Origin of the sequence: Westiellopsis prolifica IICB1, from assembly GCF_004323185.1 — a bacterium.
Lineage (GTDB): Bacteria > Cyanobacteriota > Cyanobacteriia > Cyanobacteriales > Nostocaceae > Pelatocladus > Pelatocladus prolificus_A.
The window spans coordinates 2,053,807-2,111,477 of record NZ_NAPS01000002.1; the positions used below are offsets into that span (position 1 = coordinate 2,053,807).

At 39.5% G+C, this 57,671-nt stretch carries 53 protein-coding genes, 1 tRNA gene and 1 pseudogene (1 of these 55 running past the window's edge); 36 read left to right on the top strand and 19 right to left on the bottom strand.

Annotated elements, in window-relative coordinates:
* Nucleotides 1-65 precede the first annotated feature (65 nt).
* Complete coding sequence (locus tag B4U84_RS23140) at nucleotides 66-353, top strand: NAD(P) transhydrogenase subunit alpha part 2 (protein WP_017311514.1); 288 nt, start codon at nucleotides 66-68, stop codon at nucleotides 351-353.
* Nucleotides 354-448: 95 nt separating this feature from the next.
* Nucleotides 449-1,855 carry an NAD(P)(+) transhydrogenase (Re/Si-specific) subunit beta gene (locus B4U84_RS23145; RefSeq protein WP_131120698.1) on the top strand — a complete coding sequence of 469 codons (1,407 nt, stop codon included), beginning with the start codon at nucleotides 449-451 and terminating at the stop codon, nucleotides 1,853-1,855.
* A 227-nt stretch (nucleotides 1,856-2,082) separates the two neighbouring features.
* Here B4U84_RS23145 and B4U84_RS23150 read toward each other — a convergent pair whose 3' ends face one another.
* The 3 genes from B4U84_RS23150 to B4U84_RS23160 form a co-directional block, all read right to left on the bottom strand.
* Entirely contained in the window at nucleotides 2,083-2,325 is a 243-nt protein-coding gene (locus B4U84_RS23150) for a DUF8620 family protein (protein WP_017311516.1), read from the bottom strand.
* Between the two features lie 137 nt (nucleotides 2,326-2,462).
* The gene (locus tag B4U84_RS23155) at nucleotides 2,463-2,885 is read right to left on the bottom strand and encodes a tetratricopeptide repeat protein (RefSeq protein WP_017311517.1); all 423 of its coding nucleotides are present in this window, start codon (nucleotides 2,883-2,885) and stop codon (nucleotides 2,463-2,465) included.
* Nucleotides 2,886-3,020: 135 nt separating this feature from the next.
* Nucleotides 3,021-3,380, bottom strand: coding sequence for a HesB/IscA family protein (locus B4U84_RS23160; protein WP_017311518.1), 360 nt, complete (start codon nucleotides 3,378-3,380; stop codon nucleotides 3,021-3,023).
* Nucleotides 3,381-3,768: 388 nt separating this feature from the next.
* On the opposite strand from B4U84_RS23160, the gene B4U84_RS23170 reads away from it, so the two are divergent.
* The 7 genes from B4U84_RS23170 (at nucleotide 3,769) to B4U84_RS23195 (ending at nucleotide 11,490) form a co-directional block, all read left to right on the top strand.
* Nucleotides 3,769-5,415, top strand: a complete 1,647-nt coding sequence (locus B4U84_RS23170) for a DUF6930 domain-containing protein (protein WP_017311519.1) — start codon at nucleotides 3,769-3,771, stop codon at nucleotides 5,413-5,415.
* 756 nt (nucleotides 5,416-6,171) lie between these two features.
* A protein-coding gene (locus tag B4U84_RS23175; protein WP_131120699.1) for an IS630 family transposase occupies nucleotides 6,172-7,283 on the top strand; the annotation gives its coding sequence in 2 pieces (ribosomal slippage) (nucleotides 6,172-6,676 and nucleotides 6,676-7,283; 1,113 coding nt in all).
* A 493-nt stretch (nucleotides 7,284-7,776) separates the two neighbouring features.
* Complete coding sequence (locus B4U84_RS30805; RefSeq protein ID WP_017311521.1) at nucleotides 7,777-7,953, top strand: hypothetical protein; 177 nt, start codon at nucleotides 7,777-7,779, stop codon at nucleotides 7,951-7,953.
* A gap of 189 nt (nucleotides 7,954-8,142) precedes the next feature.
* Nucleotides 8,143-8,676: a hypothetical protein gene (locus B4U84_RS23180; protein WP_131120700.1), complete on the top strand. Its 534-nt coding sequence runs from the start codon at nucleotides 8,143-8,145 to the stop codon at nucleotides 8,674-8,676.
* A gap of 483 nt (nucleotides 8,677-9,159) precedes the next feature.
* Entirely contained in the window at nucleotides 9,160-9,330 is a 171-nt protein-coding gene (locus tag B4U84_RS23185; protein WP_017311523.1) for a ribbon-helix-helix protein, CopG family, read from the top strand.
* 219 nt (nucleotides 9,331-9,549) lie between these two features.
* Complete coding sequence (zds, locus tag B4U84_RS23190) at nucleotides 9,550-10,989, top strand: 9,9'-di-cis-zeta-carotene desaturase (protein WP_131120701.1); 1,440 nt, start codon at nucleotides 9,550-9,552, stop codon at nucleotides 10,987-10,989.
* 54 nt (nucleotides 10,990-11,043) lie between these two features.
* Entirely contained in the window at nucleotides 11,044-11,490 is a 447-nt protein-coding gene (locus B4U84_RS23195) for an SRPBCC family protein (protein ID WP_017311525.1), read from the top strand.
* 123 nt (nucleotides 11,491-11,613) lie between these two features.
* On the opposite strand, the gene B4U84_RS23200 is transcribed toward B4U84_RS23195, so the two are convergent.
* The 3 genes from B4U84_RS23200 to B4U84_RS23210 form a co-directional block, all read right to left on the bottom strand.
* On the bottom strand, nucleotides 11,614-11,853 hold the full coding sequence (locus B4U84_RS23200) for a 2Fe-2S iron-sulfur cluster-binding protein (RefSeq protein WP_017311526.1): 240 nt from the start codon (nucleotides 11,851-11,853) through the stop codon (nucleotides 11,614-11,616).
* Between the two features lie 13 nt (nucleotides 11,854-11,866).
* Nucleotides 11,867-13,345: a cobyric acid synthase CobQ gene (gene cobQ / locus B4U84_RS23205; protein ID WP_131120702.1), complete on the bottom strand. Its 1,479-nt coding sequence runs from the start codon at nucleotides 13,343-13,345 to the stop codon at nucleotides 11,867-11,869.
* A gap of 291 nt (nucleotides 13,346-13,636) precedes the next feature.
* Nucleotides 13,637-14,041 (bottom strand): Npun_F0494 family protein, encoded by a 405-nt coding sequence (locus tag B4U84_RS23210; RefSeq protein ID WP_131120703.1) that lies wholly within the window; start codon nucleotides 14,039-14,041, stop codon nucleotides 13,637-13,639.
* A 194-nt stretch (nucleotides 14,042-14,235) separates the two neighbouring features.
* On the opposite strand from B4U84_RS23210, the gene B4U84_RS23215 reads away from it, so the two are divergent.
* Nucleotides 14,236-14,673 (top strand): peroxiredoxin, encoded by a 438-nt coding sequence (locus tag B4U84_RS23215; RefSeq protein ID WP_017311529.1) that lies wholly within the window; start codon nucleotides 14,236-14,238, stop codon nucleotides 14,671-14,673.
* 92 nt (nucleotides 14,674-14,765) lie between these two features.
* Here B4U84_RS23215 and B4U84_RS23220 read toward each other — a convergent pair whose 3' ends face one another.
* On the bottom strand, nucleotides 14,766-15,164 hold the full coding sequence (locus tag B4U84_RS23220; protein WP_026081979.1) for a hypothetical protein: 399 nt from the start codon (nucleotides 15,162-15,164) through the stop codon (nucleotides 14,766-14,768).
* Between the two features lie 125 nt (nucleotides 15,165-15,289).
* Entirely contained in the window at nucleotides 15,290-15,772 is a 483-nt protein-coding gene (locus B4U84_RS23225; RefSeq protein ID WP_017311531.1) for an MgtC/SapB family protein, read from the bottom strand.
* Between the two features lie 645 nt (nucleotides 15,773-16,417).
* Here B4U84_RS23225 and B4U84_RS23230 point away from each other — a divergent pair.
* Nucleotides 16,418-18,934, top strand: coding sequence for a putative PEP-binding protein (locus B4U84_RS23230; RefSeq protein WP_131120704.1), 2,517 nt, complete (start codon nucleotides 16,418-16,420; stop codon nucleotides 18,932-18,934).
* Between the two features lie 82 nt (nucleotides 18,935-19,016).
* On the opposite strand, the gene B4U84_RS23235 is transcribed toward B4U84_RS23230, so the two are convergent.
* The 3 genes from B4U84_RS23235 to fghA form a co-directional block, all read right to left on the bottom strand.
* A complete protein-coding gene (locus B4U84_RS23235; RefSeq protein WP_131120705.1) occupies nucleotides 19,017-19,811 on the bottom strand; it encodes a Tab2/Atab2 family RNA-binding protein in 795 nt (264 codons plus the stop codon).
* Nucleotides 19,812-20,101: 290 nt separating this feature from the next.
* Nucleotides 20,102-22,315: an alpha-glucan family phosphorylase gene (gene glgP / locus B4U84_RS23240; protein ID WP_131120706.1), complete on the bottom strand. Its 2,214-nt coding sequence runs from the start codon at nucleotides 22,313-22,315 to the stop codon at nucleotides 20,102-20,104.
* A gap of 922 nt (nucleotides 22,316-23,237) precedes the next feature.
* Complete coding sequence (gene fghA / locus B4U84_RS23245) at nucleotides 23,238-24,080, bottom strand: S-formylglutathione hydrolase (protein WP_131120707.1); 843 nt, start codon at nucleotides 24,078-24,080, stop codon at nucleotides 23,238-23,240.
* A gap of 68 nt (nucleotides 24,081-24,148) precedes the next feature.
* Between fghA and B4U84_RS23250 the strand changes: the two genes are divergently transcribed.
* The 3 genes from B4U84_RS23250 (at nucleotide 24,149) to B4U84_RS23260 (ending at nucleotide 26,838) form a co-directional block, all read left to right on the top strand.
* Nucleotides 24,149-25,312 carry a hypothetical protein gene (locus B4U84_RS23250; RefSeq protein ID WP_131120708.1) on the top strand — a complete coding sequence of 388 codons (1,164 nt, stop codon included), beginning with the start codon at nucleotides 24,149-24,151 and terminating at the stop codon, nucleotides 25,310-25,312.
* Between the two features lie 244 nt (nucleotides 25,313-25,556).
* Nucleotides 25,557-26,123, top strand: a complete 567-nt coding sequence (locus B4U84_RS23255; RefSeq protein WP_017311539.1) for a type III secretion system chaperone family protein — start codon at nucleotides 25,557-25,559, stop codon at nucleotides 26,121-26,123.
* A 67-nt stretch (nucleotides 26,124-26,190) separates the two neighbouring features.
* Nucleotides 26,191-26,838, top strand: coding sequence for a DUF3318 domain-containing protein (locus B4U84_RS23260; RefSeq protein WP_017311540.1), 648 nt, complete (start codon nucleotides 26,191-26,193; stop codon nucleotides 26,836-26,838).
* Nucleotides 26,839-26,961: 123 nt separating this feature from the next.
* Here B4U84_RS23260 and B4U84_RS23265 read toward each other — a convergent pair whose 3' ends face one another.
* Nucleotides 26,962-28,491, bottom strand: a complete 1,530-nt coding sequence (locus B4U84_RS23265; RefSeq protein WP_131120709.1) for an esterase-like activity of phytase family protein — start codon at nucleotides 28,489-28,491, stop codon at nucleotides 26,962-26,964.
* Between the two features lie 752 nt (nucleotides 28,492-29,243).
* On the opposite strand from B4U84_RS23265, the gene B4U84_RS23270 reads away from it, so the two are divergent.
* From B4U84_RS23270 to B4U84_RS23280, 4 genes are all read left to right on the top strand, one after another.
* Nucleotides 29,244-30,179 carry a UDP-glucuronic acid decarboxylase family protein gene (locus B4U84_RS23270; protein WP_131120710.1) on the top strand — a complete coding sequence of 312 codons (936 nt, stop codon included), beginning with the start codon at nucleotides 29,244-29,246 and terminating at the stop codon, nucleotides 30,177-30,179.
* Nucleotides 30,180-30,297: 118 nt separating this feature from the next.
* Complete coding sequence (locus B4U84_RS23275; protein ID WP_131120711.1) at nucleotides 30,298-31,689, top strand: UDP-glucose dehydrogenase family protein; 1,392 nt, start codon at nucleotides 30,298-30,300, stop codon at nucleotides 31,687-31,689.
* 289 nt (nucleotides 31,690-31,978) lie between these two features.
* On the top strand, nucleotides 31,979-32,152 hold the full coding sequence (locus B4U84_RS30810) for a hypothetical protein (protein ID WP_165490336.1): 174 nt from the start codon (nucleotides 31,979-31,981) through the stop codon (nucleotides 32,150-32,152).
* Nucleotides 32,115-32,882 carry an armadillo-type fold-containing protein gene (locus B4U84_RS23280; RefSeq protein WP_131120712.1) on the top strand — a complete coding sequence of 256 codons (768 nt, stop codon included), beginning with the start codon at nucleotides 32,115-32,117 and terminating at the stop codon, nucleotides 32,880-32,882. The genes B4U84_RS30810 and B4U84_RS23280 overlap by 38 nt, the downstream gene beginning before the upstream one ends.
* Before the next feature lie 54 nt (nucleotides 32,883-32,936).
* Here B4U84_RS23280 and ftsE read toward each other — a convergent pair whose 3' ends face one another.
* Nucleotides 32,937-33,686 (bottom strand): cell division ATP-binding protein FtsE, encoded by a 750-nt coding sequence (gene ftsE / locus B4U84_RS23285; RefSeq protein WP_131120713.1) that lies wholly within the window; start codon nucleotides 33,684-33,686, stop codon nucleotides 32,937-32,939.
* 224 nt (nucleotides 33,687-33,910) lie between these two features.
* Entirely contained in the window at nucleotides 33,911-34,669 is a 759-nt protein-coding gene (locus B4U84_RS23290; RefSeq protein ID WP_017311546.1) for a WecB/TagA/CpsF family glycosyltransferase, read from the bottom strand.
* A 485-nt stretch (nucleotides 34,670-35,154) separates the two neighbouring features.
* Between B4U84_RS23290 and B4U84_RS23295 the strand changes: the two genes are divergently transcribed.
* From B4U84_RS23295 to B4U84_RS23310, 4 genes are all read left to right on the top strand, one after another.
* The gene (locus tag B4U84_RS23295) at nucleotides 35,155-35,871 is read left to right on the top strand and encodes a response regulator transcription factor (protein WP_044447945.1); all 717 of its coding nucleotides are present in this window, start codon (nucleotides 35,155-35,157) and stop codon (nucleotides 35,869-35,871) included.
* A 273-nt stretch (nucleotides 35,872-36,144) separates the two neighbouring features.
* Complete coding sequence (locus tag B4U84_RS23300; RefSeq protein WP_131120714.1) at nucleotides 36,145-37,815, top strand: SpoIIE family protein phosphatase; 1,671 nt, start codon at nucleotides 36,145-36,147, stop codon at nucleotides 37,813-37,815.
* A gap of 3 nt (nucleotides 37,816-37,818) precedes the next feature.
* Nucleotides 37,819-38,241 carry an ATP-binding protein gene (locus tag B4U84_RS23305; protein ID WP_017311549.1) on the top strand — a complete coding sequence of 141 codons (423 nt, stop codon included), beginning with the start codon at nucleotides 37,819-37,821 and terminating at the stop codon, nucleotides 38,239-38,241.
* Nucleotides 38,242-38,672: 431 nt separating this feature from the next.
* Nucleotides 38,673-39,113, top strand: a complete 441-nt coding sequence (locus B4U84_RS23310; RefSeq protein WP_131120715.1) for a hypothetical protein — start codon at nucleotides 38,673-38,675, stop codon at nucleotides 39,111-39,113.
* A 75-nt stretch (nucleotides 39,114-39,188) separates the two neighbouring features.
* On the opposite strand, the gene B4U84_RS23315 is transcribed toward B4U84_RS23310, so the two are convergent.
* Both B4U84_RS23315 and B4U84_RS23320 read right to left on the bottom strand, forming a co-directional pair.
* Nucleotides 39,189-39,614 (bottom strand): ketosteroid isomerase family protein, encoded by a 426-nt coding sequence (locus tag B4U84_RS23315; RefSeq protein WP_131120716.1) that lies wholly within the window; start codon nucleotides 39,612-39,614, stop codon nucleotides 39,189-39,191.
* A gap of 332 nt (nucleotides 39,615-39,946) precedes the next feature.
* Nucleotides 39,947-40,468 (bottom strand): orange carotenoid protein N-terminal domain-containing protein, encoded by a 522-nt coding sequence (locus tag B4U84_RS23320; RefSeq protein WP_131120717.1) that lies wholly within the window; start codon nucleotides 40,466-40,468, stop codon nucleotides 39,947-39,949.
* Nucleotides 40,469-40,669: 201 nt separating this feature from the next.
* Here B4U84_RS23320 and queG point away from each other — a divergent pair, with 201 nt between their 5' ends.
* The gene (gene queG, locus B4U84_RS23325; protein WP_131120718.1) at nucleotides 40,670-41,626 is read left to right on the top strand and encodes a tRNA epoxyqueuosine(34) reductase QueG; all 957 of its coding nucleotides are present in this window, start codon (nucleotides 40,670-40,672) and stop codon (nucleotides 41,624-41,626) included.
* On the top strand, nucleotides 41,623-42,258 hold the full coding sequence (locus tag B4U84_RS23330; protein WP_131120719.1) for an HAD-IA family hydrolase: 636 nt from the start codon (nucleotides 41,623-41,625) through the stop codon (nucleotides 42,256-42,258). The genes queG and B4U84_RS23330 overlap by 4 nt, the downstream gene beginning before the upstream one ends.
* Nucleotides 42,259-42,385: 127 nt before the next feature.
* On the opposite strand, the gene B4U84_RS23335 is transcribed toward B4U84_RS23330, so the two are convergent.
* Both B4U84_RS23335 and B4U84_RS23345 read right to left on the bottom strand, forming a co-directional pair.
* Nucleotides 42,386-42,673 carry a hypothetical protein gene (locus B4U84_RS23335; RefSeq protein WP_017311555.1) on the bottom strand — a complete coding sequence of 96 codons (288 nt, stop codon included), beginning with the start codon at nucleotides 42,671-42,673 and terminating at the stop codon, nucleotides 42,386-42,388.
* A gap of 324 nt (nucleotides 42,674-42,997) precedes the next feature.
* Nucleotides 42,998-43,723, bottom strand: a complete 726-nt coding sequence (locus tag B4U84_RS23345; protein WP_131120720.1) for an ABC transporter ATP-binding protein — start codon at nucleotides 43,721-43,723, stop codon at nucleotides 42,998-43,000.
* Nucleotides 43,724-44,410: 687 nt separating this feature from the next.
* Here B4U84_RS23345 and B4U84_RS23350 point away from each other — a divergent pair.
* From B4U84_RS23350 to B4U84_RS23370, 5 genes are all read left to right on the top strand, one after another.
* Nucleotides 44,411-45,325: an ABC transporter permease gene (locus tag B4U84_RS23350; RefSeq protein ID WP_131120721.1), complete on the top strand. Its 915-nt coding sequence runs from the start codon at nucleotides 44,411-44,413 to the stop codon at nucleotides 45,323-45,325.
* Between the two features lie 152 nt (nucleotides 45,326-45,477).
* Entirely contained in the window at nucleotides 45,478-46,341 is an 864-nt protein-coding gene (locus B4U84_RS23355; protein ID WP_131120722.1) for a polysaccharide deacetylase family protein, read from the top strand.
* 37 nt (nucleotides 46,342-46,378) lie between these two features.
* Entirely contained in the window at nucleotides 46,379-46,951 is a 573-nt protein-coding gene (locus B4U84_RS23360) for an ureidoglycolate lyase (RefSeq protein ID WP_131120723.1), read from the top strand.
* 60 nt (nucleotides 46,952-47,011) lie between these two features.
* Nucleotides 47,012-47,824 carry an FAD binding domain-containing protein gene (locus tag B4U84_RS23365; RefSeq protein WP_131120724.1) on the top strand — a complete coding sequence of 271 codons (813 nt, stop codon included), beginning with the start codon at nucleotides 47,012-47,014 and terminating at the stop codon, nucleotides 47,822-47,824.
* Nucleotides 47,809-50,457, top strand: coding sequence for a molybdopterin-dependent oxidoreductase (locus B4U84_RS23370; protein ID WP_131120725.1), 2,649 nt, complete (start codon nucleotides 47,809-47,811; stop codon nucleotides 50,455-50,457). Before B4U84_RS23365 ends, B4U84_RS23370 begins: the two co-directional genes overlap by 16 nt.
* On the opposite strand, the gene B4U84_RS23375 is transcribed toward B4U84_RS23370, so the two are convergent.
* Complete coding sequence (locus B4U84_RS23375; RefSeq protein ID WP_016861970.1) at nucleotides 50,454-50,882, bottom strand: FKBP-type peptidyl-prolyl cis-trans isomerase; 429 nt, start codon at nucleotides 50,880-50,882, stop codon at nucleotides 50,454-50,456. The two genes, B4U84_RS23370 and B4U84_RS23375, sit on opposite strands and share 4 nt — an antisense overlap.
* Nucleotides 50,883-51,201: 319 nt before the next feature.
* Between B4U84_RS23375 and B4U84_RS23380 the strand changes: the two genes are divergently transcribed.
* The 7 genes and pseudogenes from B4U84_RS23380 to B4U84_RS23410 form a co-directional block, all read left to right on the top strand.
* Nucleotides 51,202-51,273 (top strand) — tRNA-Lys (locus tag B4U84_RS23380).
* A 204-nt stretch (nucleotides 51,274-51,477) separates the two neighbouring features.
* Nucleotides 51,478-52,623 (top strand): fatty acid desaturase, encoded by a 1,146-nt coding sequence (locus B4U84_RS23385; RefSeq protein WP_017311569.1) that lies wholly within the window; start codon nucleotides 51,478-51,480, stop codon nucleotides 52,621-52,623.
* A 253-nt stretch (nucleotides 52,624-52,876) separates the two neighbouring features.
* Nucleotides 52,877-54,571, top strand: a complete 1,695-nt coding sequence (locus B4U84_RS23390; RefSeq protein ID WP_131120726.1) for an ABC-F family ATP-binding cassette domain-containing protein — start codon at nucleotides 52,877-52,879, stop codon at nucleotides 54,569-54,571.
* A gap of 183 nt (nucleotides 54,572-54,754) precedes the next feature.
* Nucleotides 54,755-55,594 (top strand): hypothetical protein, encoded by an 840-nt coding sequence (locus tag B4U84_RS23395; protein WP_131120727.1) that lies wholly within the window; start codon nucleotides 54,755-54,757, stop codon nucleotides 55,592-55,594.
* A 173-nt stretch (nucleotides 55,595-55,767) separates the two neighbouring features.
* The gene (locus B4U84_RS23400; RefSeq protein ID WP_017311571.1) at nucleotides 55,768-55,968 is read left to right on the top strand and encodes a hypothetical protein; all 201 of its coding nucleotides are present in this window, start codon (nucleotides 55,768-55,770) and stop codon (nucleotides 55,966-55,968) included.
* Entirely contained in the window at nucleotides 55,965-56,225 is a 261-nt protein-coding gene (locus B4U84_RS23405; RefSeq protein WP_131120728.1) for a ParE family toxin-like protein, read from the top strand. Before B4U84_RS23400 ends, B4U84_RS23405 begins: the two co-directional genes overlap by 4 nt.
* Nucleotides 56,226-56,609: 384 nt before the next feature.
* Nucleotides 56,610-57,671 (top strand): annotated as a pseudogene (locus tag B4U84_RS23410) (IS701 family transposase) (it continues 269 nt past the right edge of the window).

Sequence of the window (57,671 nt, forward strand, 5' to 3'; positions counted from 1 at the left end):
CCAATCCCCTTTCCCCTTTCCCCAATCCCCTTTCCCCTTTCCCCAATCTTCAAGGATTTTTCAACATGACAGAAGCATTAATTGCAGCTTTGTTTGTATTTGTCTTGGCATCGTTTACCGGATTTGAAGTGATCAACAAAGTCCCACCGACTTTGCATACGCCCTTGATGTCAGGCTCAAACGCGATTTCTGGTATTGCTGTATTAGGAGCAATTGTTGCTTCCGGTGCCAGAGAGTGGAATGTATCAGTCATTCTGGGTTTGATCGCTGTTGTACTAGCAACTATCAACGTGGTGGGTGGTTTCCTAGTCACAGATCGGATGTTGCAAATGTTTAAGAAGAAGGCAACTTAGCGCTTGTTGTGTGTTGTTTGTTGTTTGGAATACCACCAACAACCAACAACCAACAACTAACGACCAAAAATTCACAATTACCGCACTTAAACTTTATGACTGATTTTCTGCTAACTGGAATTCAACTGACGTATTTAGTCGCTGCGTCTTTATTTATTTTGGGTTTGAAGCAACTGGGTTCACCTGCAACAGCACGCCAAGGTAATGTTGTTGCGGCTGTGGGAATGCTATTGGCAATTGTGGCAACATTGCTCGATCAGCATGTGCTGAACTACGAGATGATTTTGTTGGGATTGGCAATTGGATCGGTACTCGGTGCGATCGCAGCCTACAAAGTCCAAATGACAGACATGCCACAAATGGTGGGTTTGCTCAATGGTTTAGGCGGTTCTGCTTCTGCTCTTGTCGCGGTTGCTGAATTTTGGCGCTTGCTGCAACATGCCCAGACAGTACCCCTAGATGCCAATATTTCTATGTTATTGGATGTGTTAATTGGTGGCGTTACCTTCACAGGTAGTATGATTGCCTTTGCCAAACTGCAAGGAATTATGAGTGGTTCGCCAATTACATTTCCTTTGCAGCAGCCATTTAACGCTTTGTTGTTGGGTTCCTATGTAGTGGGTAGTGGTTTTTTACTCATGCAACCACATAACCTAACTGCTTTTTTAGGAATTGTTGTAGTTTCTCTAATCTTGGGTGTAATGTTCGTCATCCCCATCGGTGGCGGTGATATGCCAGTGGTAATTTCGCTGTTAAACTCTTTTTCTGGTTTAGCTGCGGCGGCTGCTGGTTTTGTGGTGATGAACAACATGCTGATCATTGCTGGTGCATTGGTGGGAGCATCTGGGATCATCCTCACCGAAATTATGTGCAAAGCGATGAATCGCTCTTTGATCAGCGTTTTGTTTGATGCTTTTGGTAGTAGTGGAGGTGCAAGCGTCGGTGTAGCTGGTGGTGCTAAAACTGATCAAACCGTCCGCAGTATTGATCCAGAAGAAGGTGCGATGATGCTGGGTTATGCCCGTTCTGTAGTCATTGTTCCTGGTTATGGAATGGCGGTAGCGCAAGCACAGCATAGTGTACGCGAATTGGCAGATCAACTCGAACGTATGGGTGTTGATGTTAAGTATGCCATTCACCCTGTAGCTGGCAGAATGCCCGGACACATGAACGTCTTGCTAGCAGAAGCAAACGTTCCCTATGAGCAACTGCACGATATGGAAGATATCAATCCCCAGTTTGATCAAACAGATGTAGCGCTGGTAATTGGGGCAAATGACGTGGTAAATCCAGCTGCACGTAGTGATACCAACAGCCCAATTTACGGAATGCCGATTTTGGAAGTAGACCGGGCGAAGCAAACAATTGTGATTAAGCGGGGGATGAGTGCAGGTTTTGCTGGCGTAGATAATGAGTTGTTTTACAAAAATAAAACCACAATGCTTTTTGGTAGTGCCAAAGATATGGTAGCGAAGTTGGTTTCTGAGGTGAAGCAGTTATAGGGTAATAGGGTTCATTTAAGTTTATTGCTCTGGTTTCCCGATTTGTAGAGACGTTGCATTGCAACGTCTCTACAGTTTTTTTCGCTATATAAATTTTCGTGTTTTGAAAAATTTGAAATGCTCTTGCTTTTATTTAAGTTGAGCAGCTAACAGTTTAAGTCCGTTAGCCTCAGAATTGATACTGAGGTGGGTTGGATGAGGCTGAAATCGCCCTGTGTTTTTACTTACTAACTAGATTGGAATTTGCGTGAAATCCAATTGATGATACCACTAAGAATTGCACCACCCATGAGGATGCCAATTGCTGGATTGAAAACGGGTTGCCAAAGTTTATACCATAAATCTAAACCCAAGGGTATTCCTGATGCTTTGCCGATCGCCGCGATCGCTAACCAGCCAAAACCAAATAGAACAAGAAAGACATCCACTACCAAAATTAGGTTAAGCCAACTTAAAAATTTTTCTTTCATCGCTTAATGTAAATAATGTTCATGATTGTTTGTTGGTTGTTGTACCCCAACCTCCGGGAACGCCTAAGAGCTAATGGGAAGACGCTTGTGCGTCTATGGAACTGATAACCACTAACAACCAACAAACAACAATACTCCTAATTTTCAAATAGCCAATTTTTGACTTTTGCCAAACTCTGCCAATCTGGTTTTCTGTTAAAACCATCTGCAATGCTGTCTTTGATTTCCTCTTGCCATTCGGGGCTAAGAGTTAATAATTTACTAGCAACATCAATGTGTTGGCGTAAGCCTTTTTGATTAGTTTCCAACATCGCCAGGGCAAGATTTACTCTGGCCTGTGCATCTTGTGGATTTAACTTTACTGCTTTTTGTGCAGCCTTGAAAGCGGGGTTGGGTTTGTTATCCAACAAATACAACCACGCTAAACAAGTCCAAGCAGCACTACTTTTGGGAGCGCGATCGCAAACCTCTTTAAAAATAGGAATCAAAGTATCTGCTGATTCCCCAGCTTTATAGCGTTCTAAGCCTGTATCAAACAGGGATTCAACTGTATTAGTCATTGGTCAATTGTCAATGGTCAATTGTCAATGGTCAATGGTCAGTGGTCAATTGTCAATGATCAGTAAATGTATAGACGCGCTGTTTGAGGCGTTTTTACAAGTTTTAACACTTGACAATAGACAGTTGACACTTGACTAAACCCCAAATGACTTTCCGCAACCACAGGTTTGGCTGGCGTTGGGGTTGGTGAATTGAAAGCCACCGCCAATCATGGCTTCGCTATAATCAAGCATTAACCCGTAGAGATATAATAAACTTTTGCGATCGCAAACTATTTTGAAGCCGTCATAATCAAAAACATCATCATTTGGTGTAATCTTGCTGGGGTCTTCAAAGTCCATCAAGTAAGACATTCCGGAGCAACCCCCTTGACGTACTCCCACTCGCAAGCACAAGTCTTTGCTGCCTTGTTTTTCCTGTAACAATTTTACTTGCCGCAATGCAGTTTCGCTTAACTGAATTCCCCGTTGTGAAGACTGAGTTGCCTGTGTCATCTGTCTTTTTTAACTCCTTGTGCGGTTATCGATTACCCTATACAAGCAAAGCGGGAACCTTTAACCCAAAAGTTTTGTCATTGGGTAGCCCCGAAAATTTTCACAAACGCCTTCCAGCCACGCGTCTGTTAATAACTTTTTTATCTATTTTAGCGATATTGATGTTCTAAGTTGCCAAATTGTAAATACTCCGTCAAAAGCACGCAAAGATTTTTATTCTAGAATTGAGAGATTCAATGTGTTTAGAGATTCGCTATTTTTGGAGTTTCGACCTTTGGCAGCCCACAATCAAGATTACTCTTAATTAACAGCTAAGGGAGTTTTCATCGGAGGCTAGCCCTCATTCAAAAGTCTAATTGCAAATCGCTTGTTTTGATTCACTTACTCTATGACAAGTTTTAATCGCTCTACCAGCCGTCGTTTACGGAAATTAACTCAAATTCCTTCTGTATGGGAGGGCGATCGTCGTCCATTGTCATCACCAACCCAGCTATCAGACTCGGAGACTAAGGGTGAATGTATTCTTTGGGTGGATGGTACACAAGGTATTGTAAGGGGAATGGACGTAGTACCTCCAGAAAGTGGACCAGAGGCTATTGTTCGGACTTTGATGCGAGCAATGGAAAATCCCCATAGTCCTGCTAAACCTGCTCGTCCCCAAAGAATTGTGGTCAGAGACCGAGAAATACAATTTTACTTACGTGGAGTATTGCAAGATTTAGATATTGCTATTGATTACTCTCCTGATTTACCTCTGATTGATGAACTGTTTCGTGGGTTTGCCGAAATTCTCGACTCTCAAATTCCCGAATTACCCCCCCAGTATGCAAAAGCTTTGCGAGAAAAAGCATTAGCAATTTGGCAAGCTGCTCCTTGGGAATTGTTAGAAGAACAGCAAATTGTATCAATAGAGATCAATAAATGGGATGTTGGTACACTCTACGCCTCAATGATGGGGATGCTGGGGATGGAGTATGGAATACTTTTGTATCGTTCAGAAGATTCACTTAAGCATTTTCGCGCCACAATTTTAAGAGAAGACGAATCACAAGGGAATTTAGAAGAAGCTTTTCTAAAGCAAGATTGTCTATTTTTGACTTTTGAACATGCTGATGAAGCAGACGAAGAGGAAGAATTTGAAGATTTAGCAAAACTACCACTGTCAGAAATTGAACCTACCTTTGGCAATATCCATCCTTTAGAGGGGCTACGCTCAGTTTTATACGATGAAGAAGCACTGATTGTATATGTTGCTCTAGAAAGCCTTAGCCGTTTTATTCGCGATCACCGTCGTCAATTGGATCAGGATTTTTTTCCGGCTCTGAGTCGTCGCTATCGCATTTCTCTACCAGATTCTTGTGATGAGCAAAACAAATCAGTATCTATTACTGTTTCTAGTATGCCAGAGTTGGCAGCAGAGTTAGAGGAAATGGCAGGCTATGAAGATGAAGAAGACGAGGAGGAGATAGAATCGGATTCGATGCCGATGTTTCGGTCACTGCGAGATGACTTAATCCCCGAAGACTCTTTTCTTAGTTTAGGTGTGGTGTCTTGGGAAATGTTGGAGTACTTACGTCAAGGAGTTAGTTACCATCAAGCAGGAGAAATTGAGCCAGTAGGTGATGGTCTGCCAGTAATTTTAATTCAAACTTCTCGTCCCAAGGCTAAGACCGTAATTGAAAATATAGAAAAAGCTGGAGGCCTCAAAGCCATTTGTTTTAACCCTGGTGCAGATCCTTTTGGTGGCGATCGCTATGATTTGGGTTTACTACAAACTCAAAATGGGGAATTATTTTTATTTGGTGAATTTTTGGATGATGACCCAACTCACGTTGAAGCCAGAAAAAAATGGAATCAGCGCTGTAAAAATACCAAAGGCTACTGCGGTTTAATTATTGCCAAAGGATTAACTGGTGCAGCTCGTGGTAATCCCCAGTTGCGAGATATGATGGCTTTATTTGAAGCGCGATCGCTTTCACCTAAAGATCTAGGGATTGGTACTCTCCAACTAATGCCACAACTGCAATTTGAATAGCAAGCTGAACATGTGGACTTGTGCTTAAAAACACAAAAAAACACAAATTTTAGTTTTGTCTTGCTTATTCATAATTAATAGCTTTTAGCAAATAATAGGCTTATGTAGCAGCCCTAATCTTGACACAGCCAAGCTGATTCAAAATTCATATCTCTACTCAGATGAACAGGAAATCCTCAATTGTAAGGTGTCTTGATCGTTCAACCTAATAATGGGTGTGGGAATTTAGTGTTGTAGGGGCTAATTTACATGCGACCCATGCCAAATTCTTTGCGATCATGTTACCTTTCGTACTTTTGCTTATTTGTCTGAAAGTTTGTTATTTTTATATTTTATAAATTATTTATTAAGAATTGTAATTATAATAAAAATTATTATCTTATTGGATNTTTAAATAAAGTCATAGAAATAAACAGGAAAACATATACAATAAGAACATTAATAATTAGGGTGTTTATAAAATAAAATCAACATGATTAATATACTGTCTCTTATACACATCTAGATGTGTATAAGAGAAAATTAAAGTATATATTGCTTTTTTTAACTCTCCATATATAAAATTTATTATTTTCCCATAAAATACTTTAAAACAAATAGTAAAAATTTTTACAAGCTTGCTATTTATAGTAATTGTTGAATCTATTTTTTGATCAAAAATAAGTATAAAAATAAACTCAAATATAGGACTCCTATTTGATTTCTGAACAAGACTGCGAAATAATACGGAAATGTATACAAGTCTCATAAGCAACAATGATGAACCCGGATTTATCAACTCGGACAGTTCCAGTGGGAGTATCCCAGCAACAGTCAGCAGAGAAAATAGCACTTCATGCGATCGCCGAACTACAAGATTTTATAGCTTTGCGTCCAGATGCGCGTGAAGTAAGGAAAGCGTTGGCAGTAAAGCTGGTTTATCAAGGTTACTTAGATGATGAGATTCAAACAATTCTAGAGGTATCACGAGGATCAATAACAGGCTGGAAACAATCCTACGAAAAGGACGGGATTGATGGACTACGACTCAGCTATAAAGGAAGGAAAAGCTATCTCAACAGAGAACAAACAGAAGAAGTTTTGAGTTGGCTACAAACAAAGGAATACTGGGAGATTGGCGAGTTAGAGTATAAGTTAGCTTTTGAGTACGATGTGGTTTACGGGTCAAAACAAAGTTACTATGACCTATTTGAGGAAGCAGGGATTAGTTGGAAGAAAACAACAAAGCACAATCCCAAAGCCAATCCTGATGCTGTCGCAGAAAAAAAAAAGAGATTGAAACATTATTGGCAAAACACCGCTTTGAAATTGAAACAGGAAAGCTTAGAGTACTCTTAATTGATGAATGTCATCTAATGTGGGGAGACTTAAATGGTTATGTATGGGGGAAAACTGACCAAGAAATAACCGTTCCAGTGGTAAATGAACGAGATAAACAAACTTACTATGGGGCAGTTGACTATATCGACGGAAAATTACTGCTTAAAGCCTACGATCAAGGAAACTCAGACTCGACCATTGATTATCTGCGATATCTGCTAGCTGAGTCTGCTGACCAACGGTTACTGATTTTTTGGGATGGTGCTACTTACCATCGCTCTCAAGATGTTCGAGCTTTCTTGGACTCCATGAATCAAGGTTTATCCACTGAACAATGGAAAATACATTGTGTCCGCTTTGCTCCCAATTGCCCGGAGCAAAACCCTATAGAGGATATTTGGTTGCAAGCCAAAACTTGGGTTCGACGTTTTTGCGCTTTAATTCCTTCTTTTTCTCATTTAAAGTGGATGTTTGAGTGGTTTATTCGACACACTACCTTTGATTTCCCTACCCTTCAAATGTACGGTGCTTATTCAAAAATCAAATAGGATTCCTATAGCTTTTTCAAGAATATAAATATAATCTTCATATTTTTTATCAAATTACATTTTTTCTAATTCTTATTTTTGAGATTTTATGGATGTTTTTGCTGTTTAGACAGTCTAATGTAATTTTTTTACTATTTCTTATTAAAAATTTTATACAAATTAAACTCTAAATTTAAGTAGAATTTCTTTAAAGTTTAAATAAAGTCATAGAAATAAACAGGAAAACATATACAATAAGAACATTAATAATTAGGGTGTTTATAAAATAAAATCAACATGATTAATATATGAGCATGAATGAAAAATCAGAACGTAATTCAAATAATTTACTACAACTAGAAAAACAATATGCTGTTTTATATTTAGCTCATTGTTGAGCTAATTAAGTATTTGCATAATATAAAATTAAACCACTTGCATGAGGATAAACAAGATGGTGTGAACTTCAAAAATACATTATTTAATCAGGGTAAAAACAACAGCACAAAAGATAATGAATTCTTTTCCTACTGTGAGTTTACAAGCATGGAACAAAACAGAAGTATTCTTATCAGAAGCAATCAAAAAGCATCCTATAGACCCCAAATTAGTAAATCCTTGGGAAATAAAAGCAAATTCTTTTGGGATGTACGAACAAGTATTGCATCTATATAAGCTGTTATGCATTTAAATTGTATATTTTGCGAGCAGGTTGTCAAAAGTCAAGAGTCCAGAGTCAAAGACTAGCTTGGACTTTGGACTCTTGACCCTGGACAGTCCTAACGCAAGAATATTTAATCTAAGCGCACATCAGCTTATTCAGCAAGTGTCAAGCAAAAGAATACCTATAAAAATCCCATAGTTTGAAAGCATTCAGCAAATGAAAGCACAACATAGTGTATCCACTCAAATGGTAACAATCATCAACATAGATGTTGGTTTGCTGCGACAGAAATACACACAAAATAATCCTAGAGTGATTTCCTTTGTAAGTATGCGGTTTCACTATACTAACCTTGGCTTATTACAAGCTCTTTTACCTTGGGAACAAATTGTGATTGACTATTACTTAAAAATCATAGATGACCGTCTGTATATGCCACTAAAAGGTGCTTGTAATGCAGCAATAGCATATGACTTTGATTCTCATTTTTTCAAAAAAGTTCAAAAACTTTTGACTGTGAGTACACAAATTGCCAATAAAATTTACCAAAAGATAATTAATCTTTACCCTATTTATCATTCTCGGTCTGGTTTCCTAAGTGATCTCGTAGTTATAATTTCTAGTCTCATGGATATAGAAATTTTCCAAGTTGATCTTGGGATTTGTAGTTTGGAGGGAAGAGTGAATACTATTCGACAAGAATTGTTCTCATTGTATGCAATGTTCTACTCAATATTAAAACTTCACTGAGAAATTACTTGCTGTATGCTAAACTTGCTAGACAAAAAAATATCTGAGCATCTAAATCACAAACAAGCGAACACATTAATATCATATCTACAGGTGTTATGACACATGTTTTCCCCAAAGGTTTTTGGTCAAATTGGGTGATAGAGATAGATCAAGTTTCTTTAAAATTGCTATTTTCTAATAAATAGTTATTTAACTAGCAGCAATTACCTTTGCCAGGTAATCAAATTTTTGGTCAAGCTTGATTCTTCCTTAAGATAGTTTATCTTGTCTATAAGATAATATACGCTAGCTATTCTCATAGAACAACACTTGATTCATTTGTTTTTTGATTCTATTAAAAAATGAAGAACACTTCAAGTAAAGTAAGTTTTTTGTACAAAGGATTGCTTGTTTCCTGACAAAAACTCTGATATTCTTAACTCTTTCATCCTCACTAACATTTTGTACACAATGTCGATAAGCAGCAAATAACACAATCAAATGACTAATAAAAAATGGGCTGTAAAACGTATCACTGTGAATTTAGCAGCACAGGAGGCCGAAAAACTAGAAAAGTATTGTGAGCAAACTGGTAGACCAGCAACTGATGTGATTCGCGAGTTGATCCGAGGATTATCTGTAGCTGAAGATACAAAAGATAGTGACAGATAGGGAGGCAGAATTTAATAAATTAAGAGTACAAGGAAAAAAAATAATAAAGAAAGAAAAATTTGTTTTTGGCTTCTACTTTTTACTTTCTTTGACTCTTTTACAAACTTAGCAGGGTGCTTTTTGAATCTTTTGACTTTAGGACTCTAAATAGAATACAAGTAGCAAATTCCGACACCAACCCAGTTACAATTTGTAAAGAAATTGAAAAGGAAGGACGGAATGCGCGTTGCAATCATTGGTGCGGGACTGGCTGGGCTAGCAACCGCCGTAGATCTAGCTGATGCTGGCTGTGAAGTCCAGATTTTTGAGTCCCGTCCGTTTGTTGGTGGTAAAGTTAGCAGCTGGGTAGATGGAGATGGCAACCATATCGAAATGGGTTTGCATGTCTTCTTTGGCAACTACAATCAGTTGTTGAAATTGATGAAGAAAATGGGAGCCTTTGAAAACCTGCTTCCTAAAGAACACATTCATAACTTCATCAATAAAGGAGGAAAGACTGGTGCGCTTGATTTTCGTTTCTTTATGGGTGCGCCTTTTAATGGTTTAAAGGCATTTTTTACTACCTCTCAACTCTCATTACTAGATAAATTACAAAATGCTGTAGCACTTTCGACTAGTCCAGTTGTCAGGGGTTTAGTAGACTTTGAAGGTGCAATGCAAGATATCCGCAACTTAGACAAAGTTAGCTTTGCTGAGTGGTTTCGTAGTCATGGTGGTAGCAACGGCAGTATAAAGCGGATGTGGAACCCCATCGCTTATGCTTTGGGTTTTATTGATTGCGAGAACATATCTGCTCGTTGTATGTTGACGATTTTTCAGTTATTTGCAGTGAGAACCGAAGCCTCAAAACTGCGGATGCTGAAAGGATCGCCCTATGAATATTTGCATAAACCGATTTTGGAATATCTAGAAGCGAGAGGAACAACAATTCATACTCGCCGCAGAGTACGAGAAGTTCTATTTGCTGAGGAAAAAGAACAAACCTGTGTCACTGGTTTAGTAATTGCTGACGGTGACACAGAAGAAAAAATTACCGCGGATGCTTATCTAGCAGCTTGTGATCTGCCTGGAATTCAGCGTCTTTTACCTCAACAATGGCGTCAATGGTCAGAATTTGACAATATTTACAAATTGGATGCAGTTCCTGTAGCAACGGTGCAGCTACGGTTTGATGGTTGGGTAACAGAACTGCAAGATGTAGAGGCACGCAAACAGCTAAATCACCCAGCAGGAATTGATAATTTGTTATATACTGCCGATGCTGATTTTTCTTGCTTTGCTGATTTGGCTTTGACTAGTCCTGCTGATTATTATCGACAAGGACAAGGGTCTTTGTTGCAGTTAGTGCTGACACCAGGAGATCCGTTTATTAAAAAAAGCAATGAAGAAATTGCTCAACACGTTTTGGCACAGGTACACGAGTTGTTCCCATCATCAAGGGAATTAAATATGACTTGGTACAGTGTGGTTAAGCTAGCTCAGTCTTTGTACAGAGAAGCACCAGGGATGGATATTTATCGTCCCCGTCAAAAAACCCCTGTGGCTAATTTCTTCTTAGCAGGAAGTTATACACAGCAGGATTATATCGATAGCATGGAAGGAGCAACGATTTCGGGAATGCTTGCAGCAAAAGCTATTTTGGAGACTCTGAAACAATAGTTTGCTCATCCAAAATTCAAAATCCAAAATCCAAAATCCAAAATCTAAAATCTAATGTCTGATTGGTTAGAACATACGGTGCAAGTGGAAGTCGAGGCTCCTATAGATTTAGTATGGAGTCTGTGGTCTGATTTGGAGCAAATGCCTCGCTGGATGAAGTGGATTGATTCAGTGAAAGTTCCTGAAGACAACCCGGATATATCATTGTGGACATTGAAATCTGGTGGTTTTGAATTTACCTGGAAATCCCGCATTCTCAAGGTAATTCCTCGTCAAATCATCCAATGGGAATCTATCGATGGTTTACCGAATCGGGGAGCTATTCGTTTTTACGATCGCCATACTAGTAGTATCGTTAAACTTACTGCTGCCTATGCTATCCCTGGTATCCTTGGCAAAATCATGGATAATTTATTTTTGGGACGAATAGTAGAATCAACTCTGCACGCCGATTTAGAGCGATTTAAGCAATACGCTTTAAAAACAAAGGCTGAAGGATGAAGGTTAAAAGCTGAAGGTTAAACATGAGATGAAGAGTCAAAAATTAAAGATAAAAAACACTTCAAACCTCATTATCACCTACGGGAAACCGCCTTCAAGGGCGTCTGCATCCTTCATGCTTATTTACCAGGTTGGATCACTAAACAAATTGATCTCTAATTCTTCACATCCGTCTGGAACTGCACTAATGCAAGCACGAATGATTTCTCCATTGTCTAGCTCCACTGTACAAGCGTGACAAGTACCCATCAGGCAACCAGTGGGAATCATCACCCCTGCTCGATCAGCAACATCGAGCAAGGGTTCTCCTACTTGAGCGTCAACCGTAACATCATCTGGTAAAAAATTAACGCGCACAGTCATAATTTTTAGTTTACTACGACAACAAAGGAGTTAAATCTAGGTGCTGTTCAATTTCTGTAGCCAAGGAATCTAGTAGATTTTCGCGCTGATCTCGATAGTTGGCAACACCTGTAGGCAGAGATTTTAAACCTCGTTGTTGACGCAAGCGATTTAACCAAGCACGACGCCAGGGGCCATTGTCAAATATACCGTGGAGATAAGTACCCCAAACTGATTGGCAATTATCCACTAATCCTAAATTTGGGTCATCAAATAGAGGATAGTAGGATTGGGAATCTATACCTTGGGTTTCAATGCGCGATCGCCCTTGATGAATTTCAAACCCAGTCACGGGTAAACCCATTTGGGGATGGTTTGAGGTGACTTGACGTTGGCGAGCAATTTTTTGTCCTGTGATGACTGTTTTAATAGGTAATAGTCCTAAACCTTGAAATCTTCCGGCTTGCCCTTCTATACCTTCTGGATCAGCAATCATTTGACCAAGGATTTGAAAACCACCGCAGATACCCAAAACTGTACCACCTGCTGCCGCATAGTTTTGAATTGCTTCTGCCATACCAGTTCTTTGTAGTAACAGCAAGTCAGCGATTGATGTTTTCGTCCCTGGCAGAATTACGGCGTCTGGATGTCCTAATTCTTGCTTAGGACTTAAGTATTTTACCATGACTGTTGATTCTGATTCCAAGGGGTCAAAATCGGTAAAATTAGATATTCTGGGTAAGCGAATTACGCTAATATTCAGGTCAGTACTAGATTTAGATGATTTACGTTCCAATAAATCTAGGGAATCTTCTGCGGGAAATACAGTTTCTAAGTATGGAATGACACCAACTACCGGAATTTTTGTGCGTTCTTCTAACCATTTTATACCAGGTTCGAGGAGCGATCGCTGTCCCCGGAACTTGTTAATCACGACACCACGAATCAGAGCGCGTTCTTCTGGTTCCAAGAGTTCCAAGGTTCCAACCACATGGGCAAAAGCACCACCACGATCAATATCAACTACTAGTAAAGTCGGTGCATTTAAATATTTTGCTACTCGCATATTAGTTAAATCACGGTGCTTGAGATTGATTTCCGCCGGACTACCAGCACCTTCACAAACCACCAAGTCAAATTCTGTTGACAAATGCTGTAAAGACTCTTCGATTGACCGCCATCCCAATTCAAAATATTGCTCGTAATAATCTGCTGCACTGACTTTCCCCACAGCTTTACCCTTAATAATCACTTGGGAAGTCATATCACCTTGGGGTTTGAGTAAAATCGGGTTCATTTCTACCCAAGGTATAACCCCAGCCGCCCAAGCTTGTACTGCTTGGGCGTAACCAATTTCTCCACCATTAGCTGTGACATAGGCATTTAAAGCCATATTCTGGCCTTTAAAGGGAGCCACTCGCCAGCCGCGCCGCGACAAAATACGACAAATAGCCGCCGTTAATAGTGATTTCCCTGCGTGGGATGTTGTTCCCACTACCATAATTGCTTTCATATTCAACTGTTTTTCCAATCCGGTGTGATATTAAAAGCATGAAGCCTGATATGGCTATGCTGGTTGAGTGATGAAATTGCTCTTAAATAGTCATTGGTCATTGGTTATTTGTCATTAGGGTTGTACAAATGACAAACAGCGTAGGACAAACGACAATCTTACGCAAGATCTCACATCAATTTACAAAGACATAGTAAAGACTTCATAAATGCAGTTGAGACTTCCGTACATATTGTTCCCGTCTCAGTGCGACTCCTAACTTTTCACCTCAAAATTGGTTGGTGGATACAGCTAAAATGGCAGTCTGAACCAACGAGCCACAAAATTTAGAATGCGATCGCTCCATGTTACAGTCGGCAGTGGTTGGTGTTCCCATTGTTCTACTATCTGACGACCAAGGGGTGTGAGGCGAAAACTATCTGTTATTCCTTGACCATCAACTTCACGTCGCAGTACACCTACTTGAATTAACCATGCTAGGGCGTTGTCTGCTCTTAATTCAGACAAATAAGCTTTGGTGTAGCCTTTGTTGACACCAAAATTACCAATAATTTCACTCATTGCTACCCTCTGTGAAAGCATGGCTGCAAATAAACCAAAATTAAAAGGACAACAAAGTAGCGATCGCTTGGCTCTTTCTATGGTCTTAGGTGGATATGTCAGGGTTTTGTGATTTTGAGCATCAACAGCAGACATTTTGGTTTCCAATTAACAGCTATCAGTTATCAGCTAGCTAGAGACGCGAGGAACATCGCGTCTGTACAATTATCAGTTACCAATTGATCACTGATAATTGTTGACTAATTTCTTTTTTTATTGTCCTGTAATGATTGTAAATTATTGTAAAATTTCAAGTGCATCAGTAATTTCAAATTTAGGAAAGGTAAACTATGCCTCTAGCAGTTGGGACAGATGCACCTGCGTTTACCGTTAAAGACACTAACGGCAACACAGTATCTTTATCTGATTTCAAAGGTAAAACAGTAGTTCTGTATTTTTACCCCAAAGACGACACTCCAGGCTGCACCAAGCAAGCTTGTAGTTTCCGTGATGCTAACGAGCAATATACCAGCAAAGAGATCGCGGTACTTGGGGTAAGTGCAGATGATGAAGCTTCGCACCAAGCATTCACCCAAAAATATAATCTCAACTTTCCATTACTAGCTGATACCGACGGCAGCTTAATTAAAGCCTACGATGTTGATGGTGGCGGTTATGCAAAGCGTGTTACCTATATCATTGATGGCAACGGTAAAATAATTCATGTTGACTCTAGTGTCAATACCTCCACCCATGCCAGTGATGTTCTAGCTGCCTTGGGATTATAAATTTTTTTACGTAGAGTTAAAGGGAACCTGTAAGCCTTTGCGGGTTCCCTACGTCATATCATCATTTAGCGAAGAAAATTTATCTTCCAATTCTATGGAGTTGAAGTAGTATTCACTGTTGGAGTAATTATCTGCAAACTAGGCGTCTGCTGTTTATTTTGTTGTGTTAATGCTCTTTGTCTCGCTTTAAAAGCTGCTGCGGCTTCATCAAGTTGTTGGTTTTGTGCATCTACATCTAAATCTGGCACACTTAAATTAGCACGATGAATTAAATTGAAGACGCCGAAACCATCATTTGTGTTGGAGTTAGAAAAAGGATTATTGTTGCTGTTGTATGGGTTGTCTGTGTTGTTCTGCGGATCGTAATTTTGTAAATTCAGTGTTTGGCTTGGTTCAGCAAGGCTAGGTTTTGGCATCAGCACAGAAATCAAACCGATTCCTGTTAAAGTACTAACAACAAGTAGTTTGAGTGGCATAAATGAGATTTTCATGCAGATTTTACCCCCACACATATTTTAATTAATTTCATCATGCTTCTATTTTAAATAACTCAAATCGCTATAGGTTTTTCGGAGTGGAATCAAAAAGGGATAAGTTTGAGAGTTATTCAACTACTCTATATATGTCTTTCATATTTTTTCATTATATAAAGAATAAAAAAAGACACAAGAATACTAAGTAATCCTAATTGCCATAAGCCACATCCAGCTATAATCCCTAAGCCAGCCGAAATCCAAATAGCTGCTGCGGAAGTTAGTCCACGAACTTCTATTGTTGGAGATTCTTGGTCTGAAGTTTCTCGCAAAATTTCCCCAGCACCCAGAAATCCTACACCCGCAGCTATACCCTGAATAACACGGCTGAGTCCATTGTAATCTTGCGCTTCTATATCTGTTTGTAAGATGACGAGAACAAACATTGCTGAAGCAACACTTACCAACATATGAGTTCTCAAGCCAGCTGGTTTGCGTCTGCGCTCACGTTCTAAACCAATTACGCCCCCAAAAAATACTGCTAGGCATAGTCTAAAGGCAATGTTACCCCAATCATTCGGTGCAAGAAAAAATGTATTTGGTGATACTAAAAAATGTGATATCATCCACCTATGATTAGTGTCGGCAATAATTTGCAGTATGTGAGCCTAAACATTCTAACTAAATTACCAAATTTAACCGCTGATACTCCAATTGTTGGTCTTGTTCAGTTAATTTTTTGCAAATTTTTCGGCGCTTGTTTTTCTGTAGCACAGTATAATCCTTTTGGGTAATGGTTTTGGTCAAAGCTTTGGCAATTGTAGTGTTGTGGTAAGATTTTTAATATAGATTTTTGTTTATAAAATGCCCAGCAAGCTACAGCACTAAAAGTTCAAACTCAGGAATAAGTGAATTTGCTTATCTGGTGTTTAGTTTACAAATTATGTTAACTAACAATAATGAAAAAGCTGCGGCGATTTTGGGAGATAATAACGCCAGTTATAGAAATTTAATCTTTAGTATTTCTCAGTATAAACTCAACCGCAACACCAAAAGCTAGAAAACCTGTTAACAAGTTGTCTATTTGTTCAGCTTGGATAGATTTCTAAAAAGTTTAGCGCTAGTCCTAGTAACACTTAGACACTGAAATTTAGTTTTAGTAGGATTTTGTTCTTTGTTAATTGTTTGGTAGTTCCAACGAAAACTGCTAGTAGGTTTATGGAACCACCAACTACTAATCACCAACCACCAACCAACAACTGACTAATTGAGTGGACAAACTCTACTGGCTTGAGAAAATTAAACTGCTAGATCGCGCCGAAGTAGGTGATAAAGCTTTTTATTTAAGCAGAATCATGCAGCGTGGTTATCCGGTGCTGTCTGGTTTTGTCATCCCAGCATCAGTTTTGCGAGAATTTCTAGAAAATCTCAACAGTTCAGAAGCATTAATTGCGGACTTACCAAATTCTTCATTGCACTTAGATGTTGGTAATTGGCGTCAGCTTCAGCAGGTAGCTGAACGGTTGCGTCAAGAAATTATTAGCGCAACTGTATCACCTGAATTATTAACTGCTATCTTACAAGCAACTCAAACATGGGAAACTCAGTGTCTGATTTTTCGCCCAAGTTTAACACTCCCCCCAGGTAAGCACGGAATTGCGAATATATCTGGCTTGCTGGAATCACAAATTTGTCACTGCGAGCTAGAGGCGATCGCCTCAGCACTCAAGCAGACTTGGAGCCAGTTGTTTCGTGCTAGAAGTCTTTTATGCTGGCAACAAGCAGGAATTGATCTTCAACAAATTAACTTAGCAGTTTTGGTACAACCAATCCACAATGCACTTGCCAGTGGCTTAGTCAATACCAACTCTTCCCATTGGGAAATTCAAGCCTCTTTTGGGTTGGGAATTGCGATCGCTCACGGTGAAGTTTTGCCAGATGTTTACTATATTCAGCCAGAAACTAGCCTGATTCAAGAGCAACAGTTGGGATACAAGCTACTCGCCTATGGTATTAACAATGAAAATTCTGGTGTTGATTTGCAATCCACATCAATATCACTACCAAAACAAGATGATTCTAGTTTGCAAGTATATCTACTTACTGAAACGCAACAACAAGCATATGCTTTACCAGAAGAATATTTGCAACAACTCATCAGATTGACAAATCAGCTTGTCAAAGAACTAGGTAAACACCTGACTCTAGAGTGGACAGTTTCTCAACAAACTTCATCGAGAACATTTTACATAACGCAAATTAGCTTACCCCAATCAGGACTTTCCGATATTCATTTTATCAAAGGACTAGGGGCAGGAACAGGACGGATCACAGCATCAGCTCATGTCATCCATTCTCATCAAAAACCAGAACAACTACCCAAAGGAGTAATTTTAGTCGCATCAGCCATCACACCAAGCTGGTTGCCTATATTGCAACAAGTAGCCGGTATTATCACTGAGCATGGAGGTCTCACCAGCCACGCAGCGATTCTGGCCAGAGAATTAGGTATTCCAGCAGTAGTCAATGCAGCCAGTGCTACGACTGTGATTCATCATGGTGAGCAACTGCTAATAGATGGTGATAAAGGAGAAATTTACCGCCTGAATACGAAGGGACAAGAACAAGAAACTAACAAAAGACAATCAGATCAATTTTTGCCTTTTCTCTCCTTTCCCCATCACACGACACCTTCAAAACAGTCTGCACCTCTATGGGAAGCAACAAAATATCTACAGAATAGAAATTCTTTACGTGCAGGAGTGTCCCCAATTTTACAAAATAGCGGCGAATCTTCCACAACTTTAAACACAGATTTGCACCATACTCCAAGAATAAACCACAATAATGTTTCATCTACAATTGACTTCTCAACACATGAATCCATGATTGCTACTGGGCTGCTAATTAACTTAAGTCAGCCTAACTTGATCGAGCAAGTGCTTTCTTTACCCATTGATGGAGTCGGATTATTGCGTTCAGAATTGATGGTACTCAATATTCTAGAAGGACAGCACCCCCTAAATTGGCTAACCAATGGACGTCAAGATGTACTATTAGAGCGATGGTACGAACAAATTTTACAATTTGCCCAAGCTTTCGCCCCACGACCTGTTTTTTATCGTTCATTGGACTGGCGATCGCGTGAATTACAATCAAGTAATCAGAATTTCCAATCTTCACCCCAATCTATGCTGGGAGAGCGTGGTACATTCAGCTACTTAGTCAATCCAGCGGTCTTTGAATTAGAATTAGCTGCTTTAGCAAATGTACAGCAATCTGGTTATACCAATATTCATTTAATTTTGCCCTTTGTACGTACAGTCGAAGAATTTAACTTTTGTCGTCAAAAAGTAGCAGAAGCAAAATTAAATAGAATACCCAATTTTCAACTATGGATCATGGCAGAAGTTCCAAGCGTGTTATTTTTGCTACCAGAATATATCAAAGCAGGAGTCCAAGGAATTTCAATTGGCACCAATGACCTAGCTCAACTACTATTAGGCATAGACAGAGAGCAAGGACAATTCGCAAAAGCATTTGACGAACGTCACCCAGCAGTCATGAATGCTGTAGCTCAATTAATTCGCACAGCCAGAGAATCAGGAATACCTTGCTCTATTTGTGGTCAAGCACCCGCATTGTATCCAGAAATTATAGAGCATTTGATCAAATGGGGTATAACCTCTATTTCCGTAGAACCAGAAGCAGTAGCAAGGACATATCAAGCGATCGCACGTGCTGAACAACGCCTCATATTAGAAGCCGCACGGCGACAAATGCAATAAAGGGAACAGGGAACAGGGAACAGGGAACAGGGAACGTGATAGAGAATATGTAATTAATTTTGTTTAGGTAATTAGTTGTTAATTAATCTTCCGCACGCAATAACCAAAAACCACTGAAAGTCATTCCCGAATCATCAGGTTGCACCAGTAAAAAATGTAACCCCTGACTTTCCTGCTTGCGCTGCTCATAAACCTTAGCCGCAGCTGCAACTTCCAAATCGCTAAACGTCGCTAAAATCCATCTATCTACCAAACTAGCTTCCAATACCAACCCATCCGGCGCACCCGCAACATAACTTAACTCCACAGGACGCGCTTGTTGTAACCATCGTGCTAGACGCATCGATTGCCGTCCCCCATAAATTATCACACCAGGAACTGACACCGTTGACGCCAAACCCAAATTAATCGGTTGCAGAAACTCTGGGATCACCAAAATCGGAATAGGCTGCTCTGCAAACGCTTCTATCACCTTACCTGCTGACAAAGTCGCAAATCGCCATTCTTCCCCCCAGAGATTTTCCGGTAATGGTGTCGGAGGCGGTTTGTCTACTACTGTAGAATAATCTTTTTCCTCCAACCACTGCTTAAGCACTAAAGTGCGGCGAGTCGGTTCAACATTAATACCCAAACTGCGTCCAGCTTCCTCAATTAAACCCAAACATTGCGGGCGGAACACCTGAATTACATCTGGTAATTTCCCATCCGCAGCCAATTGCAACTGAGCAGTAACCCAACTAGAATTCACCTGAGATTGAGGACAAATTGCTTCATACTGAAAACTGCGATCGCGATCGCAAATCAACAACTCCCATAAAACTTGTCCTGCTGCCTGTTGTTGGCGATGATGATAAAAATCAGCTTGCCAAATTAACATAATTCACCATTTAAAAAAAATGAACCACAAAGACACATAGACGCGGAGCGGCTACTTGCAGAAGTCGCTTACGCGCCTACCCGTAAGGGTAGACACGAAGATTTCTTGGTGANAAATGAACCACAAAGACACATAGACGCGGAGCGGCTACTTGCAGAAGTCGCTTACGCGCCTACCCGTAAGGGTAGACACGAAGATTTCTTGGTGATTTGGAGCCTTGGTGTTTCTTGATCCAATTCCTTGGATATAGGTTTTCTTTGTGTCTTGGAGTCTTGGTGGTTCATTAATTCTTAGACTAATACTTTGGCTAAAATCGGTGGTACTGTGACGGCAATTTCTGGGACGTATACTTGGGAAACGTAGTCAGCAATCATGCGATCAGTGTTAAATAGTGGTGCGTTGGTTTTAATGGAGGCTTTCATCATCTGTATCCAACCGTGGGGAATGGCGTTAGCATCTTGGTTGTAGTAGAGGGGAGTGATTTCTTCTTCTAATAATTTATACAGTGATTCTGAATCAATACGGTCTTGTAGTTCTTGATCACTGGTGTGGGCATCTTCGCCAATTGCCCAACCGTTAATGCCTTTACCGTTGGCGTCGGCTTGATAGCCTTCGCACCACCAGCCATCGAGGACGCTGCAATTTATACCACCATTGAAGCAGACTTTTTGTCCGCTTGTACCGGATGCTTCTAGGGGACGACGGGGGTTGTTTAACCAGACATCGACGCCTTGAACGAGTTTTTGGGCGGTGTAGATGTCGTAGTCTTCGATGAAAGCAACGCGGTTGGTGAGGGCTGGGTGTTTGCACCACTCCATCAAGCGTTGAATAATTCGCTTACCTTCTTCATCAGCGGGGTGTGCTTTGCCGGCGAAGATAATTTGTACGGGTCGGTCAGTGCTACCAAAAATTCTGAGGGCGCGTTCCATGTCACGCAGGAGTAAATGACCGCGTTTGTATGGTGAGAAACGTCTCGCAAATCCGATGGTGAGTGCTTTGGGATCTAGTAGGGTGTTGGTGGCTTGAATGTTTTGGTATTCTTCGCCTCGTCCTTCTCTAGCTTTTTTGACTTTATAGCGAGTGTGAGCGACAAGTCTTTCTTTGAGAATTTGATGTCGCCACCAGAGTTCTTCGTTGGGAATATCGTCTACTTTTTCCCACATTTTGGGATTAACTGCATGGGTTTTCCAATCTGTTCCCAAATATTGATTGTACAAATCTGCTATTAGGGGAGCAGTCCAGGTTGGTGCATGGACTCCGTTGGTAATGTAGCCGATGGGGACGTTATCTTCAGTGCGGTTGGGATACATGACTGTCCACATTTGGCGGGAAACTCGCCCGTGTAATTCGCTGACACCGTTGGAAGTACGAGACATCCGTAATGCTAAAACAGTCATACCAAAGGGTTCCCAAGGATCGCCTAGTCGCCGTGCGCCTAATGCTAAGAATTGTTCCCGTGAAAGGCGTAGTTGTGGCCAGTAGTGGGCGAAGAACGAGTCCATTAAATCTGGAGAGAAGACATCATGACCGGCGGGAACGGGTGTGTGGGTGGTGAAGACACAGCGTTTACGTACATCTGTTTCGACGTCATAGAAGGATTTGTTGGTACGTTCAATTTCTTGGCGCACAACTTCTAAGGTACAGAAAGCGGCGTGTCCTTCGTTGAGGTGATAGACGGATGGCTGGATTCCCAAAGCTGTTAAAGCACGGACGCCACCAATTCCTAAAACGACTTCTTGGGCGATGCGAGTTTCTTGATTACCGCCATAAAGGTGTCCAGTTAACCAACGATCAATGGGATCATTGTCTTCGCGATCGCTATCTAAAAGATAGAGGGTGACTCGCCCGACTCGCACTTGCCAAATTTGTACTTTCACCCAACGCTGGCGAATTTCTACTTCGATGGTGAGTGGTTGCCCTTGCTCGTTTTTAATTAGTTCTATGGGCATACGGTGGAAGGGATTATCTACATAGTAATCTTCCTGCCAGCCGCTACGGTTCAAGCGTTGTCGGAAGTAACCTTGACGATATAGCAAGCCAATAGCAACCATTGGTACACCCAAATCGGATGAAGATTTGAGGTGATCACCTGCGAGAATACCTAAACCGCCAGAGTAGACGGGTAAGGATTCATGAATGCCAAATTCGGCGCAAAAGTAAGCAATAGGATTTTCGATGGTAACTTGCGGTGCGACTCGGTTTACCCAAGTGTCTTTTTGGGTCATGTATTCGTCGAATTCTTTGGCGAGGGCAGAAATTTGCTTCAGGTAAGACGGGTTTTCTGCTAGCTGGGTGAGCCGTTCGTAGGTTGCTGATTCTAAGATTGCTACTGGATTATGTCCACAACGCTCCCATTCTTGGGGATCGATAGTTTCAAATAAAGCGATGCGATCGCTTGTCCAAGACCACCAATAGTTGTAGGCCAAATCTGCCAAGCGTCGCAGTGGTAAAGGCAATTTTTCACTCAAGCGAAACGCTGCGGTCATTGCAATGCTTTTAGTCATAATTATTGTTTGTTTAGTTTTGTAAGTTTACTTGTCAATCACGATAACTAAAGTGACTCTTTGCATCAATTATTGGGGGTCATTTCACCTTTTAACCTATCTCTTGCCTTACAGTTAGTTATCGACAAAAACCTTTATCTAAAGTCTCTGCTTTTTCGTTTTTACCTTAAATTAAATCATCCTGCTTTTTCTGCCAATTTGCATAGGTTTATACTTCAATTTTATTGACATTATTTTAACTTATTTTCGATATTTTTAAGTTTTATTTAATTATATTTTGCTTTGAAATCATGCAAAGTCAAGATTCCACTACATTACAACTAGGAAGTCTGACCAAAGAGATTCCTCAAAAACAAAATTTAATTAAAAAAGCAAAACAAATTAAGTTTATTGTGGATTTTAAAATTAAAACATAGTTCCGGGTAATTTCTGAAAAATTAGCATTATTACACGTAAAAAAATATATTTAGTGATTTTTAAGGTTGTATTTATAAGTCAAAATAAATTATCATTTAAGATTTTATTGTTCATCATTACTTTTTGTTACATTTCTGTTCCTTTACCATAAAAAGTAATCATTAAATTTGTATATGACCAAATCAATGAAAAGAATTTCCTCAGTAGTTTTACACTCACTAATCTTAAATAAAAGTTACAATTACATTACTAAAATAGATAAAATTACAGTTGACTAAGCAACAATTTAAAATATTCACATCACAAAAACCAGGAATTCCATACTGTTTGGTTCAGAATTTTTCGTCATAATTTTGGTCATGTAGAGACGTTGCAGTGCAACGTCTCTGGTAGGTTTAAATGTCAATCAATTTATCTGAACTAAGCAATATTGAATTGGATTTAATCTGCACAAGATTCAGGAAAGATGCAAAGTTCAGTAAATTATAGACTTTTGCCTGCTGCTCTATTGTAAAAGAGCGATCGCATGATGACGGATGTGATCTTCAATAAAAGAGGCTATAAAGTAATAGCCGTGATCGTAGCCTTCTTGATAACGCAAATTCAAAGGTTGATCTACTTCTGCACAAGCTTTGTCAAATGTATCCACAAGTAATCCTTCAGCTAAAAATTGATCAGCAGTACCTTGATCGATCAGAATCTGACTGTGGTATCCTACTTGCTTGACTAACTCGCTAGCATCATAACCACGCCAAGCTTCTAAATCATTACCAAGATACCGACTGAAAGTTTTTTGTCCCAAAGGAGAACGTATTGGTGCAGCAATAGGCGCGAAAGCTGACACAGATTTATATTGTTGGGGATTTCGTATAGCACAAACCAGCGCCCCATGTCCACCCATAGAATGACCAAAAATGCTTTGTCGTTCTGGTATAGCTGGGAAATTTTCGGTAATTACAGCAGGTAATTCATCAACTACATAACTATACATGCGGTAATGCGAAGCCCACGGTTCAACTGTAGCATCAACGTAAAAACCTGCACCCGTGCCAAAATCCCAGTCCTCATCCTCGCCAGGAATTCCAGTGTTGCGAGGGCTAGTATCTGGTACTACTAACATTAAGCCGTATTTTGCCGCAAAACGCTGCGCTCCCGCCTTCGCCATAAAATTTTCTTCTGTGCAAGTTAAACCAGAGAGGAAATAAAGAACAGGTACTGGTTCATTATTTGCTTGTGGTGGTTGGTAAACAGCAAAACGCATTTCACCATTACAACTAGTAGAGGGATGGCGATAAAAGCTGAGTTTACCACCAAAGCATTTTGATTCTGAAATGAGAACAACAGACATGTTTTATTGGTTAAATTAGCTAAACTAACGAGTGAAGGAGGCTGTTTAGATTTAGTTAAAAACATACTATGAACCAAGAACAACAGGATATATTTGACTCGAAATCTGTTCCAGATTCATCAATAACTGGACAAAAACCCCAGGAAACGAATGAAAAGGTTTCTTATATTCATAAAACTGATCGTATTCGAGCTTGGAGTGAATTTATTAAGTCTATAACCCCATATATTTGGGTAGCTGTAATTATTGTTGTCTTGATTCCGTTGTTAGGTAAATTTTTAATCGCAGGTTCATCACCACAAGATTATGTTATTGCTCAACCAACAAAAGAAAATATAGTGATTGTGGACAAAAAAGCTCCACCATCAGGAATAGAAGATGCGATCGCCACTGCAATTACAAATGCTCATGCTCAATCTCAGAGTTTCGCTTCTGCAAAATTAGATCAGTGGGTTGATGAATTAATGACTCGTGTTGATCAGAGCTTTCTAGATTGGTATTTTAATTACTTCAATCAAAAAAAGCTAGAATTTAGCACTCCTTTTGTGTGGTTAACTTCAGCCGTAGCCCACTGGACAAATGCTAATCATCCCTCGCCTACACAAGCAGTAGCTGAAAAATTGACTGAGAATTTCCAAACAGAATTTGCTAAACGTGTTCTTAGACCAAAAGTTGCTCAATTGGAATTAGAAAATATTACTAAAGAGACTATCGATTTTTATGTCGCCAAATTGAGTCAAAATATTGCTGATATCCAAAGTAGTTACAAGATTCCTCAAGGAGATTGGGAACGTTATCTTGGTGATATTGCTATTACTGTTAATGATACAGAAGGTAATATTTCTAATTTATCTTTAAAGATTTTAACTGGAGGTAGTGCTTATTTACTGACAAAAGCCATGATTCCCGTCGTTACAAAAGTCGGGAGTAAAGTAGTGACATCTTTTGCTGGGAAAGCTGGTGCAAAAATGGCTGCTAAAACTGGTGGTGCAGTTGCTGCGAAATTAGGTGCAGAATTACTCGATCCGATTGTAGGGGTTGGTATTATTATCTGGGATGTATGGGACTTTAACCATACAGTAGCAGTTGAAAAACCTATCTTACGAGATGCAATTAGTGATTATTTACAACAAGTCAAATTATCATTGCTAGATAATCCTGAAAATGGAATTATGTCAGCAATTAATCAAGTTGAAAATGGAATGTTTAAAAATGTTCGTAGTCGCGCATAAAGACTAATCTTAATTAAAGATAGAGAGACGCACCTGAGGCAAAGAAATTTTAATCGTAAGTGATTAGCCGGACTTAGTATCAGATGTAAATTCCAAATGATATATTCTCTTTATAGAGATTAACTGTAATTTAATTAACAGTTAAACATAATATAAAACGTAGCGTTTCCACGCTATACCTATGCTGCTAGCAGGTTACACTAGGTCTGATAACAGCGGTTTTACCGTTTACGATGAGGCTTTTATGGCTGTTGATCTGGTAGAGATTGCCAACTACTTAGATAACCTTGGTTGGGATTATCGTGTAGATGAAGAAGAAGAGCGTATTATCACAGGAGTAGAAAGTGATAATGTCGAGGACTTTTTAATTGTTGTGCAGTTAGATGAGGATGGGAAGTTTTTTCGGCTATTTGCGCCACAGGTGTTGGCAGGAGTGCAAGATCATCCCCATAAAGCAGCCATTCTCCAAACAATGCTAGCAATATCCTGGGAAACCAAAATGCTGCAATGGGAGTATGATCCTTCCGATGGTGAAATTCGTGCCATTATTGAGTTCCCCTTGGAAGATTCGATTCTTACAGAAAAACAATTTAACCGTTGTTTGAGTGGCTTAATTCAGCTTGTTGATAATGTCGCCATACCTCGTTTGCAAGGGGTGATGGAAACCGGTCATGATCCAGGTAATGTAGAATTGGGAGAAAGAATTTTATTAAGTATTCAACAAGAAGCACCAGGATTGCTAGACCTGTTAGAGAAAGCAATGGAAGCCCGTAAAAAGCGGGGGAGTTTTCCGAACGAATCAACCGAATGAGTAATGAAATAGCTATACTCCAAAGTGATACGCTCAATATACTGAAATTTTTCTAGGGTTGGATATTATGACATCTTATGCAACCTCCTCTGCTAAAGCAGAAATGAGTGAACTCCGGCGTCTTAAGGGTTTGCTACCACCAGAATTGCAAAGTTGGGTAACTGTTGAAGGTACAACAGAGGTAAATCCACCCCTAATTCGCTGCGAAGAAATTGGTAAAGACCAAGTAGAAATTCAAATTGACTTGGTGAAATGGGATACGCTGGCAATGGATCAGCGTAATCTACTATTCTGGCACGAAGTCGCGCGCATTCAAAATGATACCATTCCCAAAGATGGTTGGGAAATGGCTGCTTTGGCGATTGGTTTGGGTGGTGCTGTTGGCGAATTATGGGTACAGGATGCTTTATTGCTGATATTAGCCTTAGCACTATGCGGTGTTTCTGGCTGGCGACTTTATCAAAAAAACAATGGGGAAAAGCAACTTAGAGAATTTATTGAAGCTGATGAAAAAGCGATCGCTTTAGCAACTCGTTTTGGATACAGTCTTCCCAACGCTTATAAAAGTTTAGGTAGCGCTTTAAAAACCCTAATTGATATGACTCCTAGCAAGCGTCAACGTTCTAAATACGAAGGACGACTCTCAGCCCTCAAACGCAGTGCTAATAAAGTTAGGGCAAAATCCAAGACTACTGTGGATGAAGGGATATATTAAGGGAGACAAGGGAGACAAGGGAGACAAGGGAGAATCTTTATTTCAATCTTGATACTTCCTCACCTCTCTATCTCCCCATTAACCTTAACGAGTTAATCAAATTTTGCCAACCGTTACAAACCCCTATTCCAGGTGTCTTCGCTTCAACCAAACACCAGCTAACCCCAGTAAAACTAGACCAGCAGTTGTAGTTGATTTTGGTGGATTTTGCGCTTGATTGAAGTTACCCAATTCTGTAGTGTTTACCTTAAACGAGTAGAGGAAGCCAGGAACTAACCTTTGACCTTTGGGACAATAAGTGTCAATTGTGACTTTGCTAACGCTGCTACCGTCTTGATTGCTGCAAACATCGAATTGTACATCATCATCATTTTGGGTGACGCTATAGTCGTTATCAGTACCTATTAGCAAGGCATAAGAACCATTTCTGAGTTTAGGGCCAATTGTTAGACCTTCCATTTTTTCTGGTATCTTTGTCCAGTCACCAGGATTTTCAGGATTCAAAGTTTGTGCTACATCGAAAAACAGAGTTTTACTAACTGGATTTACACCTGTTGGTAAAGTGTTTGTGCCTGTGAGACTAGTATTACTGACGTCAGTTGCACCGACAAGGCTAATTTTGTAAACGCGCTTGCTTGCAACAGGATTGGGGGTGTCAGTGGGATCATCGGCTAAATCATTCAGCACGTCTACCCCGAACCCGCGATTATCTCTTTCCAAAACTAAAAATTCTTGTTGATTGAGAGCAGTTATAGCACTGATCCCGATATTTCGACCTTGGGCATTTTGTCCAAAATCATTGTCAGTACCAGGAATGCGATCGTTGATCTCTGTTAAACTTTCTAATTGATAAATATACTGAGCTGTACTCTGGCCAGTAGCAATATCAAATTCTACCAATCGCAGATTACGACTATAGCGTCCATCGTTCCTACCATTATTATCTACGCCTTCATTTACTAATGGGTCTTGGAGCATGGCAAATAATTTTTTGCCATCTGGGCTAATAGTTAATCCTTCAAAACCCCGATTATCTTGACGTCCATTTATGATTGTTGGACGACCATCGACATAGTTGAGAGTGCTTCCTGCTTTGGGAATAAGATTATCTGGGATCACGAATGATCTGATGAACTCACCCTTGGGACTAAATTCATAAACAGAGGGACCATATTCATCGGAAATGTAAAAATTCCCATTGGAAGCGACTGCAAACCCCTCTGGATCAAAACTCTGACCAAGAACTGCTTTATCACTGTTGAGTAATTGCGGGTTTAAGCCATTGAAGCTTTGACCATCTTTTTTGAAGACAATTGTCTCTAGAATTTTAAATTTTCTGATCTTCCCCGTGATTGGGTTAATATCAAGGGAAAATTTTTGTATCCGTGTTTCGTAGGGAATGACACCGCCACCAGGGCCGCGATCGCTCAAAGCATAGTAAACATTGTTTGTGCGATCGTAGTACAAATCTGAGAAAAATCCTAAGCGGTTTTTATTGGCACTATTACCATCGTAGGGATATAAGTCAGTGCTTCTACCGGGAATAGTTAAAGTATCGCTCAGGGAGATACCATAAGCAGATGTTGCATATCCAGTAACACTCAGAACGAGTGAGCAGGTGAGTACGGAAAACCAATGTCTGAATTGAACCATTACTAATATTCAAAATGTGACTATTTTTCAGCATTGGGCTACCGTATTAAGGCTAGGTTAACCGTCAGACTTAGTAGTGTTCTTTAACCAAAATTTTACAAACTTGATTTAATTCTTGGTTTTATCTTTATAAAGTTAACTAAGGTAAGGTGACTAAGAGCGATCGCTCGCATATGAATTCTTCTATGTATTTACATGTAGATTCGGGATAAATGTGCTATTTATTAAACTGTTATGTGATGCATAAAATAGTGAGTTTACTATTGTAAAAAATCTATCTTTCTTTGTCTATTAGTTTGAACTATTATTTTAGGGAAGTTGATGTATTTCTTGATCCTGTATAAAAATAATTCTTAATTTTCAAGTAATTAATAATACTTAAATAGGGTAGACGTTCCCGGCAGGGTAGGGCTTCAAGGCAAAGTAGCTTTTGTAGGAAAATATTTAGTTTTTGATTTGAAATCTACCTGCACAAATATCACGCCTCTACCCAGTAAACTAATTTAAAAACTTTATCTACTTGAAGATTTAATGAAATCTCACCGATTGTTCGGTATTCACAAAAGATGTTTGATAACTTTGCTTAAAGAATTGTTTAGTAATTAAATTAAGATAAATACTCACATACAAAAATTTGCTCAAAAAATATTTTTGTGAGTAAACAAGCTTGTGCTGTATTTGAATTCCCATTATGGGTATTCTAAGTACAAGCGCGATCGCGACTAAAAATCATCGTAAATACCTGGAAGACTATGAGAATTTTGGTGACGGGCGGTGCTGGGTTTATTGGCTCACATTTAATCGACCGACTAATAGCTGATGGACATGAAGTAATTTGCTTAGATAACCTCTATACAGGTCATAAACGCAACTTCCTCAAGTGGATGGATCATCCTTATTTTGAATTTATCCGTCATGACATCACCGAACCGATCCGCTTAGAAGTAGATCAAATTTACCATTTAGCTTGTCCAGCTTCCCCAGTACATTATCAGTACAACCCAGTCAAAACTGTAAAAACCAACGTCATGGGTACGTTAAACATGCTGGGGTTAGCAAAGCGTGTGAAAGCTCGCTTTTTATTGGCTTCCACAAGTGAAGTTTATGGTGATCCAGAAGTTCATCCCCAAAACGAAGAATACAGGGGTAGTGTGAATCCGATTGGACTGCGTTCATGCTATGACGAAGGCAAGCGTATTGCTGAAACTTTAGCATTTGATTATTACAGACAAAACAAAGTTGACATTAGAGTTGCTCGGATATTTAACACATATGGCCCCCGCATGTTAGAAAACGATGGTCGGGTAGTCAGTAATTTTGTAGTTCAAGCATTACGAGGTATTCCATTAACCGTATACGGTGAAGGGTCACAAACACGTAGTTTTTGTTACGTATCTGACCTAGTAGAAGGACTGATGCGACTCATGAATAATGACTATATTGGACCCATTAATTTAGGAAATCCTGACGAATACACAATCCTAGAACTGGCTCAGGCTGTACAAAATCTTATTAATCCCAATGCAGAAATTAAGTTTGAACCACTACCTGCTGATGACCCGCGCCGCCGTCGCCCCGATATTACCAGAGCAAAGACTTGGTTAAATTGGGAACCTACCGTTCCACTACAAGAAGGGTTAAAACTGACTATAGAAGATTTTCGCGAACGTATAAAAAATGGTCATTAGTGATTGGTTATTTGTCATTTGTCAAATGACCAATGACCAATGACTAATGACTAATGACAAATTTGCAGAAAACTTTTTTAAGAATTTAACCCCTAGCTAAAGTGAGGAATTAAGCAAAATGCGTGTTTGTGTTATTGGTACTGGTTACGTTGGTTTAGTCACAGGGGCTTGCTTGGCTCACATTGGTCATGATGTGATCTGTGTAGATAACAACGAAGAGAAAGTTAAGCTCATGAAGTCTGGGCAATCGCCTATTTTCGAGCCTGGACTCTCAGAAATAATGCAAAATGCCATTGTAAACGGCAAAATCCAGTTTACCAGCGATCTTGGTGCGGGAGTCAACCACGGAGAAATTTTGTTTATCGCTGTTGGAACACCCCCTCTACCAACTGGTGAAAGCGATACTCGTTATGTGGAAGCTGTTGCTCGTGGTATTGGGACTCACCTTGATGGTGGCTATAAAGTAATTGTCAATAAATCTACCGTCCCGATTGGCTCTGGTGACTGGGTACGGATGATAGTTTTAGATGGTATTGCTGAACGCCAAAAAACACTCGTACCTGCTGGTGGAGGGCGTGATAATGAACAATTAACAGAAATTACAGCCCAGTTTGATGTAGTCAGTAACCCAGAGTTTTTGCGGGAAGGTTCAGCAGTTTATGATACCTTTAACCCGGATCGCATTGTTTTAGGTAGCAATAGCTCTAAAGCGATCGCCATGATGGAAGAATTATATACTCCAATTGTAGAGCGTAAATATGCTGAAGATCAGTCTTTACCTCCAGTACCAGTGTTGGTAACAGACTTGAGTTCCGCAGAAATGATTAAATATGCTGCTAATGCCTTCTTAGCAACTAAGATTAGTTTTATTAACGAAGTAGCAAACATTTGCGATCGCGTTGGTGCTGATGTTACCCAAGTAGCCAAAGGAATCGGCTTAGACTCTCGAATCGGAAGCAAATTCTTGAATGCTGGTATTGGTTGGGGTGGTTCTTGCTTCCCCAAAGATGTCTCAGCTTTGATTCACACCGCCGATGATTATGGCTACGAAGCTCAACTACTCAAAGCCTCAGTCAGCGTCAACCAACGCCAGCGCTTGATTGCTGTTGAAAAACTCCAGCAAGCCCTGAAAATTCTCAAAGGAAAAACAGTCGGACTACTCGGTCTGACCTTTAAACCTGATACCGACGACATGCGCGACGCCCCAGCACTCAACTTGATTGAGCAGTTAAATCGATTGGGAGCCAAAGTCAAAGCATATGACCCCCTTGTTTCCCAATCTGGTTTACGTGATGGTCTTTCTGGTGTATTAGTAGAAACCGATCCACAAAGACTAGCCGATGGTTGCGATGCTTTAGTAATTGTTACTGAATGGCAGCAATTCAGAACTCTTGACTATGCTCAGATGGCAAAATTGATGAACCACCCCGTCATGATTGATGGTCGTAACTTCCTCGATCCTGAAATTATGCTCAGAGCTGGTTTCCAATATATTGGAATTGGTCGGTAAAAAAATTTAAAAGACACACAACAGCGAGTCTTTTTTTAAATATACCCACAGCTTGATGCTGTGGGATTTTTAACTTTTTCTGGTAATCAGCCGCAGACTATCCCAATAGCGTAGTGCTGATACCAATTTCCTTTAAAAGTACCAGACGTGCCATGGCACGTCTGGTACATTATTTATGTGTCAATACGGTTCAGTTAAGGATTTTTAGTACCGAAAATTGATCTGGCCAGACGCGAAATTTCGCGTCTGGTACAAAGGATTTTGGGCTTATCACCAAGCGTATTGATTTATGTGTATCGCGATTAACGTGAAATGGTATGAGAGTGATAAAATCTGTGCCAAGACCTCTACCGAAGTGATTTCAGGTATTCTGGTAGAGGTTATTGCTTATTTATTAACCTTTTACAATCAAGTAGGTAGATATCGTGGCACAGGCTTCGTCTTCTTGGCAGCAATTAATTGACCAGATCCTCGATTGGATGCTTCCAGAGTTCAAGTCAGGAGCTACAAAAAAGTTACCTCTAGAACGTTTCCGTGGTCCAGGAGGCGTTCTTGGGTTCCTGACTATAGTTGTGGCGATGCTATTGTGGAATTGGAAACTGCTGTTAGCTAGTAGTGCAGGTGTGGGGACAATGATGTTTGTTTATTCCATGCAAGCATGGCATTGGCAGTTACACTGGTCTGAGATTAAAAAGTTTTTAAATAGTCCGAACCGTCGGCTAGCTCTAGCTGTGATTAGTGGCGGTATAGCTTGCTTCAGCACTTACATGGCAACTGTAATTTGGTTAGAATCCAATAGCCATTGGCTGGCCGCAGGCGTAATTTTGCAAGGTTCAGCAACACTATTAACATTATTTTTATTGACATGGCAAATAGTTAGCATTTACGGAAATCAAGATGAAAATCAGTTAGATAATTTATTAAATAATCTCACCGAAAAAGATCCTCTCAAACGTTTAATCGCTATACGTTTGCTAACAAAATTAATCAATAAAAACCGAATTGATGCTTCCGAATTACAAAATATTGATCAATGTTTAAGACTCCTGCTTTGTCATGAGGAAGAAGCAGCAATTCGAGAAGCAGCTTTTAGCAGTTTGCAGGTCTTGGAGCGAATGCAAATGCTTTCATCAACTCCTGTAGCACTTAAAATACCTACCAAAACAAAGGTTAAAAGTCGGATTAGTTGTTAGTCAACCAATTTTAGATTTTAGATTTTGGATTTTGGATTTTGGATTTTGGATTAACTATTGACTAATTTGATGCAGTCTACCGTTACGGATTTGTACCACACGATGACTGCATCTGCGGACTAGTTGCTCATCATGAGTAGTAACAATTACTGTTGCTCCAAAGGAATTTAACTTTTGAAGAATCTGTATTATTTGCCAGGAGTTGTCAGGGTCAAGATTACCGGTTGGTTCATCAGCTAAAAGTATTGGTGGGGTTGCTATGATTGCTCTGGCAATACTCACCCGTTGTTGTTCTCCCCCAGACAATTGTCCAGGAAAACAGTCAGCTTTATTCAGCAAACCCACTAACTTTAACGTCGGTTCTAGACGTCGTTGAATTTCTTTACGGGTGTATCCTTGTGCTTGCAAGACAACAGCGACATTTTCTGATACAGTTCTTTGAGGGATGAGTTTGTAGTCTTGAAACACAATGCCAATACGGCGTCGAAATAACGATAAGCGATCGCCCCGTAACGAACCCACATCACACCCATCAACTATTACTTTTCCTTGTGTTGGTAACTCTTCGCCATACAGCAGTTTCAACAGTGTAGACTTACCAGAACCACTAGAGCCTGTAACAAATAAAAATTCACCCTGTTTTACTTCCAAATTCATATCTAACAGAGCATTATGACCGTTGAAATATGTTTTTGCAGTTGAGTGTAATTGCACCATCAGCTCAATATTAGGCTGTTGAGTATCACTGTCTTGAATATGAGTAAATTTGTCAGACCTCACTTTCTGTGATATCACTGTTGGCATTGCTATTTCTTCACACCCACAACTAAAAATGCATAAAATAATGATTCCCAAGTAATACCCAGGAATCTCATAATTAGTGGTTAATCATTGGGGATAGGGGATCAGGGATCGGGGATTGGGGACAAGAAAGATAAGGGAGACAAGGGAGACAAGAAAGACAAGGGAGAATTATTTAACAAGTCTTTTCCCAATCCCCGATCCCCAATCCCCGACCCCTAAAAAATTCACTGACTGATTGCTTCTCTGACGGTCAAACCATAAATCAAAGATTTCAGGGCAAATTTAGGTAAAGCCAACATTCGTCGCCAACGCCAAGGTTCTTTGTATAGTCGGTATAGCCACTCTAAATGATTGTTTCCCAACCAAGCAGGAGCGCGAGTCTTTGTCCCTGACCAAATGTCAAAACTTCCACCAACGCCGATCCAAATTGCTTGGGGACACAAATGGCGGTTTTGAGAAATCCACAACTCTTGACGTGGTACACCCAAACCAACAAAAATAACTTTTGGCTGGACTTGAGCAAGAGTTTGTCGTAATAGTTCTTCTTCTGCTGGGGAATGGAACCCAGAATGTGTTCCTGCTATTGTCAAACTCGGAATTTTCCCCTGCCAAAAATCTGCGGCTTTTGCAGCAACTCCTGGCGCGCCACCATAGAAAAATAGCTTTGCGTCCCTTTGTTTTTCTCCAATTTCTCGTAACAGTGTCTCTGCTAGCTCGATTCCAGGAATCCGTTGCACTTTTTGTCCGCGTAGCCACCGCAAAAATAGAACTACTCCTGCTCCATCTGGTATGACTAGTTCAGCGGTTTTAATGACCTCAGCTAGAGATTTGTTTTGTTCAGCCTGCATGGTCATTTCAGCATTGAGCGTAATTACATGCGCTCCCATACCTTGTTGCAAGCTTTTTAGCAACCAGCTTGGATAATCTGTCATGATATGAACTGGTAGCCCCAACACCGAAAACACTTTAGGCGGTTTAAACATAGCCTAGTCTTGAGTAGCCTCACACCAATGTCCATCGAACGATAGTTTAACAAATTTTTGTAAATAGAGATTTACAAAAAAATGCGTATTTTAGAATACAACTTTTGACTCAATAAACTTTAGATATATTCTGTCTGCGAATAGATTTCAAGCTAAGTTAAGTGATCTCATGGTCTAAGTTTAGATTGTGTTATCAAATACAAAGTAATTTCAAAGACAGTGCCATGAAATTTCAAAGCACAAGATGAGATTTAAAACCATTAAGCAATCAGTCAATCACGGGAAAATCCCTCTATGTAGTATGAAAATATGACTCCTCCGACATCCTTACAGCCCCACACCCATTTTGAAGACAACTAAACTCAAACAAATTCAACAATTCAAATTACAAATTCAGAATTCGCAACTAGTTTGCACTCCATCTTCTGAAACTTTTTAGTAAACTCAATCTTACACAGTTAAGAGTGTAATGGGCAGAATCGACTATGAATAAAATTCGCGTGGCATTGATAGAAGATCATGATCTCACCCGTGTAGGCATCAAAATCGCGCTACAGCAAAGGGAAGATATAGAAGTGGTGGGAGAAGCTGCTAACGCCGCCGATGGCATCAGATTATTAAAAACATTACACCCAGATATTGCAATTGTAGACATTGGCTTACCAGATAAAGATGGCATTGAACTTACACGAGATGTAAAAGCACTTGCCAATGGAGAAGAAGGGGTAAAGGTATTAATTTTAACGCTGCGTGATAATAAAGAAGCGGTTCTAGCTGCCTTTGCTGCTGGGGCAGACTCCTATTGCATGAAGGATATTAAGTTCGATAATTTACCAGAGGCTGTGCGTGTTACTTACAATGGCAATGCTTGGATCGATCCAGCGATCGCACGCATTGTATTACAACAAGCACAACAAAATCCATTGAAAATGGAAATGACGACAGAGACTAAAACGTCGGTGCAAAATTTAGAAACAACTAGCACCGATGAAGATTTAATTGACCCCTATACCCTGACAGAAAGAGAATTAGAAGTATTACAACTGATTGTAGAAGGTTGTAGTAATGCTGTAATTGCAGAGAGGCTTTATATCACGGTTGGAACTGTTAAAACTCATGTTCGTAATATTTTAAACAAACTATGTGCAGACGACCGCACCCAAGCGGCGGTTAGGGCTTTGCGTTCTGGATTAGTAGGATAAGCTAAAAAACGGGTGTGCAATAGTTTGAATTACCTATTGTATACAAGTAAATGTACTAAATTTTTTTCAGTCATATGTGTTAAAAATGAGTGAATTATCTTGAATAAAGTCTTTCTTAGCGTTCAAATGACCAATAATTCATTGACGATACAAGAAAGCGGATTTATTTGTGAATCAATCCGTAATCTAAAATCCAAAATTGTTTGACGATAGGGTGTAATGATGCCATTACGCCATCTCGCCACTAAAATATCTGGAATAGTGAAGTCAAATATGACTGGGACAGATGTCGAAAAACTTAAATTGATGGTGGTAGATGATGAGCCAGATAACTTAGAACTACTCTACCGGACTTTTAGGCGAGACTTTCAAGTCTACAGAGCAAATCACGCTTTGAAAGCACTGGAAATTTTGGAAAAAGAAGGCGAAATGGCTGTGATTATCTCTGACCAAAGAATGCCAGAGATGAATGGCACAGAGTTTTTGGGCTTGACTGTAGAGCATTTTCCTGATACGATACGCATCTTACTTACAGGTTTTACCGATGTTGAAGATTTAGTTGATGCCATTAACTCAGGTCAAGTCTTCAAATATATTACTAAACCTTGGAAACCGGAACGACTCAAAGTCATTGTTGAGCAAGCAGCGGACACCTATCGGCTAGTCAAAAAGCGTACTCAAGAGTTACGCCGCGCCCTACGAAGAGAATCATTATTTAATGCTGTCACCACTGCAATACGCGAGTCTCTGGACTACTCCAGTATGTTGGAGAAAATTGTTGCTACGATTGGTCAGTCTTTTAAAACTAGTTATTGCTTGCTTAAACCAGTAGAAAGCAATTGCTTGTCATCAAATCAGTTTTCCTACTTGGATTCTCAAAATCTTTGTTCCTGTGAAGCTTTCGATGTTAGTTTTTTGATTGAAAAAGTTCTCCAAACTCAGCATTATCAACATGGTCAATATATATATGAGGGTAATCCTTATTACGAATTAGCTGTGCCACTTACTTATCAGCAACATCTGCTTGCTGTTCTGGCTCTCTATCAATCAGGACGCGATCGCCCTTGGCCAGATGAGGATATTCAGCTAATTACAGGTGTGGCTGAACAAGCAGCCCTAGCCCTTTCTCAAGCAAAACTATACCAAAGTCTTCAGGAAAAGCAAGAGCAGATCCGAACTGAATTAGAAGTTGCTCGTCAAATTCAAAATAATCTGCTACGCCAAAGCTTACCTGATATCAAAGACGCAAAGGTACAAGCTTGTTGTTACCCCGCTCATGAAGTCGGGGGAGATTTTTTTGAAGTGTTTGTCCATCCTAAAGGAGATTTATGGTTAGCAGTAGGTGATGTTTCCGGGAAAGGAGTACCGGCTGCTTTGTTTATGGCTAGTGCAATTTCGGTGTTACGCCGTGAATTATCTCAAGAAACACCAGCCATGCCAAACATCGTCATTCAAAATCTTAATCAAGCTTTAGGTGATGACTTAATTAGTAGCAATTGCTTCATCACTCTCATTTTAGCCCGATATACCCCCACCACTAGAGAACTTGTTTATGCCAATGCAGGTCACATATATCCTCTGTTGTGGTCTCGCAACACTGATACAAAAAATCCCCACTACCTAAAAATACGTAGTATTCCCTTGGGTATTTTACCAAAATGGCAAGCAGATTTTGGTCAATTATTTCTTGCTCCTAAAGATATTCTACTGTTTACCAGTGATGGAATTACTGAAGCCACAGTGACAAAAAAGAGTCATACAGCCGAAAATTCTCTTAATTGTGTGAAGCAAAATCATCGTTCCATGCTACATCTCGATGGTCTTTGGCAACTCTTGCAACAAGAAACTCAACCATTATCTCTCAATAAATTGTTGGCTCGTATTCAAGCTGACAACCATATCCAAGAAGATGACCAGACCATACTTTCACTGGAGGTTTTTTAAGCAATGAAAAGTGAACTTCATATACCAAGCGACCTGAAGTTTTTAGGTATCGTCGAAAACTGGTTGTTGGGATGTTTGGAAGTCCAATTTAAAGAATCGATTGATTGGTCACGACAATCAAGTCGTCTACGACTAGCTTTGGTAGAAGCTTACTCCAACGTCGTGCGTCATGCCCATAAAGACCAACCCTATTTACCAGTTTTAATTCGTTTAGAATTAAAAGACCGAGATATAGCCCTAGAAGTTTGGGATCGTGGTGAAGGTTTCGACTTATCCAACTATTTACCTCCTAGCCCCAACGACAAAAAAGAAGGTGGCTATGGTTGGCTGATTATGAATCGTCTCATGGATAAAGTCGAGTACAAGTTACAGATTGATGGTTATAACTGTCTCAAGCTACAAGTGAGCGTCACAGAAACTGCTTAATATCAGTCTCCTTGAATATCGGTAATCGATCATTGGTAATCGCTAATTGGGTATTAGACTCAGTGTATTGTTGAGTGATAATTCCGATTAGGGTACAACAAAGCGGATTTATCCGTGGAATCAATCCAAAATCCACGCATCCAATGACAAATATTTATATTAAGAAGTATTAACTAAATTAATAACTTTTGCAAAAATTATTTGATTTATAGGTGATATTTATCAAAGAATAAAAATATGTAAGATGACCAAACCGTCTGTAATTTCAACAAGCGCAACTTTATCAGGCTTGTCTGTAGGATGTTGCGTGACTTGGTAGGGCATCAGTTATGGATAGAATCGGTGCGATCGCAAGTCCAAAAATCGACTTTGCATGTGTCCGATAGAAGTTATCGCTCAGAATATTGCATAACAAAATCACTGTTTCAACTATGGAAGCCTTGTTTTGTTTGTCACCACGCTATCGTCTTGATGATGAATCACCCTGGTTAGAAGGAATTGACCCCAGTCGTAACTACTGGATTATGGTAAACGGAGACAAAAATTTAACAGTAGCGCTTCCTGGGTTGAGCGTGTCTGCCAAAAGCGAATTGAAGCAAGCAATACAGCAATTTCGTTCCCTACGGCCAGGAGAACAAATGACTTTACTCAGAGTTGCTGATGCTTGTAAGATTCATTGTGTGAGTTCTAATTGCTATGCCATAGAAGCAGAACTTAATGGTGCTGCTGTCTGGCATTTATTTGATCAAGAAACTTTGGATAGTTTGTTGATGACAGCACATCCTGATTGGCAGTGTGCGCCAAAAGATATAGACTTAGGACGAAGATTATTACTGCGCTCTTTCGAGCAAATGACAGCAACGAAAAATTAAGAAATTTAAAGATTGTTGGCTATTGTTTGTTTATTGTTAGTGGTTAGTGGTCAATGACTAACAACTAACAACTAACTAATTTCGTTGCATTTTCAGCAATTCTTGAGGCGAAGCTAACAATTTTATTTTGGTGTAAAGAATTTCTCGCTGTGGGTTGAGGACAAATTGCCATAAAACGTTAACACCGCACCAAGAAGTTTGTGCTTTTCCTCTTACCTGAAATTGGATTAAACCTTCTTCTAAAGTTTCACAGATTCCTTGCTCAGGAGAAGCTTTAATACCTAGAGCTTCTTTTTTTAAATAATTAGCGATCGCCTCTGGTCCCACTATCCCAGATTCAAATGGCGGATGCATGACACCATCATTTGCAAATAAATTAGCAGTAGCATCAAAATCTCCTGCATTTAAGGTTTGAAAGTAATCGAGGATCGTTGCTTCTGTAATTCCTTTAATAGTTAATTCTTGTGTAGTATTTGCAGATGATGATTGTGATAATACCATAATATTAACTCCAAATTATATTTTTATTAATTTACAAATAAAAATTAATTTCAAACCTGCTGCTAGAGATGTATTTTTTATATTCGTTGGAAAAAACACCAAATTACAGCCAACCATCATCCAACAACATTTATACAAAAAATGCTCTTTACTTCTCACAATCGCTTGATGAGGATATAAAGAGCAGTTTGGTAGTTAAAAATAAGTGAGAATCGGGGATAAATCACAAATTCATTGAAGCAGGATTTGAAGAGGACATGGAAGAAGACGCGGGAACGTGGAAAAATTTCATCTCGGCGTCTTCTGGTTTGACTCCTACTTTTTTGATATGCTTAATCAGCCAAAGGGTCAACACCCATTTCAGTTACAACTTTACGAAGCACGGTGATTTGTTGACCGAAATCGAGTTCTTTAAGTGTTTCAAATACCTGTACACCATCACGAGAAAGCTGATAATTAGATGGCATAGGAACAACGAAGCCTTTAACCATCAGTTCTGATAGTTCGTACCAGAAAGCTAACTTGGTATTAGCACTGAGGATACCATAGGAGCGGCAGAACTGGGTATTTTTCTTACCAGCCAGGTCACGCATTACCTGTAACTGTTCTGCATGATTCATCTGCTTAATTTGATTTAGCAGACCTTCGGCTAATTGTAAACGAGCAGCACCTGTAGCGGCTGGAGTAATCGAACGTCCCATTTCAGTGTAAGCGTACCAAAGTACAGCTAATTGGTCGTCTACACTCAGTTTTGTAAATACAGCCACGGTCGATGCAACAGCATCACCTATTTGGTTACCATAGTTGAGAGTTTTGGAAAAGCGGCTTTGTGCTGAATCAGTAGTAAATGTCATGATCGCACCTCAGTCGATAGTTCTATAGTGCTGGGAATTGTTTAATGCATTGTTTTGCTCTTGATATACATATTGCATTATTTATTTACAAATTGCAAATAATTTTTACAAATACCATGCCTAAAAAATAGCAAATGTATGCATTGACTGGATAGTGTAGAAGAAATACGCCGTAGGTACGGCAACTTTTAAATAAGATAAATGAATCAATTGCCAGGAACAAATAGCGCTGAAGTTAAACAACAAGCTGTTGAATTAGGATTCCACAAAGTAGGAATAGCTGCTGTCGATGGGACAGATGAGCAACAGATGGAGCGGTTGCAAGCATGGATTGAGCTTGGTTATCATGCCGACATGGAATGGATGACTTCTCTCAAGCGTCAAGATATTAAATTGGTGATGAGTGAAGTGCGATCGCTAATTTGTGTAGCTCTTAACTATTACACCCCCCATCAACGTCCTAGAGGTGAAGAGTACGCCAAAATTTCTCGTTATGCTTGGGGACGAGATTATCACAAAGTCATGCATAAAAAATTGAAAGCACTCTCTGGTTGGTTGCAGGGACAAGGTGAAAACATCCAAGCGCGGTATTATGCAGATACAGGACCCGTACAAGATAAAGTCTGGGCGCAAAAAGCCGGAATCGGTTGGATTGCCAAAAATGGTAATGTGATTACACGGGAATATGGCTCTTGGGTGTTCTTAGGAGAAGTGCTAACAAACTTGGAATTAGAACCAGATAAACCCCATACACAACATTGTGGAAATTGTACTCGCTGTCTAGAGGCTTGTCCTACAGATGCTATCACTAGTCCGTTTGTTGTAGACGCTAATCGCTGCATTGCATATCATACAATTGAAAATCGCCAGGAAAAATTACCAGAAGCGATCGCATCCAATTTACAAGGTTGGATTGCTGGTTGTGATATTTGCCAAGATGTTTGTCCTTGGAATCAACGTTTTGCTAGTCCAACTGATGTGGAAGAATTTCAGCCATATCCTGGGAATATTGCGCCCAAGCTGGTAGAATTAGCCCAAATCTCAGATCATGAGTGGGATGAACGATTTCCAGCATCGGCATTACGGCGAATTAAGCCAGAAATGTTACGACGGAATGCCCGTGCTAATCTAAACGCATTCCAACAGGCACAAGAATGACCCAAAAAGTAATTATTTTTGATTTCGATGGTACAATCGCTGATACAGTAGACGCACTTGTAAGTGTAGCCAACCGTTTAGCTGAAGAGTTTGGTTATGTGCAGATTACTCCTGAAGAACTAAATTTGTTGAGAAATTTAACTTCTAGAGAGATTATTAATTACTCAGGTATTTCTGTATTCAGAATACCTTTTTTAGTGAAAAAAGTCAAAGGAGAATTAAAAAGGAAAATACCAGAACTCAAACCAATTGCAGGCATGAAAGAAGCCTTAATAGATCTCAAAAATGCAGGTCATCATTTAGGAATTATCACCTCTAATTCTAAAGATAATGTCACAGAGTTCTTGAAAATTAACGAATTAGATAATTTATTTGAATTTATTTATTCAGGTGTAACTATTTTTGGGAAAACAACAATTATTAATAATGTGCTAAGACAAAAACAAATTAGAGTGGAAGAAGTAATTTATGTTGGAGACGAAACCAGAGATATAGAAGCTTCTAAAAAATCCAATATTAAAGTAGTAGCAGTAACTTGGGGTTTTAATTCTCCAGAAGTTTTAGCTAAACAAAAACCCAATTATTTGATTCACCACCCCAGTGAATTGCTAGAGGTGGTAAATAATAGTTAAATGTCAAAAGTCAATTGTCAATTGTTAAAATTATTTCCACAAATGACTAATAGCTATTGTACAGACGCATAGACGCTCGTAAGAGCGGCTTCAAGGCAAGAGTTTAATCGTGTCAAATTACTGATGACTATTGCTTAGGTCTAATTTCTTCTGCCATTGCTTTATAATCAGCAGGATCACCTGTTGGCTGTGCTTCAGTTTTTTCCTCTTCAGATTCAGGAATTTGATATTCTCGTGCAGTAGTGTCTTGATCTGCTTTTGCACCTTCGCCTACACTAAATTGCTGTGCTGCTTGATAATCTTTGTCCATATCAACAGTAGGCGCTTTAGCTTCACCACTGGCAATTTCTTCAGCAACTAATCTTGCATCTTCAGTAGAAGCTTGAGCAACATTTGGTTTAATTTCTTCAGACATAAGAATCCCCTCTGATAATTTTTTGTTTATGTTGAGATTCTATCAAAGTGAACTAATCAAACTTTGATATCTGTAGATAGATATTTCTCCTCTATTGAAAGATAGATAAATTAAATTATTCGTGAATAACAAGATCCCCGACTTCTTTGAGAACTCGGGGATCTGACTTCTCAATTTTCAAAATCTAATAGGGATACTATACTTGATTCCTCAACCATTTACCGACTACTAATTCTAGGCAAGTTTCTTTTTTGGTAAAACCAAGTTTTTTGTAGAAATCAATAGTATCATCTGTGAATAAACAAACATGTTGCCCTTGTAAAATCAAGATACTGCCATGTGACTCAAGTCAGCGGGGGTGAGGTGGGAATGTACCACTTGTCCATCACGAAACCACACGATACGTTGAGTTTGGCGAGCAACATCTGGTTCATGAGTTACCATGACGACAGTAATCCCAGTACTATTGAGTTCGGTAAAAATATCTAATACTTCTTGGGTGGTACGAGAATCAAGCGCACCAGTGGGTTCGTCTGCTAGGAGTAAGACTGGACGATTGACAATAGCACGGGCGATCGCTACCCTTTGTTGTTGTCCCCCAGATAATTGATTAGGTTTGTTGTTGATACGTTTTTCCAAACCAACGCGCTTCAATGCTTCGGCGGCGCGATCATTTCTTTCCCCAGAGTCCACATTAGCATACACCATCGGCAACATTACATTTTCTAGTGCTGATAGCTGAGATAAAAGGTGAAATTGCTGAAAGACAAAGCCAATTTTTTTATTACGAATGTGGGCGAGTTCGCTATCATTCATTTGTGCGACATCGAGGTTATCTAAATAGTAATGTCCTGATGTCGGGCGATCCAAACAGCCAATAATATTCATAGCTGTGGACTTACCAGAACCAGATGGCCCCATAATTGAACAATATTCACCCTCATGGATGACTAAATTCACATCGTTAAGTGCTTTGACTTCAGTTTCACCACTACCGTAGATTTTAAAGATATTTTCTAACTGAATGATTGATGATTTGTGATTTGTCATTTGTGATTTGTCATTTGTGATTTGTCCCCCTGTTTTTATTATCTCCACTCATCCCCTGATCCGACCACTTCCTAATTTCTAGCTTTGTACTTTCATCGATTTTTACTAGAGGCAATTTATACTTGACACGGCTATGTATAATTAGGCTGCAAGGGTGCAGGGTGCAGGGGGAAAGAATTAGAAACTAATCATTTGTATCAAGGTTTTCGTGAAATGGTATCAACACGAGTTTGAAGGGGAGCATCCCAAATGTTCAAAAAAACGCCTGCGATTGAAATCGCAGTCTTATAGCAAAAGTCTGCTTAAAGCAGACTGTTTGATTTTGTGAAGTCGTCTTCAGACGACTTGTGCTACTAGCAAAGGGTTTAAACCCTTTGCTTTACGGTATTTTGAAAAAATTGGGATGCTCCCAGTTTGAAGTACCTCAACACAAGTTTGAAGTACCTCAACACAAGTTTGAACTACCTCAACACAACTTTGAAGTAAGTAAGTCGGTGGGAATAAACATAACTATATTAGGAAAAGTAAACACGCCTAGAACCCTTACCAATGACCAAATCACAAATGACCAATGACAAATGACAAATGACAAATGACAAATGACAAATGACGACCCCAACGAGTTAGCTTTATTTGTGCTGACTTACTTATTAGTCTCCAAATATCAACCTAATAAAACACTAATAAATGATTCTTAGCGACATTCTCAGCGACACATTACGCGCAGCTACGCCTTTAATTTTGGCAGCATTGGGTGAATTAGTGGCAGAAAAATCAGGAATTTTAAACCTTGGTGTAGAGGGAATGATGTTAGTTGGTTCTGCTAGTGGTTTTATCGCCGTTTCAGTTACAGATAATATCTATTTAGGATTGTTGATCGCTCTATTTGCAGGTATGGCGATCGCCTTCATTCATGCTGTACTAACTATTACTATAAATGCCAATCAAGTCGCAACAGGTTTAGCCCTTAGTATCTTTGGTTCTGGACTCAGTGCTTTTATTGGCTCAGATTATATTGGGCAAACAATTACTGGATTGCAACCTCTAAATATCCCAATTTTAAAATCTATACCCGTGATTGGTAAAGCTTTTTTTCAGCAGGATATATTAGTATATATCTCAATTATTTTAGTATTTTTGGTCGCTTGGTTTTTACAAAAAACGCGAGCAGGACTGATCCTGCGGAGTGTAGGTGAATCAAGTATAGCCGCTGATGCTTTGGGTTTACCTGTAAATAGAGTACGTTATTTAGCAGTTTTGTTTGGTGGGGCGATGGCGGGGTTAGCAGGGGCGTATCTTTCCCTAGCGTATACACCTTTTTGGGCTGAGAATATGACAGCTGGGCGGGGATGGATTGCGATCGCTTTAGTTGTATTTGCAACTTGGAAACCAATGAGAATTTTGCTAGGTGCTTATTTATTTGGTGGAGTTAGCGCCATCCAGTTAATTCTGCAAGGCTTAGGAGTAGATATTTCCCCTTATCTTTTATCTTCCTTGCCTTACCTGGCAACTATTATAGTGCTAATAATTATCTCACGGGATACCACTCGTATTCAACTAGGCGCACCCGCATCATTAGGAAAAACATTGCATAAATTATGAAAATCTAAATTTTTGTTTATTTTCTAAGACCAAAATATCTATTAAATGCTTTGTGTTTTTTGTGTCTTTTGTGGTATTCTGCGGCAAGTCACTGTCGCATCTACGTTAATATAAATATCCTTTTTATGTAAAAATAATAATTCCTCATTCTTATGCAGCCTCCATCATTTCAACCAATTACACAGCGTCCAGTTTTAACATTACCTAATCATGCCAGAGTTGCTGTATGGGTAGTCATGAATGTGGAACATTTCACCTTTGGGAAACTAGGAACAGCAATTCAACCTCATTTAAATAGTTATCCAGAAATTGCTAACTATGGTTGGCGAGACTATGGTAATCGTGTCGGTATTTGGCGTTTATTTGATTTATTCGCTGAGTTAGAAATACCTGTAACTGCGGCAGTTAACGGTGAAATTTGTAAATTTTATCCCGAAATTATCGCAGCCATTCAACAATATGGCTGGGAAATCATGGCACATGGTATTAATAATTCCACTGGTCATAGTGGGATGGATAGAGACACAGAAATCGAGATAATTGATACAACATTAAGTTTACTAGAACAAAACACAGGTCAAAGTCCAAAAGGATGGTTAACACCAGGTTTTTCCATCACAGAATCAACTTTGGAATTATTGTATTCAGCCGGAATTGTTTACACAGCCGACTGGGTAAATGATGACCAACCCTATTGGTATCCATTGGCAAACGGTCGCTTGCTAGCTATTCCTTACACCATCGAAGCAAATGATATTACTTTATGTTTGAGTAACCGTTTTTCTGGTGCAGAATTCGCCCAAGCTATAGAAGATCAATTTGATCAGCTTTGGCAAGAAGGAAAAACACAAGGACGAATCATGACTATTGGCTTACATCCATTTATTGTTGGTCAACCATTAAGATTAAAATATTTAAAGCAGTGTTTACTACATATCAAAAATCAACCTGATACTTGGTTGACTACAGGTGAAGAAATTTATGAGTTTATCAATGGAAATTCTGTTAGTAGTTAGTTATTAAATAATCAAATTATATCTAGCAAAAATACTTATGACAGCTTCATATACACAAGTTTTAAAAATTCCTGTAATTGATGCTAATCCTGATAACATCAAACCTTATGGATATCTTTTAGGCGATGATGTCAGTAAACCAGGTTTAGGAATTCCTTTTTATCAAGGTAGAGTTATAGAAGGTGAAAATATTGACTTTACCTATCGGGGAACAGCAACTTTTAGAACTGCAAAAATTATGCCAGGTTATCCTTCGATTCTCTGGCTAGAACGCCACATGCACATGACTCAATTATTTATTGGTTTAGGACAATCACCATTTATTATGGTGATGGCGCCACCTAATCATGAACAAGGCAAAAATTTACCAGATTTAACTGAAGCTAAAGCCCTAAAATTTCCTCCTGGACATGCACTTTTACTACACTTAGGTACTTGGCATGATTTTCCTATCGCCTGTGATCAATCAGTTGTAATTCTAACTGCAAATTCTGATGAAGTTGTCACAGCATTGAGTCAAATGCAAGAACCAGGTGAAATGAATCAAGGTGATGTTTATAAAATTTCTCTACCGCAAAGATTGGGTTATAAAATTCAATTAGATGTATGATTTTTCAAGCGCAATCCAAAATCCAAAATCAGATGACTCTGCGTGAAAAATTAATCAACAATGGATTTGCCAAATATTGAAACTTATTTATGTCCTCATGATGTCCAAGCTATCGATAATTGGAATCAAAATTGGGCTTGGTTAGCTGGAGGAACATGGTTATTTTCTGAACCACAACCACATTTGCGTGTTTTGGTAGATATGCAATCTTTGGATTGGTCAGAAATTATAGTAGAAAAAGATTATTTAGTGATTGGTGCGACTTGTCCACTCATAAAATTATTACAGTATCCTTGGCAATTAGAATGGATTGCTATTGAAGGATTAAAAAGTGCAGTTTCTGTCCTTGCTGCATCATTAAAAGTGATTAATGTGGCGACAGTGGGAGGTAATTTATGCCTAGCATTATCCGTGGGAACCCTCGCGCCAATTATGATCGCCTTAGATGCAAAATATGAAATTTTGAATTTACGAGGACAATCGCGTCTAATCGCCGCAGCAGATTTTCAAATTGGTTCTCGTCAGACAATTTTACAACCATCAGAAGTCTTAAGACGGGTTTTGATTCCTGTGGAAAATTTAAAATGGCGAGTTAATTATCAGCGTTTTGGAATTGCAGCAACAGATCCAGCTTTAGCAATAGTCGTGAGTGCTTGTAATCCTGATAATTCTCAATTAAGCTGTGTAATTGGTGCAAGTATTTCAGCACCGCGGCGCGTCGAATTTGATGATGATCTAAACTTAGATAAATTGCCTTCTCTACAAAATATCAACTTTATTGATAACTCCAAAGCAGGTGCAATCTATCGTCGGGAAATCACACAAATTTTAATCAAGCGATCGCTCCAGCAATTAACATGCACCAACCATTAAAATTCCAAATTAACAACCAAACTTTTACAGTAACTTCTCATCCCGGAACGACTCTTTTAACTCTACTCAGACAACTTGGTTGGTTTGGTGTTCATCGAGTTTGTGATAGTGGTGATTGTGGTGCTTGCACAGTTTGGGTAAATGATACACCAATTCATAGTTGCATTTACCCAGCAATACGAATAGCCAATCAATCAGTCACCACCATTGAAGGTTTATCAATAAATGGCGAATTCGCACCAATACAACAAGCATTTTTGCACAAACAAGGGTTTCAATGTGGTTTCTGTACTCCAGGTATGATTATGAGTGCAGCCAAGTTACCAGATTTTGCATCGCCAGAAGAATTACGTTTGGCGTTGAAAGGTAATCTTTGTCGTTGTACAGGGTATCAGGCGATTGTTGAAAGTATTAATCAATCTCGATCACAGATCAATACAGACACACACAAATGTCATGTGGTTGTAGATTCACCGAGTTTAATAGGAAAGAACATTCCTAAACAAGACGGTACAGCAATTGTCACCGGAAAAGCATCCTACACAGCAGATTTTGTACCACCTGGTTTACTCCACTTGAAAGTAGTGCGATCGCCTCATCCGCACGCGCGCATCCGCAAGATTCATACCGACACAGCTAAAGCACTCAAGGGTGTTGTTGCTGTCTTCACCTATGCAGATGTTCCCAGAATACCTTACACCACTGCTGGACACGCCGAACCAGTCCCCGATCCTCTAGATCATTATTTGTTAGATCAGAAAGTGCGATTTGTAGGCGATCGCGTTGCTGTTGTGATTGCTGAGTCAGTAGTTATTGCTGAGAGAGCTTGTGATTTGATCGAAGTCGATTACGAAGTTTTACCCCACGTCATCGACCCGATTTCAGCCATGAATGATGGTGTTGTCATTCATGATGAACCAGAATCCTTACAAATTCCTGATCGCGATCGTAACATTGCTGGACAAATATTTCTCGAATCTGGTGAACTAGAAAAAGGTTTTGCCGAAGCAGATTTTATATTAGAAAATACCTATGATTTGCCTGCTTTACAACATGTGCATTTAGAACCCCACGTCACGATTTCTTGGTTAGAAACAGATGGAACATTAGTTGTTCGTTCTAGTACTCAAGTACCGTTTCATTGCCAACGTTTACTTGCTCAAATTTTCAATATTCCTCAAGATAAAATCCGTGTTTATAAAGCTCAAATTGGTGGTGGATTTGGTAATAAACAAGAGATTTTATCTGAAGATTTGTGTGTTTTTGGTACTCTGATGACGGGCAAACCTGTACAATGGGAATTTACCAGAAAAGAAGAATTTACTGCTACAAATAGTCGCCATGCAATGAAAATTCGCCTGAAAAGCGGAGTTAAAAAAGATGGAACATTTGTAGCGCAAGATATGGAAGTAATTGCCAACACTGGTGCTTATGGCAATCATGGACAAACAGTGGTATTTTTAGCAGGTTATATTCCTTTGAGTTTGTATCGTTGTCCAAATAAAAGATTTAGAGGATTTGCTGTTTATACAAATACCATGCCAGCGGGTGCATTTCGTGGTTATGGCGCAACTCAAGGCACTTTTGCAATGGAAACTCAAGTTGATGAAATCGCCCATCAACTCAACATTGATCCTGTAGAATTACGACACAAAAATATTATTCGTCCAGGTGATGTGATCAATTTAGGTCGGTCATCAGCAGACCATTTTAATTTAATTGGTAGCTATGGTGTGGATGAATGTTTTGCCAAAGTTGTGCAGTCTCTTGGCTATCTTTCTGGTACACCACCAATCATAAATGATTCTCGGCGGCGTGGGGTGGGATTTGCTGTTTCAATGCAAGGTAGTGGTTTATCCAAAATCCACCTTGCTAGTGTCAAGTTATCGCTTTTAGCTGATGGAAAGTATGAGTTAAGAACTGGTGCTGTGGATGTGGGAACTGGTTCCGATACGACGCTGCGCCAAATTGCGGCGGAAGTTTTGGATGTAGATATAAGTGAAATTAATCTTATTTCTGGAGATACAAAAGAAACGCCTTTTGATGCGGGTTCTTATGCATCGGCGACATTGTATATTTCTGGACAAGCTGTCAAGTTAGCGGCCGAGAAGTTAAAGAACAAACTACAAACACACCAGGAAAACGAAGAAAATATGAGTGTTGATGTAGCTTATGCGGCGGATGAATCAACTTTAACTTTTGCTGTGCAGGGTGTAGAAGTGGAAGTTGATATGGAGACGGGGAAAATTGAGGTTTTGAGGTGTGTACAGGCGATTGATTTGGGTAAAGCCATTAATCCCAGGATTTGTGAGGGCCAAGCGACAGGTGGGATTGCGATGGGAATCGGTTATGCGTTGATGGAAGAATTGCTGTTTGATGAAAAAGGTAGAATTGTGAATCCAACGCTACGAGATTATCGCATTCCCACAGCTGCTGATGTGCCACCGATGGAAATATTTCTGATTGAAAAAGCCGATCCCTACGGGCCTTTTGGTGCAAAGGGCGTGGGAGAAATTACTACCAATTGTACAGCAGCAGCGATCGCTAATGCTGTTGCTCATGCTACAGGTGTCAGGTTACGTCAATTACCAATGCTACCCGAACGAGTTTGGCAAGTGATCGCTTTTCATTAGCCAATTTGGACTAACTGAATATCAAATATCAGTTCTTGTCCTGCTAAGGGATGGTTAGCATCGAGAGTGATTTGCGAGTCTGAAACTTCTGTAACCACAACTGGAATTGCTTGACCATTACTCTGAGAAATTTGTAGCATTTGACCCACCTCTACAGATACATCTGTAGGAATGCGTTCTTTCTCTACTACCATCACCAATTCTGGACGGTAAGGGCCATATGCTTCATCTGCTGGAATATTTGTCCTCTTGGATTCTCCTGGAGTCATACCAACTACAGCCTGTTCAAAGCCGGGAATCACTAACCCTTCACCAATAGAAAACTGCAATGGATCTCGTTCAGCAGAAGAATCGAATACTGTGCCATCATCTAGCTTACCTGTATAGTGAACTTTCACAGTATCACCTAGTTTGGCTTGTCCCATTTTCTTCTCCTTCAAATTTGAGTTCACTACGCCTTCCCACCCTAGTACTTCTACGAGCAAATGTATTCCGATTTTGTTATTTATTAAGATTTTGATTGACTTTGCAAATTTAGGTCAATGGTCAATGGTCATTGGGCAACAAGTCAAAAATTCTTAATTTTGAATTGATATGTCCCCCTTCCGAATCCCCAATCTCTATTGTCTCGGTGAATATTGATGTATGAGGGGACGCAATCTGTTTAAATCTGCTGCGATCGCAGTGGTGAATTTTTCTTGCTAGCAACAAGTAAAGTTTGTTATAATTATAAATTAGTAATTTGGGTGACTAGCTCAACGGTAGAGCAGTGGACTCTTAATCCATTGGTTGCGGGTTCAAATCCCTCGTCACCCACTGATTTTAATTAGTGGCATACTCAATAATCGCTCTTATTTGCCTAGAGCTTCCCTACTAAAATCCTACGATCGACTCCAGCAGGTATAAAAGGTCAATGCGCTTCGTGCAGGGTTTAAGGGTGTAGGCATATAAAATGTGCATTTTAGAAGTACAGTGAAATAGCCCCACCCCAGATAGTCATCTAGGAGAAAGTTTTATTGAATGGAAACCACAGTTAAAAAGTCGGATTTTGTTCTGGCTCCTTACATGAAGAGTAACGACTTGCGGGCAACTTATCAAATCCTTAATACGGTTGTTCCTTATGTTCTGTTGTGGTTTTTAGCAGTGAAAGCAGCTTCTATTTCTTTTTGGTTGCTTCCGCCGATTATAGTTTTGATGACGCTGTTTTCAGCGCGTTGTTTTTCTTTAATGCATGATTGCGGACACTATTCACTCTTTCGTTCAAAAAGGGTTAATCGGATTATCGGTTTTATTCTGGGTGTGATCAACGCGATCCCCCAATATCCGTGGTCAAGAGGACATGCTTATCACCACAAAACCAATGGTGATTGGGAACGCTATCGCGGTCCTTCTGCATTAATCTCTACTGAGGAGTTTGCAAAACTCACTCCATCTGCCCAAAGGCGTTATGAACTACTGAGGCACCCATTGATGATCTTTCCGGGAGGTTTTTTCTACCTTGCGATTAAACCAAGACTCGCCCTGATTGCAGGAACCTATGGCTTTATCACTCATCTACTGACTTGCTTGAAGCAAGATCCGGGTATGAGTTTAGGGAAAATCATCTCCTGCCATAAGTCTAGGAATTGGTACACGGCGGCTGAGTTTTGGGATTTGCTGTTCAACAACATTTGCGTAGTCAGCAGCTGGATTTTTCTGGGCTATTTACTCGGATTTGGTTTCTTCCTGAGCGTTTACTCAATCACGCTAACTTGTTCTGCGGCAATCTTCATCTGTGTCTTCTTTGTGCAGCACAACTTTGATGGCTCTTACGCCCACAAAACCGAAGGCTGGGACTATCTGCTGGGAGCGATTGAGGGCAGTAGTTATCTAGAGTTACCCACAGTTTTAAAGTGGTTTTCCGCTGATATCGGCTACCATAACATCCATCATCTTTCTGAAAAAATCCCCAATTACCACCTCGAAGCTTGCCACAAAAAAAACATTCACCTGCTTACTCGTGTAAAAACGCTGCGAATGGCAGATATTCCTGATTGTTTCAAATTTATTCTCTGGGATTCTACCTCCAATCGCCTCCAGTCGATCGCGTCATTTCGTCAAGCTTCCCAATCCATAGACCTTGAGACCGAAATAATTCAAAATTCAAAACTTAACAAACAATTTTGAATTGATTAATCGGCGAATTTGTTTGTAGGGTGTCTAACGCCTCTGGAGACATCGACCTCTGCTTTGGTGGGGAAACTCCTCAGAGTAAGTCGAGTCGCGCCAAGAGGAAACCTAAAATCAACCAGCAAGGCTGCCAAATATTTTTATTTGTCTTCAAGGAATTTCTCGCGTCGAATTTGTAGTTAAATTTTGTTAAGATTGGACTCGATGTGAGTTAGCCTTCCCGGCTTGTTGCCTACCTTGGAGACACTCAATGCTGCGACTAGAACATATTAGTAAAATTTATCCGACGGGCGAAGTTCTCAAGGATATCAATTGGGAAGTTAAGATAGGCGATCGCGTTGGTTTAGTCGGTGTTAACGGCGCAGGTAAATCTACCCAACTCAAAATTATCACTGGTAAGATTGAGCCAACCTCTGGCGAAGTGATTCGTCCTGCTAGTTTACACATAGCCTACCTCAATCAAGAATTTGATGTAGACCCCAGCCGTACCATCAGAGAAGAATTGTGGACAGTCTTCAAGGAAGCAAATCAGGTACAGTTATCTTTGCTGGAAGTGCAGCACCAGATGGAGAGCGCCTCCCCAGAAGAACTGGATAAACTAATTAATAAGTTGGATAAGCTACAACGAAAATTTGAAGCCCTCGATGGTTATGGCTTAGAAGCACGCATCGGCAAGATATTACCAGAAATGGGCTTTGAACCAGAAGATGGCGATCGCCTCGTCAGCGCCTTTAGTGGCGGTTGGCAAATGCGGATCAGTTTGGGTAAAATCCTTCTGCAAGAGCCTGATTTATTGTTACTAGACGAGCCAACAAACCACCTAGATTTAGAAACAATTGAGTGGCTAGAAAATTACCTCAAAGGCTTAAATACGCCCATGGTCATAGTTTCCCATGACCGGGAATTTCTAGATCGTCTCTGCACTCAAATTGTAGAAACAGAACGTGGTGTTTCCACTACTTACCTTGGTAATTACTCAACGTTTTTACAACAAAAAGCTGAAAGCCAAACAGCACAAATTAATGCTTACGAACGTCAGCAAAAAGAATTAGAAAAACAACAAGCTTTTGTTGATAAATTTCGTGCTAGCGCTACCCGTAGCACCCAAGCCAAAAGCCGGGAAAAACAACTAGAAAAAATTGAGCGTATCGAAGCCCCAATAGCTGGAGTTAAAACACTACAATTTCATTTTCCTCCTGCACCCCGCAGTGGCAGAGAAGTAGTAGAAATTAAAAATTTAACTCATATCTACGATGACAAAATCTTGTTTTTAGGAGCAAATCTCCTGATTGAGAGAGGCGATCGCATTGCCTTTGTTGCTCCCAACGGTGCGGGTAAATCAACTTTACTACGCCTAATTATGGATATGGAACAACCCACAGAAGGCGTTGTGAAATTAGGTGAACATAATGTGATTCCAGGATATTTTGAACAAAATCAGGCAGAAGCTTTAGACTTAGAAAAAACAGTCATGGAAACTATTCATGACGAAGTACCTGACTGGAAAAACGAAGACGTTCGGACACTGCTAGGACGCTTTTTATTTAGTGGTGATACAGTCTTCAAAAAAGTTGCGGCTTTAAGTGGTGGAGAAAAAGCACGTTTAGCATTAGCAAAAATGCTATTATGTCCAGCCAATTTATTAATATTAGATGAGCCAACTAACCACTTAGATATTCCAGCCAAAGAAATGCTAGAAGAAGCATTACAAAACTACGATGGCACAGCGATTATTGTTTCCCACGACCGATATTTTATTTCTCAGGTAGCCAATAAAATTGTAGAAATTCGCGATGGGGAATTCCGAGTTTATTTAGGAGACTATCATTACTACCTAGAGAAAATTGCTGAAGAAAAAGAACAAGCCAGATTAGCTGCGATCGCTGCGGAAAAAGCAGCTAAAAAAGCAGCCAAAGCTGCTAAGGCTGGTGGAAAGAAGAAGTAGAAAGGAAATCAGTGTCTTGTTTATTAACCAACTTGTGTAGTTTGAGAAGCGATCGCACAAACTCTTACTGATACCAGAAAGAACTATGGTTATTGTTCAGGAGTGAAGCGATCGTCCACTCATAATAGGTTATTAGTCAAGCGGACTGAATCATAACCTTTCTGAATTTAAGGAGTAACTTTAGTGAGTCAGAATAACGACTATGAAACTGATAAAAAAGACCTTTTGGGCAAGGCATCAGTTCTTCTAGGGATTGTGGCTACTGCCCTCGGCATACTTATCTCACTCCGAACCCACATAATTTCAGAACAAACGCAAAATATTTTAGCTAAAATTAATGAACTTGAAGTGATTAATAAAGATCTTAATAATAAATTCAAAAAACTTGAAATTGTACAAAAATCACAAGAAATAGAAAAATCCAAGTCAAGAATTGAAAAAGAGTTTTTGGTGCTTAATGCCAAAGTTTTAGCCAACCGTATTGATGCCAAAAATGTAAGGATTATTTGGCCGGATCAAGAAATCCAAAATGACATGATGTCATTTGTACGCTTCTGGAGAGGAGCAAATAAGCTAATGTTAGGATCTAGTCAAAAGGGTTTATTTCTTCGTCAGGTAGTATGCCTTAGACTAATCAACTATGGAGGCACACCTGCTAGAAATGTTGTTGTAACAATCAGCAAAAAAAACTTTAATAACAGTGACACAGGAGATGTCTTAGAGCAGCCATATTATAAGATCAACACAAGCGGTTGGGCTGAGAAAAATATATCTATTCAAGATCTTATGGAAAAGGATTTTGAAGATAAATTAAAGACAGAAATATTGATTCCACTTGCTCATATTTCTAGAAGAGATGATGGATACTTTAGATACTTCGGTTCTATGGCTGTACCTGTTAAAGTAACTTGGTACGACAATCAAAATGTACCGGAAAAACCTTATTCCTTTCAAATAAATGTAAGCCAAGAGAGTATTTTAAAGAGTGACTTAGATTTTATACTTGGAACTAGTGAGTATTGAACCAAGTAAGTAGCTTTTAACCTGGCAACGTAGATTGGGTTGATTGCTATCGAAAATCTAATATACCTTCAGGTTGCTACATTGCATGATTTATGTCACACAACACTGGCTGAGTTTGGCTACTGAGGGTTATCATAAGAACGGTAAGCCATCTGTAAATTTCTTTCAAGCTTATGAGTAATTTGCAAGAAATCGAACATGCTATTAGTCAACTATCAGCGGAAGAGCTTGCCGATTTCCGAGTCTGGTTTGCTGAATTTGATGCAGAAGTATGGGATCGGCAGTTTGAGGAAGATGTTGCAGCAGGTCGTCTCGATAATTTGGCTCAACGCGCATTGCAACATTTGCGTGAAGGACGTTGTACTGATCTGTGAGATATCGTGCAACTCCTGATTTTTGGTATCACTATCGACAGTTACCAGATGAGATTCAAGATCTGGCTGATCGCTGCTATGAATTGCTTAAACAAGATCCTCGGTATCCATCACTACACTTCAAAAAAGTCGGCTCTTTTTGGTCAGTGCGAATCGGAATCCACTACCGCGCCCTAGCAGTAGAAGAAAATGATGATATTGTCTGGTTCTGGATCGGAACTCATGCAGAGTATGATCAGTTATTGCGAGGTAGTTAACGCCAGCTAACAAGTCGTTGGAGCCGACCGCCGAGAGGTTATTTGTAGGAATCAGAGTTATCTGCGGCGGCTCAACCGGAACGTTAACCGTTAATAAGACCCACATTCCGCACTTCAAAATGCAATATATTGATGTTTTAAATAATACTAATGATGCTAGTGAGATTAGTCAGTATTAATACTGAAAATAATTGATAGGTGTGCGCTCGCTATTAAAGTTGAGCCTAGCCAAACTGTTAAAAGTATTTTTATTTGTAAAAAAGTGAGAAAATTAGGAGAAAGCTTTCAGAAATCAAATATGAGTCCTATATCCCTCTTCTGTCACTTTCCGGGTATTCTGAATAAAAGGACTAAAAGAAAAAACTCTGGAAACTAAGCAGGGCAATGGATGTAGAATTACAAATCCTGAAACATTTGGCAAGAGATGCCCACCCAACAGTTGCGCTCGTAGATGAATATTGTGCAGAGTACAAAGACCTGTTCAAAGAAGTAAGAAATTATGAATGTTTTAAATATTTACATTTAGGAATAATTTCTACAATCAAAAGAAAATCATTACCAGAGATAGCGAAAGTAGTAAGTATAAACTCAGCCCAATCATTACATCATTTTATAGCCAATTCAGACTGGTCAGTAAATAAGTTGAAGAGCCGAAGATTAAAGAAAATAAAAAGAGCATTAAATGATCGGGCAATTACGGTAGTAATAGATGAAACAGGAGACAGGAAAAAAGGTAAAAAGACAGATTATGTAGCTAGACAATATTTAGGAAGCGTAGGAAAAGTAGATAATGGGATAGTTTCAGTTAACGCCTATGGAGTTTATGCTAACATAACTTTTCCACTAATCTTCAAAATATTTAAACCAAAAGGAACACTTGCATGAGTCAGATAAATATAAAACGAAAATAGAGTTAGCATCAGAGATAATTACAGAATTAATGGAATTAGGGTTCAATATTGAATTAGTACTGGCTGATAGTTTATATGGTGAAAGTAGCCAATTTATTAGAAAACTAGCTGAATATAGCTTAGGTTACGTTGTATCAATTAGAAGTAATCATGGAGTCTGGTTACCTTCAGGTCAAAGCGTTAGGGCAAATAAGTGGTGTAAGTTTGAGAGAACATTTAGCAATTCCCTAATCAGAGACTAGATATATACGAGAAATAATTTATGGTAAAAAAAGAGCCATAACTTACTGGGAAATAACTACTGACCCAGAAACCATGCCGGAAAATTCTACCTCCTTCGTGATGACGAATCTGCAAGGTAATCTCAAGAAAACTTTAGGTGACTTATATGGATTAAGAACCTGGGTAGAATATGGATTTCGACAGTGTAAACAGGAGCTAGGCTGGACAGATTATCGTTTCACCAATTTCCAACATATTCAGAGGTGGTGGGAGATTATTTTTTGTGTTTACACGATGATTAGTTTAAATTCTT

Excerpts from the sequence above, each read along its gene's own strand:
- B4U84_RS23140 (WP_017311514.1), top strand. The coding sequence starts at position 66 with ATGACAGAAGCATTAATTGCAGCTTTGTTTGTATTTGTCTTGGCATCG.
- B4U84_RS23145 (WP_131120698.1), top strand. The coding sequence starts at position 449 with ATGACTGATTTTCTGCTAACTGGAATTCAACTGACGTATTTAGTCGCT.
- B4U84_RS23150 (WP_017311516.1), bottom strand. The coding sequence starts at position 2,325 with ATGAAAGAAAAATTTTTAAGTTGGCTTAACCTAATTTTGGTAGTGGAT.
- B4U84_RS23155 (WP_017311517.1), bottom strand. The coding sequence starts at position 2,885 with ATGACTAATACAGTTGAATCCCTGTTTGATACAGGCTTAGAACGCTAT.
- B4U84_RS23160 (WP_017311518.1), bottom strand. The coding sequence starts at position 3,380 with ATGACACAGGCAACTCAGTCTTCACAACGGGGAATTCAGTTAAGCGAA.
- B4U84_RS23170 (WP_017311519.1), top strand. The coding sequence starts at position 3,769 with ATGACAAGTTTTAATCGCTCTACCAGCCGTCGTTTACGGAAATTAACT.
- B4U84_RS30805 (WP_017311521.1), top strand. The coding sequence starts at position 7,777 with ATGAATTCTTTTCCTACTGTGAGTTTACAAGCATGGAACAAAACAGAA.
- B4U84_RS23180 (WP_131120700.1), top strand. The coding sequence starts at position 8,143 with ATGAAAGCACAACATAGTGTATCCACTCAAATGGTAACAATCATCAAC.
- B4U84_RS23185 (WP_017311523.1), top strand. The coding sequence starts at position 9,160 with ATGACTAATAAAAAATGGGCTGTAAAACGTATCACTGTGAATTTAGCA.
- zds (WP_131120701.1), top strand. The coding sequence starts at position 9,550 with ATGCGCGTTGCAATCATTGGTGCGGGACTGGCTGGGCTAGCAACCGCC.
- B4U84_RS23195 (WP_017311525.1), top strand. The coding sequence starts at position 11,044 with ATGTCTGATTGGTTAGAACATACGGTGCAAGTGGAAGTCGAGGCTCCT.
- B4U84_RS23200 (WP_017311526.1), bottom strand. The coding sequence starts at position 11,853 with ATGACTGTGCGCGTTAATTTTTTACCAGATGATGTTACGGTTGACGCT.
- cobQ (WP_131120702.1), bottom strand. The coding sequence starts at position 13,345 with ATGAAAGCAATTATGGTAGTGGGAACAACATCCCACGCAGGGAAATCA.
- B4U84_RS23210 (WP_131120703.1), bottom strand. The coding sequence starts at position 14,041 with ATGTCTGCTGTTGATGCTCAAAATCACAAAACCCTGACATATCCACCT.
- B4U84_RS23215 (WP_017311529.1), top strand. The coding sequence starts at position 14,236 with ATGCCTCTAGCAGTTGGGACAGATGCACCTGCGTTTACCGTTAAAGAC.
- B4U84_RS23220 (WP_026081979.1), bottom strand. The coding sequence starts at position 15,164 with ATGAAAATCTCATTTATGCCACTCAAACTACTTGTTGTTAGTACTTTA.
- B4U84_RS23225 (WP_017311531.1), bottom strand. The coding sequence starts at position 15,772 with ATGATATCACATTTTTTAGTATCACCAAATACATTTTTTCTTGCACCG.
- B4U84_RS23235 (WP_131120705.1), bottom strand. The coding sequence starts at position 19,811 with ATGTTAATTTGGCAAGCTGATTTTTATCATCATCGCCAACAACAGGCA.
- glgP (WP_131120706.1), bottom strand. The coding sequence starts at position 22,315 with ATGACTAAAAGCATTGCAATGACCGCAGCGTTTCGCTTGAGTGAAAAA.
- fghA (WP_131120707.1), bottom strand. The coding sequence starts at position 24,080 with ATGTCTGTTGTTCTCATTTCAGAATCAAAATGCTTTGGTGGTAAACTC.
- B4U84_RS23250 (WP_131120708.1), top strand. The coding sequence starts at position 24,149 with ATGAACCAAGAACAACAGGATATATTTGACTCGAAATCTGTTCCAGAT.
- B4U84_RS23255 (WP_017311539.1), top strand. The coding sequence starts at position 25,557 with ATGGCTGTTGATCTGGTAGAGATTGCCAACTACTTAGATAACCTTGGT.
- B4U84_RS23260 (WP_017311540.1), top strand. The coding sequence starts at position 26,191 with ATGACATCTTATGCAACCTCCTCTGCTAAAGCAGAAATGAGTGAACTC.
- B4U84_RS23265 (WP_131120709.1), bottom strand. The coding sequence starts at position 28,491 with ATGGTTCAATTCAGACATTGGTTTTCCGTACTCACCTGCTCACTCGTT.
- B4U84_RS23270 (WP_131120710.1), top strand. The coding sequence starts at position 29,244 with ATGAGAATTTTGGTGACGGGCGGTGCTGGGTTTATTGGCTCACATTTA.
- B4U84_RS23275 (WP_131120711.1), top strand. The coding sequence starts at position 30,298 with ATGCGTGTTTGTGTTATTGGTACTGGTTACGTTGGTTTAGTCACAGGG.
- B4U84_RS30810 (WP_165490336.1), top strand. The coding sequence starts at position 31,979 with ATGTGTATCGCGATTAACGTGAAATGGTATGAGAGTGATAAAATCTGT.
- ftsE (WP_131120713.1), bottom strand. The coding sequence starts at position 33,686 with ATGCCAACAGTGATATCACAGAAAGTGAGGTCTGACAAATTTACTCAT.
- B4U84_RS23290 (WP_017311546.1), bottom strand. The coding sequence starts at position 34,669 with ATGTTTAAACCGCCTAAAGTGTTTTCGGTGTTGGGGCTACCAGTTCAT.
- B4U84_RS23295 (WP_044447945.1), top strand. The coding sequence starts at position 35,155 with ATGAATAAAATTCGCGTGGCATTGATAGAAGATCATGATCTCACCCGT.
- B4U84_RS23300 (WP_131120714.1), top strand. The coding sequence starts at position 36,145 with ATGACTGGGACAGATGTCGAAAAACTTAAATTGATGGTGGTAGATGAT.
- B4U84_RS23305 (WP_017311549.1), top strand. The coding sequence starts at position 37,819 with ATGAAAAGTGAACTTCATATACCAAGCGACCTGAAGTTTTTAGGTATC.
- B4U84_RS23310 (WP_131120715.1), top strand. The coding sequence starts at position 38,673 with ATGGAAGCCTTGTTTTGTTTGTCACCACGCTATCGTCTTGATGATGAA.
- B4U84_RS23315 (WP_131120716.1), bottom strand. The coding sequence starts at position 39,614 with ATGGTATTATCACAATCATCATCTGCAAATACTACACAAGAATTAACT.
- B4U84_RS23320 (WP_131120717.1), bottom strand. The coding sequence starts at position 40,468 with ATGACATTTACTACTGATTCAGCACAAAGCCGCTTTTCCAAAACTCTC.
- queG (WP_131120718.1), top strand. The coding sequence starts at position 40,670 with ATGAATCAATTGCCAGGAACAAATAGCGCTGAAGTTAAACAACAAGCT.
- B4U84_RS23330 (WP_131120719.1), top strand. The coding sequence starts at position 41,623 with ATGACCCAAAAAGTAATTATTTTTGATTTCGATGGTACAATCGCTGAT.
- B4U84_RS23335 (WP_017311555.1), bottom strand. The coding sequence starts at position 42,673 with ATGTCTGAAGAAATTAAACCAAATGTTGCTCAAGCTTCTACTGAAGAT.
- B4U84_RS23345 (WP_131120720.1), bottom strand. The coding sequence starts at position 43,723 with ATGACAAATCACAAATCATCAATCATTCAGTTAGAAAATATCTTTAAA.
- B4U84_RS23350 (WP_131120721.1), top strand. The coding sequence starts at position 44,411 with ATGATTCTTAGCGACATTCTCAGCGACACATTACGCGCAGCTACGCCT.
- B4U84_RS23355 (WP_131120722.1), top strand. The coding sequence starts at position 45,478 with ATGCAGCCTCCATCATTTCAACCAATTACACAGCGTCCAGTTTTAACA.
- B4U84_RS23360 (WP_131120723.1), top strand. The coding sequence starts at position 46,379 with ATGACAGCTTCATATACACAAGTTTTAAAAATTCCTGTAATTGATGCT.
- B4U84_RS23365 (WP_131120724.1), top strand. The coding sequence starts at position 47,012 with ATGGATTTGCCAAATATTGAAACTTATTTATGTCCTCATGATGTCCAA.
- B4U84_RS23370 (WP_131120725.1), top strand. The coding sequence starts at position 47,809 with ATGCACCAACCATTAAAATTCCAAATTAACAACCAAACTTTTACAGTA.
- B4U84_RS23375 (WP_016861970.1), bottom strand. The coding sequence starts at position 50,882 with ATGGGACAAGCCAAACTAGGTGATACTGTGAAAGTTCACTATACAGGT.
- B4U84_RS23385 (WP_017311569.1), top strand. The coding sequence starts at position 51,478 with ATGGAAACCACAGTTAAAAAGTCGGATTTTGTTCTGGCTCCTTACATG.
- B4U84_RS23390 (WP_131120726.1), top strand. The coding sequence starts at position 52,877 with ATGCTGCGACTAGAACATATTAGTAAAATTTATCCGACGGGCGAAGTT.
- B4U84_RS23400 (WP_017311571.1), top strand. The coding sequence starts at position 55,768 with ATGAGTAATTTGCAAGAAATCGAACATGCTATTAGTCAACTATCAGCG.